64 protein-coding genes (1 of these 64 running past the window's edge) are annotated in these 57,671 nt (G+C 40.5%); 56 read left to right on the top strand and 8 right to left on the bottom strand.

All coding sequences use genetic code 11. The features are described from left to right. From mltG to mtnN, 6 genes are all read left to right on the top strand, one after another. Positions 1-1,091: the 3' portion of an endolytic transglycosylase MltG gene (gene mltG / locus KSU66_RS12980; RefSeq protein ID WP_269051889.1), read on the top strand. It extends 46 nt beyond the left edge of the window; the window shows 1,091 of its 1,137 coding nt (coding positions 47-1,137); the start codon falls outside the window, past its left edge; it ends in the stop codon at positions 1,089-1,091. 77 nt (positions 1,092-1,168) lie between these two features. After that, positions 1,169-1,771, top strand: a complete 603-nt coding sequence (locus KSU66_RS12975; RefSeq protein WP_269051888.1) for an O-methyltransferase — start codon at positions 1,169-1,171, stop codon at positions 1,769-1,771. A gap of 51 nt (positions 1,772-1,822) precedes the next feature. After that, positions 1,823-2,485: a uridine kinase gene (gene udk, locus KSU66_RS12970; RefSeq protein WP_269051887.1), complete on the top strand. Its 663-nt coding sequence runs from the start codon at positions 1,823-1,825 to the stop codon at positions 2,483-2,485. A 78-nt stretch (positions 2,486-2,563) separates the two neighbouring features. Further along, the gene (gene greA / locus KSU66_RS12965) at positions 2,564-3,040 is read left to right on the top strand and encodes a transcription elongation factor GreA (RefSeq protein ID WP_269051886.1); all 477 of its coding nucleotides are present in this window, start codon (positions 2,564-2,566) and stop codon (positions 3,038-3,040) included. A gap of 165 nt (positions 3,041-3,205) precedes the next feature. Next, the gene (locus KSU66_RS12960; protein WP_269051885.1) at positions 3,206-3,901 is read left to right on the top strand and encodes a YrrS family protein; all 696 of its coding nucleotides are present in this window, start codon (positions 3,206-3,208) and stop codon (positions 3,899-3,901) included. An 18-nt stretch (positions 3,902-3,919) separates the two neighbouring features. Continuing rightward, a complete protein-coding gene (gene mtnN, locus KSU66_RS12955; protein ID WP_269051884.1) occupies positions 3,920-4,612 on the top strand; it encodes a 5'-methylthioadenosine/S-adenosylhomocysteine nucleosidase in 693 nt (230 codons plus the stop codon). 447 nt (positions 4,613-5,059) lie between these two features. On the opposite strand, the gene sigK is transcribed toward mtnN, so the two are convergent. After that, on the bottom strand, positions 5,060-5,761 hold the full coding sequence (gene sigK / locus KSU66_RS12950) for an RNA polymerase sporulation sigma factor SigK (protein WP_269051883.1): 702 nt from the start codon (positions 5,759-5,761) through the stop codon (positions 5,060-5,062). Between the two features lie 187 nt (positions 5,762-5,948). On the opposite strand from sigK, the gene KSU66_RS12945 reads away from it, so the two are divergent. Genes KSU66_RS12945 through KSU66_RS12895 form a run of 11 tightly spaced genes read left to right on the top strand, consistent with a single transcriptional unit; the run spans position 5,949 to position 14,584 of the window. After that, the gene (locus tag KSU66_RS12945) at positions 5,949-6,467 is read left to right on the top strand and encodes a YqeG family HAD IIIA-type phosphatase (protein ID WP_269052046.1); all 519 of its coding nucleotides are present in this window, start codon (positions 5,949-5,951) and stop codon (positions 6,465-6,467) included. 2 nt (positions 6,468-6,469) lie between these two features. Then, positions 6,470-7,570 (top strand): ribosome biogenesis GTPase YqeH, encoded by a 1,101-nt coding sequence (yqeH, locus tag KSU66_RS12940; RefSeq protein ID WP_269051882.1) that lies wholly within the window; start codon positions 6,470-6,472, stop codon positions 7,568-7,570. A gap of 15 nt (positions 7,571-7,585) precedes the next feature. Beyond that, positions 7,586-8,428 (top strand): shikimate dehydrogenase, encoded by an 843-nt coding sequence (gene aroE, locus KSU66_RS12935; RefSeq protein ID WP_269051881.1) that lies wholly within the window; start codon positions 7,586-7,588, stop codon positions 8,426-8,428. Next, complete coding sequence (gene yhbY, locus KSU66_RS12930) at positions 8,415-8,705, top strand: ribosome assembly RNA-binding protein YhbY (protein WP_269051880.1); 291 nt, start codon at positions 8,415-8,417, stop codon at positions 8,703-8,705. Before aroE ends, yhbY begins: the two co-directional genes overlap by 14 nt. A 12-nt stretch (positions 8,706-8,717) precedes the next feature. Next, positions 8,718-9,302, top strand: a complete 585-nt coding sequence (locus tag KSU66_RS12925) for a nicotinate-nucleotide adenylyltransferase (protein ID WP_269051879.1) — start codon at positions 8,718-8,720, stop codon at positions 9,300-9,302. Then, positions 9,277-9,849, top strand: coding sequence for a bis(5'-nucleosyl)-tetraphosphatase (symmetrical) YqeK (gene yqeK, locus KSU66_RS12920; RefSeq protein ID WP_269051878.1), 573 nt, complete (start codon positions 9,277-9,279; stop codon positions 9,847-9,849). The genes KSU66_RS12925 and yqeK overlap by 26 nt, the downstream gene beginning before the upstream one ends. Positions 9,850-9,874: 25 nt before the next feature. Further along, entirely contained in the window at positions 9,875-10,222 is a 348-nt protein-coding gene (rsfS, locus tag KSU66_RS12915) for a ribosome silencing factor (protein ID WP_269051877.1), read from the top strand. After that, complete coding sequence (locus tag KSU66_RS12910) at positions 10,219-10,959, top strand: class I SAM-dependent DNA methyltransferase (RefSeq protein WP_269051876.1); 741 nt, start codon at positions 10,219-10,221, stop codon at positions 10,957-10,959. Before rsfS ends, KSU66_RS12910 begins: the two co-directional genes overlap by 4 nt. Positions 10,960-11,005: 46 nt before the next feature. Beyond that, positions 11,006-11,680, top strand: coding sequence for a helix-hairpin-helix domain-containing protein (locus KSU66_RS12905; protein WP_269051875.1), 675 nt, complete (start codon positions 11,006-11,008; stop codon positions 11,678-11,680). A 52-nt stretch (positions 11,681-11,732) separates the two neighbouring features. Continuing rightward, complete coding sequence (locus KSU66_RS12900) at positions 11,733-12,296, top strand: ComE operon protein 2 (RefSeq protein ID WP_269051874.1); 564 nt, start codon at positions 11,733-11,735, stop codon at positions 12,294-12,296. 17 nt (positions 12,297-12,313) lie between these two features. After that, a complete protein-coding gene (locus tag KSU66_RS12895) occupies positions 12,314-14,584 on the top strand; it encodes a DNA internalization-related competence protein ComEC/Rec2 (protein WP_269051873.1) in 2,271 nt (756 codons plus the stop codon). Between the two features lie 55 nt (positions 14,585-14,639). Here KSU66_RS12895 and KSU66_RS12890 read toward each other — a convergent pair whose 3' ends face one another. Then, positions 14,640-14,774 (bottom strand): YqzM family protein, encoded by a 135-nt coding sequence (locus KSU66_RS12890; RefSeq protein ID WP_269051872.1) that lies wholly within the window; start codon positions 14,772-14,774, stop codon positions 14,640-14,642. Between the two features lie 159 nt (positions 14,775-14,933). Between KSU66_RS12890 and holA the strand changes: the two genes are divergently transcribed. Beyond that, on the top strand, positions 14,934-15,950 hold the full coding sequence (holA, locus tag KSU66_RS12885) for a DNA polymerase III subunit delta (RefSeq protein ID WP_269051871.1): 1,017 nt from the start codon (positions 14,934-14,936) through the stop codon (positions 15,948-15,950). Positions 15,951-15,987: 37 nt separating this feature from the next. On the opposite strand, the gene rpsT is transcribed toward holA, so the two are convergent. Further along, complete coding sequence (gene rpsT / locus KSU66_RS12880; RefSeq protein ID WP_269051870.1) at positions 15,988-16,239, bottom strand: 30S ribosomal protein S20; 252 nt, start codon at positions 16,237-16,239, stop codon at positions 15,988-15,990. A 166-nt stretch (positions 16,240-16,405) separates the two neighbouring features. Between rpsT and gpr the strand changes: the two genes are divergently transcribed. The 25 genes from gpr (at position 16,406) to recO (ending at position 41,008) form a co-directional block, all read left to right on the top strand. After that, on the top strand, positions 16,406-17,446 hold the full coding sequence (gene gpr, locus KSU66_RS12875) for a GPR endopeptidase (protein WP_269051869.1): 1,041 nt from the start codon (positions 16,406-16,408) through the stop codon (positions 17,444-17,446). Between the two features lie 103 nt (positions 17,447-17,549). Beyond that, the gene (spoIIP, locus tag KSU66_RS12870) at positions 17,550-18,338 is read left to right on the top strand and encodes a stage II sporulation protein P (RefSeq protein ID WP_269051868.1); all 789 of its coding nucleotides are present in this window, start codon (positions 17,550-17,552) and stop codon (positions 18,336-18,338) included. Between the two features lie 54 nt (positions 18,339-18,392). Further along, complete coding sequence (gene lepA / locus KSU66_RS12865; protein WP_269051867.1) at positions 18,393-20,216, top strand: translation elongation factor 4; 1,824 nt, start codon at positions 18,393-18,395, stop codon at positions 20,214-20,216. Between the two features lie 75 nt (positions 20,217-20,291). After that, positions 20,292-21,425, top strand: a complete 1,134-nt coding sequence (hemW, locus tag KSU66_RS12860; RefSeq protein ID WP_269051866.1) for a radical SAM family heme chaperone HemW — start codon at positions 20,292-20,294, stop codon at positions 21,423-21,425. 95 nt (positions 21,426-21,520) lie between these two features. After that, complete coding sequence (hrcA, locus tag KSU66_RS12855; protein ID WP_269051865.1) at positions 21,521-22,576, top strand: heat-inducible transcriptional repressor HrcA; 1,056 nt, start codon at positions 21,521-21,523, stop codon at positions 22,574-22,576. Next, entirely contained in the window at positions 22,576-23,148 is a 573-nt protein-coding gene (gene grpE, locus KSU66_RS12850) for a nucleotide exchange factor GrpE (protein WP_269051864.1), read from the top strand. Before hrcA ends, grpE begins: the two co-directional genes overlap by 1 nt. Before the next feature lie 49 nt (positions 23,149-23,197). Further along, complete coding sequence (gene dnaK, locus KSU66_RS12845) at positions 23,198-25,030, top strand: molecular chaperone DnaK (RefSeq protein ID WP_269051863.1); 1,833 nt, start codon at positions 23,198-23,200, stop codon at positions 25,028-25,030. Positions 25,031-25,155: 125 nt separating this feature from the next. Further along, positions 25,156-26,277: a molecular chaperone DnaJ gene (gene dnaJ / locus KSU66_RS12840; protein ID WP_269051862.1), complete on the top strand. Its 1,122-nt coding sequence runs from the start codon at positions 25,156-25,158 to the stop codon at positions 26,275-26,277. Between the two features lie 15 nt (positions 26,278-26,292). Continuing rightward, positions 26,293-27,237 (top strand): 50S ribosomal protein L11 methyltransferase, encoded by a 945-nt coding sequence (gene prmA, locus KSU66_RS12835; RefSeq protein WP_269051861.1) that lies wholly within the window; start codon positions 26,293-26,295, stop codon positions 27,235-27,237. A 5-nt stretch (positions 27,238-27,242) separates the two neighbouring features. Continuing rightward, complete coding sequence (locus tag KSU66_RS12830) at positions 27,243-27,983, top strand: 16S rRNA (uracil(1498)-N(3))-methyltransferase (protein WP_269052045.1); 741 nt, start codon at positions 27,243-27,245, stop codon at positions 27,981-27,983. Positions 27,984-27,999: 16 nt separating this feature from the next. After that, complete coding sequence (mtaB, locus tag KSU66_RS12825; protein ID WP_269051860.1) at positions 28,000-29,331, top strand: tRNA (N(6)-L-threonylcarbamoyladenosine(37)-C(2))-methylthiotransferase MtaB; 1,332 nt, start codon at positions 28,000-28,002, stop codon at positions 29,329-29,331. Between the two features lie 118 nt (positions 29,332-29,449). Then, entirely contained in the window at positions 29,450-30,121 is a 672-nt protein-coding gene (gene deoC, locus KSU66_RS12820) for a deoxyribose-phosphate aldolase (protein ID WP_269051859.1), read from the top strand. Between the two features lie 113 nt (positions 30,122-30,234). Further along, positions 30,235-30,408, top strand: coding sequence for a 30S ribosomal protein S21 (rpsU, locus tag KSU66_RS12815; protein WP_269051858.1), 174 nt, complete (start codon positions 30,235-30,237; stop codon positions 30,406-30,408). A gap of 212 nt (positions 30,409-30,620) precedes the next feature. Then, entirely contained in the window at positions 30,621-31,952 is a 1,332-nt protein-coding gene (locus KSU66_RS12810; RefSeq protein WP_269051857.1) for an NfeD family protein, read from the top strand. Further along, positions 31,952-32,950 carry a flotillin-like protein FloA gene (gene floA / locus KSU66_RS12805; protein WP_269051856.1) on the top strand — a complete coding sequence of 333 codons (999 nt, stop codon included), beginning with the start codon at positions 31,952-31,954 and terminating at the stop codon, positions 32,948-32,950. The genes KSU66_RS12810 and floA overlap by 1 nt, the downstream gene beginning before the upstream one ends. A gap of 53 nt (positions 32,951-33,003) precedes the next feature. Beyond that, positions 33,004-33,459: a hypothetical protein gene (locus KSU66_RS12800; protein WP_269051855.1), complete on the top strand. Its 456-nt coding sequence runs from the start codon at positions 33,004-33,006 to the stop codon at positions 33,457-33,459. 50 nt (positions 33,460-33,509) lie between these two features. Then, positions 33,510-33,767 carry a hypothetical protein gene (locus tag KSU66_RS12795; RefSeq protein ID WP_269051854.1) on the top strand — a complete coding sequence of 86 codons (258 nt, stop codon included), beginning with the start codon at positions 33,510-33,512 and terminating at the stop codon, positions 33,765-33,767. A 55-nt stretch (positions 33,768-33,822) separates the two neighbouring features. Beyond that, positions 33,823-34,866 (top strand): sporulation protein YqfD, encoded by a 1,044-nt coding sequence (locus KSU66_RS12790; RefSeq protein WP_269051853.1) that lies wholly within the window; start codon positions 33,823-33,825, stop codon positions 34,864-34,866. 56 nt (positions 34,867-34,922) lie between these two features. Beyond that, positions 34,923-35,831: a PhoH family protein gene (locus KSU66_RS12785; RefSeq protein WP_443028974.1), complete on the top strand. Its 909-nt coding sequence runs from the start codon at positions 34,923-34,925 to the stop codon at positions 35,829-35,831. 67 nt (positions 35,832-35,898) lie between these two features. Then, positions 35,899-38,025: an HD family phosphohydrolase gene (locus tag KSU66_RS12780; RefSeq protein WP_269051851.1), complete on the top strand. Its 2,127-nt coding sequence runs from the start codon at positions 35,899-35,901 to the stop codon at positions 38,023-38,025. Between the two features lie 20 nt (positions 38,026-38,045). Beyond that, the gene (gene ybeY, locus KSU66_RS12775; protein WP_269051850.1) at positions 38,046-38,516 is read left to right on the top strand and encodes an rRNA maturation RNase YbeY; all 471 of its coding nucleotides are present in this window, start codon (positions 38,046-38,048) and stop codon (positions 38,514-38,516) included. A gap of 6 nt (positions 38,517-38,522) precedes the next feature. Continuing rightward, the gene (locus KSU66_RS12770) at positions 38,523-38,873 is read left to right on the top strand and encodes a diacylglycerol kinase family protein (protein WP_269051849.1); all 351 of its coding nucleotides are present in this window, start codon (positions 38,523-38,525) and stop codon (positions 38,871-38,873) included. 18 nt (positions 38,874-38,891) lie between these two features. After that, positions 38,892-39,302, top strand: coding sequence for a cytidine deaminase (locus tag KSU66_RS12765; protein ID WP_269051848.1), 411 nt, complete (start codon positions 38,892-38,894; stop codon positions 39,300-39,302). Then, on the top strand, positions 39,286-40,200 hold the full coding sequence (era, locus tag KSU66_RS12760; RefSeq protein WP_269051847.1) for a GTPase Era: 915 nt from the start codon (positions 39,286-39,288) through the stop codon (positions 40,198-40,200). The genes KSU66_RS12765 and era overlap by 17 nt, the downstream gene beginning before the upstream one ends. 28 nt (positions 40,201-40,228) lie before the next feature. Beyond that, positions 40,229-41,008, top strand: a complete 780-nt coding sequence (recO, locus tag KSU66_RS12755; protein WP_269051846.1) for a DNA repair protein RecO — start codon at positions 40,229-40,231, stop codon at positions 41,006-41,008. Positions 41,009-41,042: 34 nt separating this feature from the next. On the opposite strand, the gene KSU66_RS12750 is transcribed toward recO, so the two are convergent. Continuing rightward, positions 41,043-42,413, bottom strand: coding sequence for a glycine--tRNA ligase (locus KSU66_RS12750; protein WP_329958822.1), 1,371 nt, complete (start codon positions 42,411-42,413; stop codon positions 41,043-41,045). Positions 42,414-42,728: 315 nt separating this feature from the next. On the opposite strand from KSU66_RS12750, the gene KSU66_RS12745 reads away from it, so the two are divergent. The 8 genes from KSU66_RS12745 (at position 42,729) to KSU66_RS12710 (ending at position 51,118) form a co-directional block, all read left to right on the top strand. Beyond that, the gene (locus KSU66_RS12745; protein ID WP_269051844.1) at positions 42,729-43,367 is read left to right on the top strand and encodes a helix-turn-helix transcriptional regulator; all 639 of its coding nucleotides are present in this window, start codon (positions 42,729-42,731) and stop codon (positions 43,365-43,367) included. Between the two features lie 10 nt (positions 43,368-43,377). Continuing rightward, positions 43,378-44,193, top strand: coding sequence for a pyruvate, water dikinase regulatory protein (locus tag KSU66_RS12740; RefSeq protein ID WP_269051843.1), 816 nt, complete (start codon positions 43,378-43,380; stop codon positions 44,191-44,193). 225 nt (positions 44,194-44,418) lie between these two features. Next, positions 44,419-46,230, top strand: coding sequence for a DNA primase (dnaG, locus tag KSU66_RS12735; protein ID WP_269051842.1), 1,812 nt, complete (start codon positions 44,419-44,421; stop codon positions 46,228-46,230). 33 nt (positions 46,231-46,263) lie between these two features. Further along, the gene (gene rpoD / locus KSU66_RS12730; RefSeq protein ID WP_269051841.1) at positions 46,264-47,382 is read left to right on the top strand and encodes an RNA polymerase sigma factor RpoD; all 1,119 of its coding nucleotides are present in this window, start codon (positions 46,264-46,266) and stop codon (positions 47,380-47,382) included. A 178-nt stretch (positions 47,383-47,560) separates the two neighbouring features. Next, positions 47,561-48,700 (top strand): acyl-CoA dehydrogenase family protein, encoded by a 1,140-nt coding sequence (locus KSU66_RS12725; RefSeq protein ID WP_269051840.1) that lies wholly within the window; start codon positions 47,561-47,563, stop codon positions 48,698-48,700. Positions 48,701-48,840: 140 nt separating this feature from the next. Further along, positions 48,841-49,188, top strand: coding sequence for a cytochrome c550 (cccA, locus tag KSU66_RS12720; RefSeq protein ID WP_269051839.1), 348 nt, complete (start codon positions 48,841-48,843; stop codon positions 49,186-49,188). A 116-nt stretch (positions 49,189-49,304) separates the two neighbouring features. Continuing rightward, entirely contained in the window at positions 49,305-50,003 is a 699-nt protein-coding gene (locus tag KSU66_RS12715) for a tRNA (adenine(22)-N(1))-methyltransferase (RefSeq protein WP_269051838.1), read from the top strand. Further along, complete coding sequence (locus KSU66_RS12710) at positions 50,000-51,118, top strand: Nif3-like dinuclear metal center hexameric protein (RefSeq protein WP_269051837.1); 1,119 nt, start codon at positions 50,000-50,002, stop codon at positions 51,116-51,118. Before KSU66_RS12715 ends, KSU66_RS12710 begins: the two co-directional genes overlap by 4 nt. A 39-nt stretch (positions 51,119-51,157) precedes the next feature. On the opposite strand, the gene KSU66_RS12705 is transcribed toward KSU66_RS12710, so the two are convergent. Continuing rightward, positions 51,158-52,132 carry a 4-hydroxy-3-methylbut-2-enyl diphosphate reductase gene (locus KSU66_RS12705; RefSeq protein WP_269051836.1) on the bottom strand — a complete coding sequence of 325 codons (975 nt, stop codon included), beginning with the start codon at positions 52,130-52,132 and terminating at the stop codon, positions 51,158-51,160. Positions 52,133-52,194: 62 nt separating this feature from the next. Further along, positions 52,195-52,641, bottom strand: coding sequence for a VrrA/YqfQ family protein (gene vrrA, locus KSU66_RS12700; RefSeq protein ID WP_269051835.1), 447 nt, complete (start codon positions 52,639-52,641; stop codon positions 52,195-52,197). Positions 52,642-52,754: 113 nt separating this feature from the next. On the opposite strand from vrrA, the gene KSU66_RS12695 reads away from it, so the two are divergent. Further along, positions 52,755-54,050: a DEAD/DEAH box helicase gene (locus KSU66_RS12695; RefSeq protein WP_269051834.1), complete on the top strand. Its 1,296-nt coding sequence runs from the start codon at positions 52,755-52,757 to the stop codon at positions 54,048-54,050. After that, positions 54,047-54,955: a deoxyribonuclease IV gene (locus tag KSU66_RS12690; RefSeq protein ID WP_269051833.1), complete on the top strand. Its 909-nt coding sequence runs from the start codon at positions 54,047-54,049 to the stop codon at positions 54,953-54,955. Before KSU66_RS12695 ends, KSU66_RS12690 begins: the two co-directional genes overlap by 4 nt. 148 nt (positions 54,956-55,103) lie before the next feature. On the opposite strand, the gene KSU66_RS12685 is transcribed toward KSU66_RS12690, so the two are convergent. Next, entirely contained in the window at positions 55,104-55,352 is a 249-nt protein-coding gene (locus KSU66_RS12685; protein WP_269051832.1) for a hypothetical protein, read from the bottom strand. Between the two features lie 103 nt (positions 55,353-55,455). Between KSU66_RS12685 and KSU66_RS12680 the strand changes: the two genes are divergently transcribed. Genes KSU66_RS12680 through KSU66_RS12670 form a run of 3 tightly spaced genes read left to right on the top strand, consistent with a single transcriptional unit; the run spans position 55,456 to position 57,499 of the window. Continuing rightward, positions 55,456-56,226 carry a metal ABC transporter ATP-binding protein gene (locus KSU66_RS12680; protein WP_269051831.1) on the top strand — a complete coding sequence of 257 codons (771 nt, stop codon included), beginning with the start codon at positions 55,456-55,458 and terminating at the stop codon, positions 56,224-56,226. Further along, positions 56,223-57,086 carry a metal ABC transporter permease gene (locus KSU66_RS12675; protein WP_269051830.1) on the top strand — a complete coding sequence of 288 codons (864 nt, stop codon included), beginning with the start codon at positions 56,223-56,225 and terminating at the stop codon, positions 57,084-57,086. Before KSU66_RS12680 ends, KSU66_RS12675 begins: the two co-directional genes overlap by 4 nt. Then, complete coding sequence (locus tag KSU66_RS12670) at positions 57,083-57,499, top strand: Fur family transcriptional regulator (protein ID WP_269051829.1); 417 nt, start codon at positions 57,083-57,085, stop codon at positions 57,497-57,499. The genes KSU66_RS12675 and KSU66_RS12670 overlap by 4 nt, the downstream gene beginning before the upstream one ends. Before the next feature lie 57 nt (positions 57,500-57,556). On the opposite strand, the gene KSU66_RS12665 is transcribed toward KSU66_RS12670, so the two are convergent. Beyond that, the coding region (locus KSU66_RS12665) for an IS3 family transposase (protein WP_269050945.1) at positions 57,557-57,671 on the bottom strand (115 nt) is incomplete at its 5' end.

Raw genomic sequence — 57,671 nt, 5'->3', positions numbered from 1 at the left:
TGCTTGATAAGAAAAAAGAAGTCAAAGTAGTACGGAATATCGTTCTTATAGTTACGCTTTCGATACTTATAATTGGTCTAATTAGTGGTTTATTTATTTTTAATTATGTCACTAAGGGAATGAAAGCACTTGATCCGGAATCCGAAGAAGTGATTGAAGTTAAAATTCCCATTGGTTCGGGTCTTGATTCTATAGCGGCGAAACTTAAAGAAAAAGGGATTATTAAAGATGCGCGTCTCTTCAAATACTATGCGAAGTTTAATAACGAATCGCAATTTCAAGCAGGTACATATAATTTGACGAAAGCAATGACGCCCGACGAACTGATTCAAAGTTTGAAATCTGGAAAGGTGTATAGAGAACCTGTATTCACATTGACAATTCCAGAAGGCTTAAATTTGAAACAAATTTCAGCTATCGTTGAAAAAAGAACAGGTATCCCTGAAAAAGAATTTATGGATTACGTTACGGACAACGCAACGATTGATAATTTAATTGCAGAGTATCCGGGTATGTTAACAGAAGAAATTAAAAACGAGAATATTAAATTCGCTTTGGAAGGTTATTTGTTCCCGGCAACTTATCCTTTTTATGAAGAAAATCCTTCACTTCCTTCAATTGTAAAAGTGATGTTGGATGCAACGGCTGCAAATATAAAGCCCCATCTAGCTTATTTAGCGGAGAAAGAGAAATCAGTGCATTGGTTGCTCACATTTGCTTCACTTATTGAAAAAGAAGCGACTGATCAGTCTGAGCGAGATGTGATTGCGAGTGTGTTTAATAATCGAATGAAGGCGGACCCAGAAATGCCACTTCAAACCGATCCTACTGTTGCTTATGCGCATCAGGAGCATCTGAGTACTACTTATCATTCGGATTTGAAAAAAGATGATCCATATAACACATATATCTATAAAGGATTACCACCGGGACCTATTGCCAACGCAGGGAAATCTTCCGTTAAAGCCGTACTTGATCCCGAACAAACAAAGTATTTGTTTTTCCTTGCAGGAAAAGATGGAAACCCTCATTATGCGGTTACCTATGAGGAACATTTAAAAAACAAAGCGGAATATCTGGACGGAAAATAATTGTCGATTAAAGTCGATTTATAACGCATTAGGAGTTGAGGGAAGTAAATACCTACGATAGTTATTTAGCGGGTTTTGTGAAAGAACAGGATCCATTTATCAAAGAAATTGAAGACTATGCAGTGGAGCATTATGTGCCCATTATGGACCGTCGTGCAATTGACGTGTTACTTGGTTTACTGCGTATTCAAAAACCGGGTCGCATTTTGGAAGTTGGAAGTGCGATTGGTTACTCGGCCATTCGAATGGCTACAACTTTACCAAATGCCACGATATTGACCATTGAAAGAGATACAGAGCGCTATATGAAAGCAATCGAATTCATTGAGCGCAGTGGCTTCACAGAACGCATCCGTATTATTGAAGCGGATGCGTTGGAGTTAGAGACCGATGAAATTGTAAATGAGTCATTCGATGCGTTATTTATTGATGCGGCAAAAGGTCAATACAAACGTTTTTTCGAGAAGTATGCCCCAGCACTTACTGCTGGAGGCGTTATTTATTGCGATAACATGTTCATGCATGGTATGGTGCTGCGGGAAGATGTAGATGTTCCGAAGCGAAATCGTACAATGATTCGTAAACTAAAGGAGTTCACTCAGTGGGCTATGAGTCATCCTGATTATGAAGCGGTACTGTTGCCTTTTGGTGATGGAATATTAATAGCGACCAAAAAGTAAAAAAAAGGATATCTCAATTAATTGAAATATCCATGTAGGGGAGTGTCAATCATGGAATCAAATAAACCCCTCGTAATTGGAATTGCAGGTGGTTCGGGTTCTGGCAAGACAAGTGTGACAAGGGCGATTTATGATGTGTTTAAAGACCATTCTGTCGTCGTTATCGAGCAGGATTACTATTACAAAGATCAGTCAAACCTTAGCTTTGAAGAGCGTTTGAAGACGAATTACGATCATCCGTTGGCATTCGATAATGAATTGCTAATCAATCATCTTCAGAAGTTACTCAATCGGGAATCAGTTGAAAAGCCGGTGTATGATTACACACTGCATACACGCTCGGCAGAAACGACAGTAATTGAGCCAAAAGATGTTATCATTTTGGAAGGGATTCTCATTCTTGAGGATGTTAAGCTTCGGGAATTGATGGATATTAAACTATTTGTCGATACAGACGCGGATCTTCGTATCATTCGACGAATTTTACGCGATATTAACGAACGTGGTAGGTCGATTGATTCTGTCGTGGATCAGTATATGACTGTCGTGCGTCCAATGCATAATCAGTTTATAGAACCAACTAAAAGGTATGCTGATATTATTATTCCTGAAGGTGGCCATAATGAGGTCGCAATTGACCTAATGGTTACGAAAATAAAAACAATTCTTGAAAACGGAACGAAACTAGACTATGATGGTGACATAAATCAATAGAAATTGTACGCTATGTTGCATACTGAGGTTCAAAGCGACATAGTATTTTTATGATTAGTATTTTAAGGAGTGGTGGATATGATTAACGAAAAAAAATTCCCAATGACAATGGCTGGAAAGAAAAAGATGGAAGAAGAGTTAGAACAATTAAAAATTGTTAAACGACCGGAAATTGTAGAACGTATAAAAATTGCGCGTAGCTACGGGGACCTTTCAGAGAACTCTGAGTATGATTCGGCTAAAGAAGATCAAGCATTTCTAGAAGGTAGAATTTCTACACTCGAAGGAATGATTCGTAACGCAGTAATTATTACTGAAGATGAACTAAATACGGACGAGGTTGTTCTTGGGAAAACGGTTACATTTAAAGAACTTCCAGACGGCGATGAAGAGACCTATACAATCGTAGGTTCTGCTGAAGCAAATCCGATGGAAGGTTTAATCTCAAACGATTCTCCAATTGCTAAGGGGTTAATTGGTCGTTCTAAAGGCGACGAAGTAAAAATTAATACACCTGGCGGAGATATGACAGTCACAATTCTTGGAATTAAATAATTACCTAAGTACCGCCTTCATCAGAGGGCGGTTTTTACTCTGTTAAGTTGAAAGGTGTTTTAATATTGTTTACGCTTTTCTTATTTATTGGAAACAATTCTTTATCCCACCCGTCTATATAGATGTTGGATTGCCGACTAAAAAAAATCGGGAGTTGAGTATTTTATGAATGAACAAGAACCTAACTTTTCGCGACGTAATCGAAAAAAAGGCCGCAAACAAATGAATACTATATTAAATATTTCAATTGCTGCTGTTTTTATCTTAATTGTAATTACTGCATCTATAATATTTACAGGAAACGATGATAAGGAACTTGTAAATGATGATCAACTAATCGAGTCTAAAAACGATAACGAAAAAGAAATCGGTAAAGAAACAAGTAAAGAACTAGACAGTAAAAACGATGGGTCGGAAGATGAAGTGGAAATACCTAAAGAAACAGATCTAGATAAAGAGAATGCATTGGAAGATGAACAGGAATCTGAAGTCGATGAAAATGAAGATTTGGGCACAGTAATCATTGAGCCTTCTGAAGATGCTGTTGTATTGGAAACAAGAGTAAATCCGGGATGGCAACCTATTAAAACAGAACAAACGGGTAGTCATATTTCCAGTTATGACGGAAAGTCTATCGATTGGATTGAAAAGCAAAAAGCAATCGCTTATGCAACTGGAAATTCGGTTGATTCACTTGTCTTTTGGAAAGTGAAAAACGGTGGAAGCCCAGAAAAGTCTATCGGTATTGTTGAATCGAAAGAGACTTCAGAAAAATACCGTGTATATATTGAATGGGTAAATGGAGAAGGATGGCAACCTGTGAAGGTGGACGTATTAAATACGCTTAACTTTGCTTATTAAGTATTTGGAGGAGTTACTATGAAAATTGCAATAATTGGGGCTATGGAAGAAGAAGTTGAATTGCTTCGCAATGAAATTCACTCTGCACGTATGAGTACAATTGCAAATTGTGAATTTATCGAAGGTGAAATAAATGAACATGAAGTCGTTCTTGTAAAAAGTGGTATTGGTAAAGTGAATGCAGCGATGGCAACAACACTTTTATTACAAACGTTTAAACCGGAAGTTGTTTTGAATACGGGATCCGCGGGTGGGTTCTTAGAAACACTTGAAGTCGGTACGGTCGTTATATCAGACGAAGTTCGTCATCATGATGTGGATGTGACGGTTTTCAATTACGAACACGGACAAGTTCCCGGGCAACCGGCTGCATACAAAGCGGATCCTAAACTCGTCAGTCTAGCTGTAGCCGCCGTTGAAGAAATTGGTGAACATCCGCATGCAACAGGGCTTATCGCGTCTGGAGATTCGTTTATGAGCGATGAGGAACATGTCGGTAAAGTGAAAGAACTATTTCCGTTAATGATTGCAGCTGAGATGGAAGCGGCTGCGGTTGCACAAGTATGCCACCAATTTGAAGTTCCATTTGTCGTTATCCGTGCATTGTCAGATATAGCAGGAAAAGAATCATCCATAAGTTTTGAAGAATTTTTACCTGTTGCTGCACGACATTCTACAGATATTGTATTACGTGTTCTATCGAAAATTTAAAGATTTCATGGTAAGATGAATATATCAATCCGTATAAGGTCTAAGGAGGGTATTCACTATGTTATTAACTCTAACTGCCGGCGTATTTTTAGGAGCAACTGTAATTGCAATCATCATCTCGCGTGAGGTAAATGCAGAATAATAAGTTGTAAAGAGGCGTTTCCATGATTGGGATTACACCCAAACGGAAGCGCCTTTTCATTTTTTTTGTATAAGGTGCCTGTGTTTTGCTTTATTGTCTATATAGGTTGGACTTATGATCTTCAGCGAAGGCGACTACTGGGTAGCCGAAGCAATGAGACAAAAGAGGGATGCAGTTCAATCCCTCTCTAGCGCCGAGGGGGGAGAGAGGAAGTTCACTCTCTCCTTGTTGTGGGGAGGATTCTTTATTTCAACATATACAGCCTGGGCTTATGAATATAAATGACAAGTATTTTTAGGGGTTCTTTATTTACTATATTCATGTTTAAATAGCTGATAGAGCTTAACGATTGCTCGCTTTTCTATTCTAGAAACATAACTTCTTGAGATGTTCAGTTGCTCTGCAATTGCTTTTTGGGTCATAGGCTTATCATCTAAAAGACCATAACGCCTTTGAATAATCTCAAGCTCCCTAGAGTCGAGCTTTCCTAGATGCTTATATAACCTCTCCTTTCTTTCATTTTGTTCAATCGTCGCGATCGGTTGCTCATCATCTGTCTGTAGTAAATCAGAAATCTGAAGCGACTGGCCATCATTGTCGCCACCAATCGGATCGAAAAGCGAAACGTCTTTTTGAACCTTTTTCTGCGTTCGTAAATACATTAATATTTCATTTTCGATACATCTTGCTGCGTATGTTGCAAGTTTTGTTTTACGATCAGGTGTGAAACTATTTACTGCTTTCATAAGACCAATCGTTCCAATTGAAATATAATCATCTAGTAGCTCATGTTTTGGATGGAATTTTTTTACGATGTGTGCGACAAGCCTCATATTGCGCTCAATCAATTCATCCTTTGCATCTTCATCGCCAGCGGCAAGTCGGTTTAAGCAGTCTGCCTCCTCTTCTTTGGAAAGGGGACGTTTAAAAGCCTGACCACGTATATAGCCGATCACCGCAGGTACTTCGAGCCACAGTTGAACAATTGAAAAGACAAATCCGCTCATTGGGCCACCTCCTGTGTCGTTGTATGACAGCATATGCGGTCGCGTCTTGGCGTATCACCGAATTTTAAGTCGGACAAGCGATAAAGGATGTCCTTATTTCAATTGCCTGTCAATCTTGCACAGTGCGTTTAATTTGGGTTGTTATGTTATAATCATTTTTAGAATGCAGTCGGAAATCGGAGTGGATATCGTGTTTAAAAAGTTTTTACCAAATGAATACGTGAAAGATATTTTTTGTATTAAGCCAGAAAAGTTAAAAGAAAAAGGAATTAAAGGAATCATTACGGATTTGGATAACACGTTAGTCGAGTGGGATCGTCCAGAAGCAACACCAGAAGTTATTGATTGGTTATCTACTATGAAAGAAGCTGAGATCCTTGTAACAATAGTTTCGAACAACCATGCAGAACGTGTAGAGGCATTTTGTAAACCTTTAGGTATTCCGTTTGTTTCGAGGGCGCGTAAGCCATTGAATAGTCCTTTCATTAGAGCACTGGATATGATGGAAGTTAAAAAAGAAGAAGTGGTCGTTATTGGCGACCAGCTTCTTACGGATATATTAGGCGGGAATCGAAAAGGTCTTCATACAATACTTGTCGTACCTGTGGCCTCCTCAGATGCACTTATTACAAGGTTTAATCGAATGTTTGAACGCAGGATTATGGCAGGATTTAAACGCCGTGGACTGATTACGTGGGAGGAATAAATGTGGAAGAACTAAAGTGTATTGGATGCGGAATTGCGATTCAAACCGAAAACCCAAAAGTAGAAGGGTATGCACCGCCAGCATCATTAGATAAAGAAGAAGTGATTTGTCGTCGTTGTTTTAGATTGCGTAATTACAATGAATTACAGCCTGTATCTCTTACAGAAGACGATTTTCTGAAAATCTTAAATGGAATTGGTATGAAAGACGGAATCGTCGTTAAAATCGTTGATATTTTCGATTTTAACGGTAGCTGGATTTCTGGACTTCATCGTTTCGTTGGAAATAAAGATATTTTATTGATTGGAAATAAATCAGATCTTTTACCGAAATCAATAAATCCAAACCGTCTTATTAACTGGATGCGCGCGGAGGCGGTTAAACTTGGTTTGAAACCAGTTGACGTTCTTCTCGTGTCCTCCCATAAAGGACACGGCATGGAAGAGGCGCTTACGGCAATTGATAAAATACGACGTGGAAAAGATGTATACGTCGTTGGTTGTACGAATGTCGGTAAATCTACGTTTATTAACCGAATTATCAAAGGAGCGACAGGTGTTGGTGAAGTAATTACAACATCTCATTTCCCGGGAACGACGTTAGATCTTGTTGAAATTCCATTGGATGACGGGAAAGCTATTTATGATACACCTGGAATTATTAACAATCATCAAATTGCACACCATTTAGATACAAGTGATTTGAAAGCAATTACACCTAAAAAAGAATTGAAACCGAAAGTTTTCCAACTAAATGCCGAACAGACGTTATTTGTTGGTGGACTTGCCCGATTTGATTTCATATCAGGGAAACGTTCTTCATTTATGATTTATGTTTCGAATGACTTGCAAATTCATAGGACGAAACTAGAAAATGCGGATACGCTATATGAAAATCATTTAGGGAAGATGCTTTCTCCGCCTTCTGGTGAGTCAATTGAAAAAATGCCACCGCTCGTTCGCCATGAATTTTCGATTAAAAACGAGAAGACAGACATTGTAATATCTGGCCTTGGTTGGATTACTATACAACATCCGAATGTTGTAGTTGCTGTTCATGCGCCGCGTGGTGTGGATGTAGTTCTGCGATCTTCGCTTATTTAAAGGGGGTCTACTTACATGAAAAAATGGTACGCAGTCATTGGTGATCCAATTGGACAATCAATGTCTCCAGCAATGCATGATAGTTGGTTTAGTGAAAATGGGATAGATGCTTCGTATGTTCCAATTCGTGTTAAAGAAGAGGAGCTTGGGCAAGCTGTCGAAAGTTTAAAAAGGCTCGGTTGCAGTGGGTGGAATGTAACGGTTCCACATAAAAGTGCAATCATCCCTTTTCTAGATCGAATTGATCCCTATGCGGAAATGATGAATGCGGTCAACACCGTCGAAGTACGTCCAGATGGCACGTTGGTCGGCTCCAATACGGATGGGGAAGGGTTTGTTCGTTCTTTAGAAGAGGCGTATGCCAACCAAGTGGATAACAAAAAAATAGTAGTTATCGGAGCTGGCGGTGCAGCTCGCGGGATTGGCTATGCGCTTCATGCCGCGGGATATGGGCCTATTGTATTTACGAATCGAACGCTTGAAAAAGCGCAAAAACTGTCGGACGAACTGCCGAATTCATCGGTTCGTTCAATAGCTGAGACAGAAGATTCCCTTGCTGAATTCGGATTGGTTGTCCAAACGACTTCAGTTGGGATGAGTTTTGCAACAGAGGGTATGCCACTCAACCCTAAGAATTTGGTTGAGGGAACGATTGTTGCAGACATTATTTATAATCCACTTGAAACAGAGTTTCTTGCTGAAGCCCGGAAACGCAAAGGACGAATAATAAACGGTACGGGAATGTTTGTTCATCAAGGAGCACTTGCTTTTCAAAAGTGGACGAGTGTTCGACCAAATACGGAAAAAATGATTGAAAAAATTACAGTAAACCTTGGAGGTTCTTATGTTAACAGGTAAACAAAAAAGATTTCTGCGCAGCAATGCAAACCACTTACAACCATTATTTCAAATTGGGAAGAACGGTTTAACAGAAGCCGTTATTCACCAAATTGAAGAAGCGCTTGAAGCGAAAGAATTAATTAAAGTGAATATTTTACAAAACTGCGATGAAGATAAAAACGAAATCGCGGGTAAACTTGCTGAACAAGACGGAATTAAGGTCGTTCAAGTAATCGGCAACATCATCGTATTGTACAAGGAGTCCATTGAGAAAAAGCGTATTGAGTTACCGTAAGGAGGACGACCAATGAAAAAGATTGGAATACTCGGTGGGACATTTAACCCTCCGCATCTTGGTCATTTACTCATTGGGAACGAAGTGAAGCACGCGCTTGGACTTGACGAAGTTCGGTTGATGCCCAACGCGGCACCGCCACATAAGACCGCCCCTGGTGATGCAACAGCTTACCAGCGCCTTCATATGGCGAATCTCGCCGCAATGGATGTTGAAGGTCTAACCGTGAGTTCATATGAAGTCGAGCGCGGGGGCATTTCTTACACGTACGATACAGTAAGGGAACTCATTGAAATAGAGCCCGATGTAGAATTTTATTTCATTATTGGTGGCGATATGATAGATGCTCTTCCAACTTGGTACCGGATTGAGGAACTCGTCAAGCTTGTTAAGTTTGTCGGTGTGAATCGTCCCGGCTACGAAGGGCAAACAGAGTTTCCTTTGACGACTGTTACGATACCTCAAATCGATTTATCGTCAACGTTAATACGTAACCGGTTTGAAGAAGGCGATACAGTCCGATTTCTACTAGCACCCGCTGTCGAAGCGTTTATTCGCAAGGAGGGTCTTTATGGATCCCGTAAAACTGAAAAGTGAAATCGAAAACCGAATGCCTGCCAAACGCTATGAGCATGTACTGCGTGTGATGGAGACTTCCGTAAGACTTGCCAAAATGCATAATCTTCCAGTTGAAAAGGCGATAAATGCAGCTCTTTTTCACGACATTGCAAAAGCTATGGATGGGGCATTATTGTTATCGATTATGGAAAAAGAAAATGTCGATAGTCGCCTTTCCAATTTCCATAAGGAATTATGGCACGCTCCAGTAGGGGCAATTATTGCACGGGATGAATTTGGTATTGCGGATGAAGACATATTAAACGCCATACGGTATCATACGACAGGCCGTACAAACATGTCTCTTTTAGAGAAGTTATTATATGTGTCTGATATGATAGAGCCTGGGCGAGACTTTCCAGGCGTGGACGCATTAAGAGAACTCGCTGAAGAAAGTATCGATTTTGCGATGGGAGCTTGCATCCAACAGTCCATACTATTTCTTGTTTCAAAAAAAGTACCGGTTTTTCCGGATTCAATTGATTGTTACAATGATCATGTTAAAGGAAAAACAACTAAAGATTAAACCATTAGGAAGGAAGAGTGAAAGAATGACAACATCATTACTTACGTTAGCATATAACGCAGCAGACGATAAAAAAGCAGAAGATATCGTAGTACTTAATATGGAGGGCGTCTCGATTATCGCAGACCAATTCGTAATTTGTCATGCAAACTCGGAAAGACAAGTGCAATCTATCGCAAGAGAAATTGCCGACCAAGCATCTAAAGCAGGTTATGCAGTAAAAAGACTTGAAGGATTTGACTTAGGTCGATGGATTCTTGTGGACCTTGGAGATGTCGTAGTTCATGTATTCCATAAAGACGAACGTGGTTATTATAACCTTGAAAAACATTGGGGCGACGCGCCATTTTTAGAGATGGCTGACAAAGAATGAATCGGGCGTATTCGGAGTTCGCCTCCGTCTATGATGAATTAATGGCCGATATTCCGTATGACATATACACGGAACTAATTCAGCTCGCAGCCGGTGGACTAGATGGAAAGAAGATTCTAGACATCGGTTGCGGAACGGGGTTATTATCCGTCAAGCTTGCAAAAATGGGAGCCAACGTAACAGGCATCGATATTTCTCCGGAAATGATCACAGTGGCGAAGCAGCGTGCATACGCACATTCGTTACCGATTATATTTGTCGAACAGCCAATGCAACACCTTGAAGGTTTTGAGGAATACGATGTCGCGGTGATTCCTATCGATTCGTTAAACTATGTCGTGGAACGCGACGAAGTCATAAGTACATTAACAAAAGTTTACAATGCACTTAAAGCAGGCGGTGTACTTTTATTTGACGTGCACTCAACATTTAAAACAGATGAAATCTTTATGGAAGGACCGTTTACATTCGATAACGGTCGTATTTCTTACATATGGGAAGCGGAAGAAGGGGACAAACCGCACTCGGTCTATTCTGAACTTGCGTTTTTTGTTCGAAATGCAGATGGTTTGTATAAACGATTTGATGAAGTTCATCTCCAAAGGACATTTTCCGTGCAAGATTATGTTGAAATGCTTGAGAATATTGGTTTTTCAATTGAAAGAATTTTTTCTGATTGGGAAGATGAACCACCGCATGAAGAAAGTGAAAGAATATTCTACCAAGTATGTAAATAACCCTTTGAAAATAGCAGACATTCATATATAATGGAGTGGACTCCATATGGATGCTGCTAAAGAAAGGGTGACTGTACTGTTTCTTTCGTTTGTATCCAGCAATTGGCGTAAGTTTTTAATCCCCATTATCATATTCGCTGCATTATTGTTTTTTTTGTTCTTTCCCCGAGAACAATCGAATAGTGCGAACATTGTTATGAGCGACCAAAACCCATTCCCAGAACTAATAGAAGAGCCCAAACTTGAAGAAATTGTTGTTGATGATGCGCCTAATCTCATCATAGTAGATGTGAAAGGGGCTGTTTTGCATCCCGGTGTTTATACAATGCAAGAAGGCGACCGGCTAGTCGATGCAATTAGTGCAGCAGGTGGTTATTTACCAAATGCAGATTCACGTATGTTAAATCACGCCATGAAATTGGCCGATGAATTTGTAATATACGTTCCTTTAGAAGGAGAAGAAGTTCCTGAAAGTACACTGAATGTAGTTTCGGAACCTTCATCTACTCCCAGCACTGCCAGCGAAGGAAGCGTTAACATAAATACGTCGGATGAAGCCGGACTAATGACCATTCCGGGCATTGGACCTTCAAAAGCCGCGGCGATTATAGCGTATCGTGAAGAGCACGGTCTTTTCAGTGCGACTACCGATCTTATGAAAGTTTCGGGAATTGGACAAAAAACCTTTGATAAACTTGAAAGTTTTATTAAAATAAAGTAAGCGAACTAGTTTTACGCTAATTTACGAAAAGTACTATTAAGGAGGCATACATATGGAGAGAATTACTTGGGACCAATTTTTCATGGCCCAGTGCCATCTTTTAGCGTTGCGAAGTACGTGTACAAGGCTTTCTGTCGGAGCTATACTCGTGAGGGAAAATCGGATTATCGCGGGAGGTTATAACGGTTCCATTTCCGGAGGAGACCATTGCATCGATCATGGTTGTTACGTCGTAGGCAATCATTGTGTGCGAACGATTCACGCGGAAATGAATGCATTGTTGCAGTGCTCGAAATACGGAATACCTGTTGCGGGGGCATCGGTTTACGTGACTCACTTTCCTTGTTTACAATGTACAAAAGCAATCATTCAGGCTGGTATTAATCATGTTTGTTACGCGTTGGATTATAAAAACGACGACTATGCAATGAAGTTATTCGCTCAATCTGGAGTTTCCGTTCAACATATTCCGTTTGACGAAAGAAAAGTTGATTTCTCTGGAAATGGTAAGTTTGAACTTGTTAACGATATGCTTCAAAAGATGCAACAGCTTGGCGCTGACGATAAAGAATTGGGCCCTTTAATGCAAAGGGTGAATGACTTATTTGGGAAATAATAGCACGAATACGCTTTGTGTATATTGCAATACCGGTTGCTGTATCGGTTTTTTCCGCATACGGCCCGGTTTATTTATTAGTACTTAACTTGTTTTTACTCCCCGTCTTTTTTCATAGAAAAAAGGATCTTCTTACACCACTCCTCTCAGTTCTAGCCGCAATTCTTTCTTTTTTTTATATTTCAAATACGTTACCAATCGTTTCCACACCCGTTCCAGCGACACTGTCTTTAACTTGGTCAGATAATGCGAAAATTGACGGGGGAAGATTAAAAGGATTTGCAAAAACATCTACGGGTGAAACAATCTATGCAGTTTATAAGTTTAAGGACGAAAAAGAAAAAATGACTTTCGCTGAACTCAACCTTCCTTCGGCACTATTTACATTTTCAGGGGATTTTCTTGAACCAGATATACCTTCCCATACTTATTCTTTCGATATGAATAGATATATGAAAATGTATGGGGCTTCAGGGATATTTGAAACGGAAATGTTACTTCACGCAGAAATGAGTACGAATATTGGAACCCGCCTTGCCAATCAACGCCGGAAAGTAAAGCAACATATTGCGGCTGTTTTCCCAGAAACGCTAGTTGTAGAAGCTGAAGCGCTCCTGATTGGTGATCGCAGTGGAATGGATGAAGAAGAAGCAAGTACTTACAGACGTCTAGGAATTACACATTTGTTTGCAATTTCAGGGCTTCATGTAGGGCTCCTTGCCTTCATGCTTCGGGAGTTGCTATTGAGGTTGGCCTTAAGGAAGGAAACCGTGGACATGCTCTTAATGGTCCTCTTGCCGATCTACGCGGTCCTTGCAGGTGGGGCGCCTTCGGTATGGCGTGCTGTTTCAGTAACGGTTCTTGTGCTGCTGACGTCTTTAGGTGAAAGGAAAGTAAGACTCGATGATGCGCTTGCAGTTAGTGCAATCATCTTTATCTTATATCAGCCATTTGTTGTTTTTCAGCCGGGTTTTCAGCTGTCTTATATCGCCGCATTTTCACTCGTACTTTCTTCGGAAATATTAGCAAAAGCAAAGACGTTTCTCGGCGCATCTTTTCTCGTTACATCGATTAGCCAACTTGCTTTATATCCGATTTTATTGTTTCACTTTTACGAGCTTTCTTTATCATCATTTTTTGTGAACATTTTTTATGTGCCGTTATATTCGATTATTATATTGCCAGCAAATATCATCCTTTTGCTTGTCACATGGATTTATCCTTTAGCTGCAGAAGTATTATTTGTTTTTTATGTTCCTTTCCGGGAATTTATCAGCTTTTTAACCAATTGGTTAGCTTCTTTACCTTATCAGCTATGGACACCGGGAAAACTAAGTTCAGCGGAGACGGTTTTCGCTGTAGTTGGCGTACTTTACTTTTTTGTCAAGTATGAAGAAGGCGCTTTATTGCGCCGATGTTTGCCGTTTGCGGTAATTCCTGCGCTCGTTATTCATTTTCTTCCATACATGGATAGTACGTGGAGAGTGACTTACCTTGATGTTGGTCAAGGGGATAGCGCGGTGATAGAACTTCCTCATAGAAAAGCCGTTTATGTCATCGATACGGGTGGAACTGTATCATTTGGGGAAGACAGTTGGAAAACCCCAGAACAACGATTTGAAGTAGGAAGAAAAATTGTTGTACCTTATCTAAAAGGTCGAGGCATTACAAAGATTGATAAACTAATTATTTCGCACGCACATGCAGATCATGTCGAAGGAGCGGACGAAATCGTAGAAGAGATTCGTGTAGGTGAAATCCATATAACTCCTGGAAGTGATACCGAAAAAGAAATGGAGGATCTTCTGCGTATCGCGGCAAAAAAGAAAGTGCCGATTCTCCGAATGAAAGACGGTGTTTATTGGAAGGATGGACGAACTGCATTTAAGTATGTAGGGCCGCAAGATGAAGAGTATGTGGGAAATAATAGTTCGCTCGTTTTATATATGAATACTATGGGCGCTAATTTTTTATTTGCAGGAGATATGGAAAAAGATGCGGAAGCTAATTTTTTGCGGAAATATGAAAAGGTGGACTTTGGTCCAATTATTTTAAAAGCAGGGCATCATGGAAGTAAAACATCGAGTACTGCACCTTTCATTGAGAAGCTTCAACCCCAATTAACTATTTTTTCTGCGGGTAAAAATAATTTGTATGGGCATCCGCATGAAGAGGTCAAAGAAACTTTCGCTGAATTAGGTTTGCCAACAATGACAACGGCGAATCATGGGTCGATTACGGTAACTGTCAAAAAAGAAAACGTTTCAGTATCATCAATGGCAAAATAAAAACAGACATGCAACCCCATCTGGGGAACTGCATGTCTGTTTTTTATCATTTGTGTTAGCCGGCTATGACGTCGACAATTGTAGCAATAATAAAGATCAAAGAAAAGAATCCAAAAGCTACAAGAAAACCAATGGCAGAATCAATAAAATCATTACGTTTTGACTGAACGTCATGTTCAAATTCATTCATTGCTACACCTCCTAATTCCACTATAGTATAAGTGATACAGCAAAAAAAATCCATAGCAAGACGTTTTAAATGCGTATTATAATATAAAAGACACAATTTGTTCAAACAGTTTTTTTTTCTTATTGTATAATTGGATGTATGAATTGAAGAGGTGAAATGATGGCGAACGCTACGTGGAAGAAAATCGCGGCAGGTACAATCGATTCTGTCTATTTATTGACCGGACTCGAACAGCATATATTCGATACAACAATAGAACGATTAAAAAAAGCAATTCCAGTCATTGATGACACATCTGTCATTCGATTCGATCTTGAAGAAACGCCAATTGAAACTGTTTTAGAAGAAGCAGATACATTACCTTTCTTGGAAGATCGTAAACTTATACTGGCGGGAAATGCATCCTTTTTGACAGCGCAAGATAAAGGAAAAGAAAAAGTGACACATAATTTGGACATGCTTGAAACATGGTTGGCTAATCCTTCACCAACCGCAACGGTTGTTTTCATAGCGCCTTATGAGAAGTTGGACGGCAGGAAAAAGATAACGAAAATAATGCAAAAAATGACAACAGTTATTGAGGGGAATCGCCTTCAAGGTAAAGACCTTACAACGTGGATTCAACAAGAAGCAAACTCGAATGGTACACAAATTACTCCCGAAGTAGCTGGACAACTAATTGACGTAGCTGGGGATAGTCTATTATCACTTGCAACTGAAATCCAGAAGATGGCAATGTATTTAGGCGGTGAAGGAGAAATAACATTAGAAGTTATTGAAATGCTTGTTCCGCGCACTCCGGAAATGGATGTGTTTAGACTAACGGATGCTTATCTTGCCGGTAAAGTATCGGAAACAGTTTCAATTTACCACGATCTTCTTAGAAATGGCGAGGAACCGATTATGCTTACATCCCTTATATCCGGGCAAATTCGTCTAATGGTTCATGTGCAGTCGTTACGTAAAAAAGGATATCAACAACATCAGATTGCCAAAACGGTAAAAGTGCATCCATATCGTGTGAAGCTAATGATGGAAAATCGAATGATGCCAAGTGAAAAACGATTATTGGACATATTAAACAATCTTGCCACGATTGATTATAAATTAAAATCAACAAGTGGAAAACGAGAACGAATTTTAGAGTTGTTTTTTATGCAAGGTATCCGAAAATAAAAAGACCGTCCGGAAAACCGGACGGTCTTTTTGAAGATTATAGTGCTTTTTTCGTAAGACGTGCTTTTTGACGTGATGCAGTATTTTTGTGGATAAGGCCTTTACGTGCAGCAGTATCAGATAGTTTGATTGCTGCTCTAAGAAGTTCAGTAGCATTTTCGTCTTTATTTTCAAGTGCAACTTCAGCTTTACGTACTGCTGTACGCATAGTAGCTTTTGCATGAGAATTTTGAACGTTTTTTGCTGCGTTTTGTTTCACACTTTTAATCGCAGATTTAATGTTTGGCATTTCATTCACCTCCAATTTCAGGTAAGGCAAGAGTGTTTCCAAGTTTCAAAGGATATCTCTTTCATAACAAGAATTATTTTAGCAAATAAACAACTCAAATGCAATAATAAAAGCGTAAAGAATATTTCATTGACACATCGGGCAAACTTCAGAATGAGGTGATTTCATGGAACCGTATGATTTTTACAGAACGGATCTTGTTGATGAAAGCGAAGAAATGGTGCGTCATCGTACAGCATCAGAAAAAGATCGACTGAAATCCGCAGACGGTATTTCTTTCGAAGAGTCAAGAGTTGGACGGGTTATAGTGACAAATGTAGTGGTCGACGACACTGGTGCTGAACGAATAGGGAAGAAAAAAGGGTCATATGTAACATTAACCATTCCGACGCTGACAAGTGAGGATATGGATGGTTTGGCTGAAATGTCACATGTACTCATTGAAAAACTTGAAGAAATGGTTCAAGACATTCCTTCCCTATCTAAAGGGAAAATATTGTTCATTGGTCTTGGCAACAGAGATATTACACCAGATGCAGTAGGTCCGCTTACTATGGATGTCATGCGCAACGTAGTTCCTGAATACTATTCTGAGGATGGAAGTGAAGTATTTGTTTATGCGCCGGGAGTGACAATCCAAACTGGCCTTGAAACAGCGGACTTTGTAAAGGCCGTTGCAGCGGAAATAAAACCCGATTTACTTATTGTAATTGATGCGCTTGCTGCCCGAGATTCATCTAGGCTATGTCGAACAATTCAATTGACGAATACGGGCATTCATCCAGGTTCTGGAGTTGGAAACAGTCGAAAAGAAGTTTCCGAACAAACAATGGGGATGCCTGTTATCGCGATTGGTATTCCAACAGTCGTAGATGGGCCGGTATTGATTGCGGATGCCATTAACACGATGTTTGGTTATATCGCTTCTAAAATAAGTGAAAAAGACAATCCCTCTTCAAGGTTATCGGTTACCCCTTGGCTGCGCTCAGAGGATAAAGATGCGGATCGTTCCAAGTTAACGCCTATTTTTGGAGATTGGGCAGAGTGGCCGCATGAGGATCGTATCCAACTGTTTGAAGAAGTCTTAACGACCCACGAACTTAATACATTCATTTCACCAAAGGAGATCGACTCCTGGGTTTTTCTTTATGCTGAGACACTGTCTACTTCGCTATCCGAGTGGGTAAATCGGATTAAACAAAAATAAAGATTGGTGTTTATATATACTAAGTAGGTTCAATACAATAGATAAAAAAACAGTCATTGACACGTTTTCCAGTGCATATAATTGGAGAACGGAGGGATGCCCAATGAAAAAAACGTTGAAGATTTGGTGCGCACTTATTCTTTTCCTTTTTCTATTTCCAGTTTTTATTAACTATCTTCCCGACGGTGGAACGACAAAATCGTTGAAGCTTATAAGAGAGCCCGGCGAAATCGTTTTTGCTGCAAATGTTACGGAAGAGCAAACTCCGGAACTGGTTGGAGGAAAAGCACTTCTTTACTTCACTCATTCACAAGAAGCATACGAGCAAGTTACTAAGGCAAAGAACGGTAAAGTTGCTGTGTCGCATCAAACTGAAAATATTATGAAGTTTGGCGAAAAGCTGAAAAATCAACTTGACGTCAATGGATTTGAAACAGATATTTTACCCGTTCAAGTGCCGCATAAAAATGCTTATAAAGCGATTCGACCGCATGTAGAAAAGCGTATCAAAGAAGTGAATTATGACCTGATTATCGATCTTCATAGGGATTCGATTGGTCCCGACAAGACGACAATTGTGCATAATAGTGAAAGGTATGCAAAAGTTGCGTTCGTTATCGGCATGGAGCATCCCAACTTTGCAAGTAATGAAGCAATGGCAAACCAATTAAAAGGTGAGATGGAACAAATTGTTCCTGGGATTACACGCAATTTGGTCAAAAAAAGCGGGCATAACGTGGACGGGAAATACAATCAGGATCTTAACCCAGCTATAGTTCTTGTTGAGTTAGGAGGGGTCGGCAACAGTGAGGAAGAGTTGAATCGGACGATTGCTGTCATTGCAAAGGCGGCTTCATCCGTTATTTCGGACGGTTCCAATGTCAAATATTGAACTATGTCCTATTCACTGCTATAATTCAAATAGCTTAAATAGGAGTGAACAGAGATGAATTTAGAACAAAAATTGGAACGACAAAAAAACATTCGTAACTTTTCAATTATTGCACATATCGATCACGGGAAATCTACTTTAGCCGATCGTATATTGGAAAAGACAAACACACTAACGTCTAGACAAATGACATCACAAACACTAGATTCAATGGATTTAGAACGTGAACGCGGAATCACAATTAAATTAAATGCCGTGCAGTTGACGTATACGGCGAAAGATGGACAAGACTATACATTCCATCTTATTGATACGCCTGGGCACGTCGACTTTACATACGAAGTATCTAGAAGTTTAGCCGCATGTGAAGGCGCAATACTCGTCGTAGACGCTGCGCAAGGGATAGAAGCACAGACGCTTGCAAACGTCTACCTTGCGCTTGATAATGACCTTGAAATATTGCCCGTCATTAATAAAATCGATTTACCAGCGGCTGATCCGGAGCGGGTCAAAAAAGAAGTCGAAGAGATTATTGGACTCGATACGTCTGAAGCCGTTCATGCCTCAGCAAAAGCGGGAATCGGTATTGAAGATATTTTAGAGCAAATCGTAGAAAAAGTCCCTGCACCACAAGGCGATCCAGCAGCACCTTTAAAAGCACTAATTTTCGACTCACATTATGATGCTTATAAAGGAGTTATCGTCTATATTCGTATCGTCGATGGGTCTATTAAGCCCGGAGACAAAATTAAAATGATGGGTACGGGTAAGGAGTTCGAAGTAATCGAAACAGGCGTGTTCACACCCCATGCGACGCACCGTGACGAGTTAAATGTTGGAGATGTTGGCTATCTATCTGCATCGATTAAAAAAGTAGGGGATACACAAGTAGGAGACACGATAACAGGCGTTGAGCATCCAGCACCCGAACCGCTTTCAGGTTATCGCAAAATGAACCCTATGGTGTTTTGTGGCTTGTATCCAATCGATACATCCAAATATAACGATCTTCGTGAAGCACTTGAAAAGCTCGAGTTAAATGACGCTGCACTTGATTATGAGGCTGAAACGTCACAAGCCCTTGGGTTTGGATACCGCTGTGGTTTCCTCGGTTTGTTACACATGGAAATTATTCAAGAACGTATTGAACGTGAATTTAATATTGATTTAATTACAACAGCACCAAGTGTTATTTACAATGTCATCATGACAGACGGTTCTGAAATGAAAGTGGACAACCCTGCAATGATGCCCAATGCGCAAAAAATAGAGTCCGTAGAAGAACCTTATGTAAAAGCGTCCATTATGGTGCCAAACGACTATGTCGGTGCGGTAATGGAACTTTGCCAGAAAAAGCGCGGGAATTTCATGACGATGGACTATTTGGATGCGTCACGCGTAAATATTATTTACGAACTTCCACTTGCAGAAATTGTGTATGACTTTTTCGACCAATTAAAATCTACTACAAAAGGGTATGCGTCATTTGACTATGATTTAATTGGTTACCGTAAATCTAAATTAGTTAAAATGGATATCCTCTTGAATAATGAACAAGTGGATGCGCTGAGCTTTATTGTTCATAACGACTTCTCTTATGAGCGTGGAAAAGCGATCGTAGAAAAACTTCGAAAACTAATCCCTAGACAACAGTTCGAAGTACCAGTTCAAGCCGCTATCGGAAACAAAATTGTTGCTCGTTCGACAATTAAATCGATGGGTAAAAACGTTCTTGCAAAATGTTACGGTGGAGACATTTCCCGTAAACGAAAACTTCTTGAAAAACAAAAAGAAGGTAAGAAGCGGATGAAACAGGTTGGTTCTGTTGAAGTCCCTCAAGAAGCCTTTATGGCCGTATTGAAGATGGACGAGGACTAACTTTCCACGAAAATTAATAAAGAAAAAAGGGGGCGTCCATGCCTCCTTTTTTCCTTTACTAAAGGAGATTAAACAATGCGAGGAATGTATATTCACATCCCATTTTGCCACCAAATCTGTCACTATTGTGATTTTAATAAAGTGTTTTTCAAAAATCAGCCCGTTGATCAATACATCGAATCGATTGGCAAGGAACTTTCGTTGATGAAAGCCGAGGGAATTTCGTTCGATTCTCTTGAAACAGTTTTCTTAGGTGGAGGAACGCCAACATCGTTATCTGAAGCACAACTGGATCGTCTACTAAGTATTATTAACGACTATGTTGACGTAACAACGTTAAAAGAGTTTTCAACGGAAGCGAACCCCGATGAGTTAACATACGGTAAACTCGTCGTTTTAAAAGCCGGTGGAGTAAACAGGTTGAGTATCGGGGTCCAGTCGTTTGACGCTGACTTGCTGACGAAAATCGGTCGGACACATAGCCCTGGTGATGCCGCTAGAGTTGTTGGTGATGCTAGAAAAGCCGGTTTTGAAAATATTAGCATTGACCTTATTTACGGATTGCCGGAGCAAACTAGGGAACAATGGCAAGATACGCTTATTAAGGCAACCGAGCTTGAACTTCCTCATTATTCGGGTTACTCCCTTATTGTAGAGCCTAAAACGGTGTTTTATAACTTAATGAATAAAGGAAAGTTGCCACTGCCAGGTGAAGATATGGAAGCGGAAATGTTCCAAATGCTTATGGATCATATGGAAAAAGAGGGACGAAATCGGTATGAAATTAGTAATTTCGCATTTCCTGGCCACGAATCCATCCATAATCTTATTTACTGGGAAAATGATACATATGCGGGTATCGGAGCGGGTGCGCATGGCTATTTATCGGGGACGCGATATTCAAATATCGGACCTATTACAAGATATATGGAAAAAGTGGAACAAGGGGAACGTCCGCTTCAACAATCGCACATCGTTACAGCTATTGAAGCGATGGAAGAGGAAATGTTTCTTGGGCTACGAGTCGCAGGTGGTGTGTCTGCATCTATATTCCAAGAAAAGTTTGGTCGGTCGCTTGATGAAGTGTACGGAAAGACTTTTGAAACCCTTATCGGAAATGGTCTTGTCGAAAAATCTGGAGACAAGTTCAAGCTTACTAAGATTGGTGTATTCAGAGGGAACGAAGTATTTCAGCAATTCCTTAATTGATTCAAAGTATATTCGTTGACAGTGGCGACCACATTTGATAAATTATCAGTAGTATTAGCACTCGACGTTAAAGAGTGCTAACAGGAGTGATGATCATGTTGACAAACAGACAATTACTCATTTTGCAATTGACGGTCGATGATTTCATTCAATCCGCGCAACCTGTTGGATCCCGGCAATTATCAAAGAAGCCGGAAGCACCTTTTAGTCCGGCGACGATTCGTAATGAGATGGCTGATCTCGAAGAAATGGGTTACCTAGAAAAAACTCATACGTCGTCCGGAAGAATACCATCCGAAAAAGGGTACAGATTTTATGTCGATCATCTGTTAACACCGGAAAAACTGAATACGGAAGATAGTAAGCAAATTCGTTCTGTTTTTCAAGAGAAAGTTATGGAAACCGAGGAATTGATTCGTAAATCAGCGACAATTCTTTCTGATCTAACAAATTATACGTCAATACTTCTCGGGCCGGACTCATCTTTGCATACGGTGAAGCGCTTTACGATTGTGCCTCTCGATGTAGACACAGCAGTAGCAATTATCGTCACTGACACAGGGCGAGTTGAAAACCGACTATTCAATGTCCCGAAAGGTTTTACAGCATCGGACATTGAGAAAATGGTTAATATTCTTAACGAACGCCTTGTTGGAACACCCCTTATTAATTTACAAAAAACGCTTTTACAAGAAACAAAGATGATTCTCGATCGGCATATTCATAAAGCAGGCGAATTATATTCTGCTTTTCAGCAAGCAATTGCAATTACACCAGAAGAACGTTTGTATTTCGGTGGGAAAATGAATATGATGAATCAGCCAGAATTCAATGACATCCACAAGATGAAAATGTTTTTCGAGCTCATGGAAAAAGGGGCACCCGCGACAACGTTTTTTGAAGACGACCGGATTGGTATACGTGTCCGGATTGGTTCTGAAAACAATCATAATGCCATGGATCAATTCAGTGTAATTACTGCAACTTATTCAGCAGGTGACCAAATGACGGGATCTATTGCGATCATTGGACCAACCCGAATGGACTATGGACGAGTGATTACCTTGCTTGATTTAATGAGCAGTGATTTGTCAAGGGAATTAGCGAAACTGACAATCGGTGGCGGAACTGTTGGGAGGAACGATAACTAATGGAAAAAAATGAAGAAGTAGTAGACAATGGTACAGTGGTTGAAGAGCCAATTGTAGATGGACAAGAGGTAGAGTTGGAAGAGACACCTGCTGAAGAGGTAGTATTGGAAGAAGCTGGGGATGACAAAATTATCGAAGAGTTGACAGCTAAGCTTCAGGAAGAAGAAAATAAGCGCCTTAGGCTGTTGGCGGATTATGAAAACTTCAAACGCAGAGCAACTCTCGATAAAGAAGCTTTTCAAAAATATCGTTCACAAAATGTGTTAACGAATTTAATTCCGGTTCTTGATAACTTCTCTAGAGCATTAAGTGTTGAATCAAAATCTGAAGAAGAAAGTGCTTTGATGACGGGAATGGAAATGATTTACCGTTCACTTGTTACTGCACTTGAATCAGAAGGACTTGTTGAAGTTGAAGCACAAGACAAAGAATTCGATCCGAATTTCCATCAAGCAATTATGACAGACAGCGATCCAGAAAAACCATCGGGTACTGTGCTTGAGGAGTTACAAAAAGGTTATATGCTAAAAGATCGTGTTTTGCGTCCTTCGATGGTTAAAGTAAACGAATAATAAATGACAAAATGTAAATGCATGATAATTTCTAGGAGGAATTTTGATTATGAGTAAAATTATTGGTATTGACTTAGGAACAACAAACTCGGTAGTAGCAGTATATGAAGGCGGAGAGCCAAAAGTTATTCCAAATCCAGAAGGCAACCGCACAACACCTTCAGTTGTTTCTTTCAAAAATGGTGAGCGTCAAGTTGGAGAAGTAGCGAAACGTCAATCGATTACAAACCCGAACACAATTATGTCCGTGAAGCGCCATATGGGATCGGACTTTAAAGTAAAAGCGGAAGATACGGAATACACACCACAAGAAGTTTCAGCAATGATTCTTCAATATATGAAAGGCTATGCTGAAGAGTATTTGGGTGAAAAAGTGACGAAAGCAGTTATCACAGTTCCCGCTTATTTCAGTGATGCACAACGCCAAGCAACTCAAGATGCAGGAAGAATTGCTGGTCTTGAAGTAGAACGTATTATTAACGAGCCAACTGCAGCAGCACTTGCATACGGTCTAGATAAAATGGATGAAGATCAAACAATTCTCGTTTATGACCTTGGTGGCGGTACGTTTGACGTATCCATCCTTGAGTTAGGCGACGGTGTTTTCCAAGTTCTTTCAACAGCGGGAGACAACAAGCTTGGTGGAGATGACTTTGACGATGTAATCATTAACTATCTTGTAGAAGAGTTCCGTAAAGATAACGGAATTGACCTTTCTAAAGACAAAATGGCTATGCAACGTTTGAAAGACGGAGCTGAAAAAGCGAAAAAAGACCTTTCAGGTGTAACATCTGCACAAATTTCACTTCCGTTCATCACGGCTGGAGATGCGGGTCCACTTCACCTAGAAGTAACGTTAACGCGTGCGAAATTTGACGAATTGACTGCAAGTCTTGTCGAACGTTCAATGGTACCAACTCGTCAGGCGATGAAAGATGCAGGTCTTTCGGCATCAGAAATCGACCGCGTTATCCTTGTTGGTGGATCTACACGTATTCCAGCAGTACAAGAAGCAATTCAAAATGAAACGGGCAAAGAGCCTTATAAAGGTGTAAACCCTGACGAAGTCGTTGCAATGGGTGCAGCTGTTCAAGGGTCAATCCTAAGCGGAGATGTGACAGACGTTGTTCTTCTAGACGTAACGCCACTTTCACTAGGTATTGAAACAATGGGGAACGTATTTACAAAATTGATCGAGCGCAACACGACGATTCCAACGAGTAAATCTCAAGTGTTCTCAACAGCAGCAGATAACCAACCAGCAGTAGATATTCACGTACTTCAAGGTGAGCGTCCGATGTCAACAGACAACAAAACACTTGGTCGTTTCCAATTGACGGATATTCCACCGGCACAACGCGGTGTTCCGCAAATCGAAGTTACATTTGATATTGATAAAAACGGTATCGTTACAGTTAAAGCGAAAGACCTTGGTACGCAAAAAGAACAAAACATTACAATTCAAGCAAGCTCTTCACTTTCCGACGAAGATATCGAACGCATGGTAAAAGAAGCGGAAGAAAATGCTGAAGCGGATAAAGCGCGCAAAGAAGAAGCAGAATTGAAAAACGAAGCAGATCAGCTCGTATTTATGGCTGAAAAAACAATTAAAGACCTTGGAGACAAAGTTTCAGAAGAAGAAATTAAAGAAGTTGAAGAAGCGAAAGAAGAATTGAAAACGGCTTTGGAAGCAACTGACTTCGATGAAATTCGTACGAAAAAAGAAAAACTTGAAGAGCTTGTTCAACAGCTTTCAGTTAAATTGTACGAGCAAGCTGCAGCAGATGCTGAAGCGGCACAAGGTGAAGATAACGCTGAAGGATCACAAGACGACAGCGTAGTTGACGCCGATTTTGAAGAAGTAGACGAAGATAAAAAATAACGAATAAATTATTGACGGAAAAGTCAAAGTCCGATATTCTGGCTTTGGCTTTTTCCTTTGTTACCAACTATTTATTTTGAGTGGTATACTAAAAACCATGTAAATTGTTTTGGGAGAGTGACGTAATGAGTAAACGCGATTGTTATGAAGTACTTGGAGTAGCAAAATCGGCAACGAAAGAAGAAATAAGAAAAGCATATAGAACATTATCGAAAAAGTACCATCCGGATTTGAACAAAGCGGATGATGCGGTAGAAAAGTTTCAAGAAGTAACGGAAGCTTATGAAATTTTAAGCGACGAGACAAAAAAGGCAAATTACGATCAATTCGGTCATACAGATCCGAACCAAGGATTTGGTGGTTTCGGTGGTGGCGGGGCAGATGGCTTCGGATTTGAAGACATCTTTAGCTCATTTTTCGGAGGCAATTCACGCAGACAAGACCCGAATGCACCTAGAAAAGGAAACGACTTGCAATACACAATGACCATCGATTTCATGGAAGCTGTTTTTGGTAAAGAAACAGAAATCGAATTGCCAAAAGAAGAAACATGTGGAACATGTAAAGGATCTGGAGCGAAAAAAGGAACTTCTCCAAAAACATGTACACATTGTAACGGTGCCGGTGAAATTAACGTCACTCAAGATACACCTCTCGGTAGAATGGTTAATCGTAGAGCATGTCATCACTGTCAAGGAACAGGGAAAATTATTCCTGAGAAATGTACAACATGTCGCGGCGCTGGGACTGTAACGAAAAGGAAGAAAATTAAAATTACAATTCCTGAAGGTGTAGATGATGGACAACAATTGAGAGTTTCAGGCCAAGGTGAACCGGGTATTAACGGAGGACCAGCGGGCGATCTATATATTGTTTTCCGTGTGAGGGCGCATGAACGTTTTATCCGTGAAGAAGATGATATTTATCTTGAGCTTTCATTATCTTATCCACAAGCCGCTCTTGGCGATGAAATCGAAGTACCGACTGTTCAAGGGAATGTGAAATTGAAAATTCCAGCGGGCACACAAACGGGCACAAGATTCCGTCTAAGAGGAAAAGGTGTTAAAAACGTTCACGGACGCGGTACTGGAGATCAGCATGTTGTTGTGAAAATAGTTACACCGAAAAAAATGTCGGAAAAACAAAAAGAACTTATGCGTGAGTTTGCTGCAATAAGTGGAGATTCACCAGAAGAATACTCAAGCTCATTATTCGATAAAATTAAACGTACAATTAAAGGCGACTGAAGGAGATGACGCAACTTGAAGTGGTCGGAAATAGCAATCCATACAACGCATGAAGCTACCGAAGCAGTAGCTAATATTTTGCACGAATCAGGTGCAAGTGGAGTTATCATCGAAGATTCAGTCGAACCTGACCGGATTCATGAAGATCGTTTTGGGGAAATTTATGAATTAGACAGAAATGATTTTCCTTCCCAAGGTGTCCTTGTGAAAGCGTATTTGCCAGTCAATAGTTTTTTGATTGAAACGATGAAAGATATTGAGCAGTCGATTGGTAATCTTGCAAGTTTTGGACTAGACGTTGGAGAAAATAGCATCCAAACAAGCGAAGTCGATGATGAGGATTGGGCAACCGCTTGGAAAAAGTATTACCATCCTGTGAAAATCTCTGGCCGCTTCACGATTGTGCCAACTTGGGAAGAATACGAGCCCGTTGAATCAGACGAACTAATTATCGAACTAGATCCAGGTATGGCGTTCGGTACAGGAACCCACCCTACAACAGTCATGTGTGTACAGGCTCTTGAGAAGTATGTACAGCCCGGTAATACGGTTGTCGATGTGGGGACAGGTTCTGGTGTTCTTTCTATTGGCGCGGCGCTTTTGGGGGCGTCTAAGGTTCATGCACTTGATTTGGATTACGTCGCAGTTCGAGCTGCAAAAGAAAATATCGAGTTGAATAAAGTCGAATCGATTGTCGAAGTGACCCATGGTAATCTTCTAGAATCCATTCAAATTCAGCCCGATGTCATCGTCGCAAATATTTTAGCCGACGTAATTATAAGTTTTTCGCAAGATGCACATACTTTGTTACCAGAAGGTGGCCTTTTCATCGCCTCGGGTATTATCGGACAAAAACGCGACCTTGTAAAAGAGGATCTTGTCTCCAAAGGATTTGAAATTATAGAGTCCGTTCTGATGGAAGATTGGGTCGCAATTGTTGCACGAAAAAAGGGTGTGTGACGACATTGCAACGCTATTTTCTTGAAACACCATTTGACATAGTTGGAACGACTTTAATTACAGGTGATGATAGTAAACATATATCCCGAGTAATGCGCATGGATGTAGGGGACAAAGTAATTGCGGTTTCCAATGGGAATGCTTATATTGCAACTATTTTTGAACTGCTACCAGACAGCGTGTCAATCCGTCGTGAAGAAGGTCCGCTACCTACAAATGAGATGCCCGTGCATGTGACGATTGCATGTGGACTCCCTAAAGGAGACAAGCTTGATTTAATTGTTCAAAAAGGAACAGAGCTTGGAATGAAAGGGATCATTCCTTTTAAAGCGGAACGGTCTGTCGTCAAATGGGATGATAAACGAGGGGCGAAAAAAATCGAGAGGCTTCGTAAAATTGCAAAAGAAGCCGCTGAACAATGCCACCGCGCCGTCATACCAGAGGTGGAAAATCCTTTAACAATTCGTCAACTTTTACAATTGGTGAATACTTTCGATGTTCTTTTATTTGCCGATGAGGAAGATGCAAAAAGTGGCGAACCGCATCGAATTGCGGACAGGTTAAAAAATGTGTATCTTGAACAAAAAGTGCTTGTTGTTTTTGGTCCAGAGGGTGGTCTTTCTAGAACAGAGGCCGAAGCACTCCGAGCGGCGGGATTCCATCCCACTTCACTCGGTCCACGAATTTTACGGACTGAAACAGCACCATTATATTTACTATCCGCAATGTCATGCGAATTTGAATGAAAGAGGTGGGCAGCTTATGTCTTCGGTCGCATTCCATACGTTGGGCTGCAAAGTAAATCATTATGAAACAGAAGCAATCTGGCAGCTATTTAAAGAAGTTGGGTATGAACGAGCAGAATTCGAAAAGAATTCCGATGTTTACGTCATTAATACATGTACTGTAACGAATACAGGGGATAAGAAAAGTAGGCAAGTCATTCGCCGTGCAATTCGAAAAAACCCTGATGCAGTCATTTGTGTAACGGGCTGTTATGCTCAAACATCACCTGCAGAAATTATGGCTATTCCCGGGGTAGATATTGTCGTCGGTACACAGGACCGATTGAAACTACTTGGACTTATAGATGAATTCCGTACGGAAAGAAAGCCAATTAATGCAGTTGGAAACATAATGAAGAATAGAGTTTATGAGGAACTAGATGTTCCAGCATTTACAGATCGCACGCGTGCATCACTCAAGATTCAAGAGGGATGCAATAACTTTTGCACGTTCTGTATTATCCCATGGGCGCGTGGTCTGATGAGGTCTCGTGACCCACAAGAAGTAATCCGTCAAGCGCAACAACTAGTTGACGCGGGGTATCTTGAAATTGTTCTAACAGGTATCCACACGGGTGGGTACGGGGAAGATTTGAAAGATTATAATCTTGCGCGTTTGCTACGTGACCTTGAAGAAGTCAAAGGGTTAAAGCGTCTGCGCATTAGTTCTATCGAAGCAAGCCAACTGACTGACGAAGTGATTGATGTTCTTCGAAATTCACCGATTGTTGTTCGTCATTTGCATATTCCGATTCAATCGGGTTCGGATACAGTTTTAAAGCGGATGCGTCGAAAGTATACGATGGCATTTTTTGCGGAACGTCTGGATAGATTGCGCGAGGCTCTGCCTGAGCTTGCAATAACTTCCGATGTAATTGTTGGATTCCCTGGGGAAACGGAAGAGGAATTTATGGATACATATAATTTTATCCGTGATCATCGTTTTTCTGAACTTCATGTATTTCCATATTCCAAACGAACAGGCACACCAGCCGCTCGAATGGAAAATCAAGTCGATGAGAACATTAAGAACGAGCGTGTTCACAGGTTGATTGAATTGAATGACCAACTGGCTAAACAATATGCATCTTCATTCGAAGGTGAAGTGCTTGAAGTCATTCCGGAAGAGAAGTACAAACTCAATCCGGACGGCAGGCTTTATGAAGGCTATACTGATAACTATTTGAAAGTCGTTTTTCAAGCGGATGAGTCGATGATTGGTAAAATCGTTGAAGTGAAAATTGCGAAAGCTGGTTATCCTTACAACGAAGGTCAATATGTTCGCGTCCTCGAAGAACAAAAAGTATAAGTTCCAAGAAAGTGAGCTATGCTACCCAATGAATTGGCCGGCATAGCTTTTTTCGTGCAGACAGGACATTTTCTTGTTATGATTAAAGAAGTACGGACAACTACAGGGGGGTATTCACTTGGATACAAATTTTGCATCTTATATTGATCATACTTTATTAAAAGCGGACACTAAAAAAACAGAAATTATGGACCTATGTGCTGAAGCGCGTATGTATTCGTTTGCTTCTGTTTGTGTGAACCCAACATGGGTAAAAACAGCATCGGAAGTCTTGGAAGGGTCACCGGTTAAAGTGTGCACGGTAATTGGTTTTCCTTTAGGCGCTTCCACGTCTGAAGTAAAAGCATTTGAAACCGAGAATGCAATTCAAAACGGCGCGGAAGAAATTGATATGGTCATTAACATTGGTGCGCTTCGTGGCGGAGACGATGAAACAGTAAAACAAGATATTGCAGCCGTTGTTGAAGCAACTAAAGGACAAGCTATCGTCAAAGTAATCATTGAAACGTCGCTCCTTACGGATGTAGAAAAAAGAACGGCATGTGAATTAGCAGTTGTAGCGGGTGCTGATTTTGTGAAAACATCGACCGGATTTTCAACGGGCGGCGCAACTGAAGCCGATATTAAGTTAATGAGGGCTGTTGTTGGGCCTGATTTGGGCGTGAAAGCTTCGGGTGGTGTTCGCAGTTTTGAAGATATGCAAAAAATGATTCATGCAGGTGCCACAAGAATTGGTGCAAGTTCAGGCGTTCAAATCATGAAAGGACTTACTGCTGATTCAGATTATTAAGTTCTTAAAAGATTTATATTGACCAAGTTTTAAAAATAAGGTATAATACTTGAGTAGATGGCACGTGGCACATGGCTATGTGTGAGGTGTGTTCGGAGGGAGGGACAAGAGATATGTCGAAAACAGTTGTTCGAAAGAACGAATCACTTGAAGATGCTCTTCGCCGCTTCAAACGAGACGTTTCTAAAAGCGGGAAAATCCGAGATGCTAGAAAGAATGAGTATTACGAGAAACCAAGCGTAAAACGCAAACTGAAATCTGAAGCTGCTAGGAAACGTAAATTCTAATTTCCTAGGGTGATCCCTGCGACTAACTTTGGATTCGCTCTATATTTCGAAATTGATGTTAATAACCGGAGAATCCAATTATGGGTTCTTCGGTTATTTATTTTTCGCTTAAAAAGGAAAAACAAATAACTATTTATAGAAAAAGTGAAACTTCTACCCTTTTAGTACGTATAAGGAATATAATTGAATACAGGAGAGAGGTGAAGTTCATAATGACAAAAATATTTAGAAGGATGCTCCTCTTCGTACTATTTGCATCGGTAGTTATGATTCCATTTATGGAAACTGCTGCAAAAACAACAAAAGTATATAAAGTTCCAATTGAGAATGTCGTTGAAAAAGGGTTATATGCTTTTTTACAACGTTCATTTACCGAGGCTGAAAATGCTGGGGCTAAAGCAATCTATCTTGATATCAACACACCAGGTGGCTATGTAGATGCGGCTGGCCAAATAGCAAAACTTATGGATGAATCAAAACTTGAAATTATCGCCTACATCAATGATGACGCATTATCTGCGGGTGCATTTTTAGCTCTTCATGCAGACAAGATTTATATGTCTACGAGAGGACGAATCGGAGCGGCGGCAGTAATTGATTCTGCTGGAAACGCGGCCGAGGAGAAAGCGGATAGTGCTTGGCTTGCAGCGATGAAAGGTGCCGCTGAATCGTCCGGTCGTGAAGTAAAGTATGCGGTTGCAATGGCTGATAAATCAATGGACCTACCTGAATATGGTGCAGGTGTTGGAAAACTTCTTACACTGACTTCTAAAGATGCATTTGAAGTGGGATACAGTGAAGGCACGATCGCTACTTTTTCTGAATTGCTAAAGGAAACAGGTTATGAAAATGCAGAAGTAATTACTACATCTGAAACATTTACAGAAAGCATTGCAAGATTTATTACTAACCCAGTTGTTGTACCAATCTTGTTATCAATTGCTGGCTTAGGACTTGTATTGGAATTGTATTCACCCGGGTTTGGTGTGCCTGGAACAATGGCGATTAGTGCTTTAGTATTGTTTTTCTATGGCCATCTAGTTGCCGGGCTTGCAGGCTACGAGGCGATCATTCTATTTGTTATTGGAATTGGCTTTATCGTAGCCGAGTTTTTCCTGCCAGGTGGCATTGCGGGGACCATTGGTTCGCTCGCGGTTGTCGGTAGTATAATTATGGCGGGTGGCAATCCGATGCAAATGGCGATCTCTGTCCTTATTGCGGTTGCTATCGCTGTTACGGGGATGGTGATTATTATGAAGTTTTTTGGAAAGAAATTGCATCTGCTTAATAAAGTTGTCTTGATGGATTCGACCGATACTGAGAGTGGCTATGTTTCCAACGTAAATCGTGTAGAGTTAGTTGGGCGTATCGCAACGACATCTACTCCACTTAGACCAGCGGGAGCAATCGAACTGGACGGGGAACGAATCGATGTTGTTTCAGAAGGAAGTTACATCGACAAAGGAAAAAGTGTTATCATTGTAAAGGTTGAAGGTTCTCGTACAGTCGTAAGAGAATCAGATAAAAAGGGGGAAAATGAATAATGGTATTTGATGCAGCTTTAATAACAACAATTGCTATTGCATTCGTTGCAATACTCGTATTATCAGTATTCTTCACACTTGTTCCTGTGGCGCTATGGATTTCTGCAATGGCGGCAGGAGTAAGAGTAAGTATTTTCACACTAATAGGGATGCGTCTACGTCGAGTTATCCCGAGTCGGATTGTCAATCCACTCATTAAAGCACATAAAGCTGGTTTGGATGTTGCAATCAACCAACTCGAGAGTCACTATCTTGCTGGTGGTAACGTTGACCGTGTTGTGAACGCTCTTATCGCTGCGCATCGTGCAAACATCGAATTACCATTTGAACGTGCGGCTGCAATTGACCTTGCAGGACGTGATGTTCTTGAAGCGGTACAAATGTCCGTTAACCCAAAAGTTATTGAAACGCCATTTATCGCGGGTGTTGCAATGAACGGAATCGAAGTAAAAGCAAAAGCACGTATTACAGTGCGCGCAAACATTGACCGTTTAGTCGGTGGTGCGGGTGAAGATACAGTAATCGCACGTGTTGGTGAAGGAATCATTTCAACAATTGGTGCTTCTGAAAACCATGCAAAAGTACTTGAGCACCCAGATATGATTTCACAAACAGTTCTAGCTAAAGGACTTGACTCAGGAACTGCGTTTGAAATTCTTTCAATCGATATTGCAGATGTTGACATCGGTGAAAACATTGGTGCAAATCTACAAACCGAACAAGCTGAAGCAGATAAAAATATTGCACAAGCTAAAGCAGAAGAACGTCGTGCAATGGCTGTCGCAAGAGAACAAGAAATGATTGCACAAGTTCAAGAAATGCGTGCAAAAGTTGTACTTGCTGAAGCGGAAGTTCCACTAGCAATGGCAGACGCACTTCGTTCAGGTAATATCGGAGTTATGGATTATATGAACTATAAAAATCTTCAAGCAGACACGGTAATGCGTGACTCAATTAGTAAAGTTAGTGGAGATAAAGACGACACAAGCAACAAGTAAAATTAGTTAACGACTTAGTTGTCGGGCATATTCCCGGAAAGGGGATGTAGTAAATGGAAAATTTAATCCCATTCATTATTATGCTTCTAATCGGATCGTTTTTTAGTAGTAAAAAGAAAAAGTCAACCGAACAGGAAAAGGCGAAACCTTTTACTGCACAAGAACCACAAAGCGGTCCGGTTGGAAAGCTGAAAGAAATGTATCAAGAATTACAAAAAGAGATGCAAGCGCAAACTAGGGAACAAGAAGTTCAACAGACACCGCAGATGAACATTCCTAAAAGTCCAGTTGCACCAAAAAGTATTCCGGTACAGGTTTCTTTACCGAGAGAAGGGCGACCTAAGCCCCTTCCGAAAGAAAAGACTACGAGGCGTGCCGCTTTTACACAAAACGCTAAAAAAGAACAACAATCAACAAGGCCAAAGGGGATTATTCCACAAAGTCAAGACGATTTAATAAAAGGAATTGTATACTCCGAAATTTTTGGCCCGCCAGTTTCAAAACGTTAATCATGGAACCCTTGTACATTTCATAGGATGTGTACAGGGGGTTTTATTATTTGAAGAAGCTATTTAATATAGGTTCATCCATTGTTCTTGATGATTTTTCATCGTTACGAATTACTGGGCCTTATTCGCTTTTAAATCTCGGCCCCAATTTCGCGACAATTAAGTGTCATGATTACATAGTTGAAGCGAAGGGTGAAGATTTAATTGTCGATAAATTATTAGAGGAAATGGCAGTCTTTAGCTTTTCTTCAATTATTAAAATGGAAATTACAATCAATCAAGACAATGGAAATCGGTATGATGCGTAAACGATATGATGTCCGACTTTATGGGAGCAACGATTTTTCCCCTATGCTTTCAAAGTTGAAATCGGTAAGTGCTAAAATTATCTCGCTTTCAGTAGATGAGAAAGGGGCGCATTTTCGGACAGATCGAAATGGAGTTGGGCAAGTAAGGAAGTACAGAAGAAAGTACCGAGTAAAAGTTACCATTACGCAGACGATAACTCATTCCAATGCAGGGGCGTTTTTTACTTCCTATCGGTATTTCCTGGTGTTTATCATTCCATTTGTTGCATCGTTCTTTCTTTGGACTGTAGACGTCGAATCAGATATACCGGAAGTTGTTGAACGCATTGAAGAGAAACTAACTGCATCTTCAATTGTTCCGCTACGTCCACTGATGCTCATTCCCGATGAAGGTGAAATCCGTAGAGAACTTATGCAAGATGATATGTCTTTATCTTGGGTACGATTTAAACGGGTTGGAACGACCTTACTAGTCATTCCAATGCTTTCGCCAATCACCAATGTCCAAAAAGAGGTGAATGAGCAACCGTCTGACCTTGTAGCGTACACAGGAGGCGTTATTACACGATTTGAATTAAAAAGAGGTGAACGTGCAACTCATGTTCACGAGACCGTTAAAAAGGGCGACACGCTTGCCACAGGCGTTCTAGAACAAGGCGATAAGAAAACGGTTGTGGGAGCCGATGGTGCAGTTTATGCAGATTATTGGCTAGAGTACTCGTTTAGTTTGCCGAAAACAATCCAATACAAAGTTCAAGGCGAAGAAAAAGTAGAAATTGCGTTCGCCGCACCGTGGAAAAGCCAACCTAATAAAGAGGAGAGCGAGAATGATTTAAGAAATATATTTTCTCGTTTGATAACGGTGGAACGCCATGTGGATGAAGTGAAAGAGAAATTGGAGTTGAAAGAAGGAACGGAACATACGATTCTTATTCCGCTTTTAAAGCAAAAGCTTTTATCGGAACGATCAGCAAGTTTAATTATTAAAGATGATAAAATTTTGCACGTAACATTCGATAATGATAAAGTTAATGGGACTATATTATTTCTTGTTAACGATAATATTGCTGTAAAAAGACCGATACCCCAAGGAGACTGAAGCCATTGGATGATCAACTAACTCAATTGCATATTGAAAACCCGGACGAGGTAATTATGTTACTCGGAATTGGGGACCAAAACATGAGTCTAATCGAAGAAGAGCTTACTGTTTCTATTCGGACAAGAGGCGAGACAGTCACGCTTAGCGGAGAAGAAGAAAATCGGAATTCGGGTCGTATTTTACTTGAACAATTATTAAAAGTAATCCGAAAAGGCATTAATATTAATCAACGGGACGTTGCAACCGCACTTGAAATGGTTAAAAACGGAACGATTGAGTATTTTGCTGAACTGTATGATGAAGAAATTGCACGCAATACGAAAGGAAAATCGATTCGTGCAAAAACGATTGGTCAAAGAGAGTATGTCCAGGCAATTCGCACAAAGGATTTGGTATTATGTATTGGTCCAGCCGGAACGGGTAAAACGTATCTTGCCGTTGTACTTGCCGTTCAAGCGATGAAAACCGGTAATGCGAAACGAATCATTTTGACGCGTCCAGCTGTTGAAGCTGGGGAAAGCCTTGGGTTTCTTCCTGGAGACTTAAAAGAAAAAGTAGATCCATACTTGCGCCCGCTGTATGATGCATTACATGACGTTCTTGGTGCGGAGCAAACAGAGCGACTAATGGAGCGCGGTGTCATTGAAATTGCGCCTCTTGCCTATATGCGAGGCCGTACATTGGACGATGCTTTTGTCATTTTAGATGAAGCGCAAAACACAACAAAAGCGCAGATGAAAATGTTTCTTACACGTCTTGGTTTTGGTTCGAAAATGGTTATAACGGGAGATAAAACTCAAATCGATTTACCAAGAGGGACCGAGTCGGGTTTAATCGCTGCGGAAACGATATTGAAAAAAGTAACGGAAATCCATTTTCAGTATTTAGATCAAGGCGATGTTGTTCGTCATCCGCTTGTCGCCAAAATAATTGAGGCATACAAAGATGAGCAGTCATCCTAAGTGACTGCTTTTTTTCATAACGTATTTGCAAAATAGAGAGAAAAAGAACACTAGGGGATGAAATTTGATGTTTCGGTCAATTAGTCATTTTCTTAAATCGCTTAAATTTAATTATTTATCATTATTTCTAATTGGATTATTTGCTGTCTTCCTTTTCGCCTTTTTATATGGCGGTGTGAAAAAAGAAACGTATGAGTTAACCGAGTTTCAAATTTCACCGCAGACAATTCGTTCAATAAAGACGATAGAAGATACAGCTAAAACTGAGGAAGAAAGGGAACGGGCAGCACTTGAAGTAGGTCCTGTGTACCAATTCTCCGAAGATATCGCAAAAAATCGACAAGCAATCATTGTATCTTTATTTGACTTAGTCATCGAAGTGAAAACTACGGCGGAAAATGAAGCAGTGGAATTAGGTGAGCCAAGTAAAGGAAATAAGGAGCTTGCTGAAATATTGCGGGAAAAGCTTGTTTCTCTTGAGGAAAAAGAGCCTTCGATGCTTCTGGGTGACGACGTAATTAACAAACTGTTGTCACAAGATATAGCTGTATTATTAAGTTTGCAAAAGACGCTTGCATCAATAATCGGAGAAGAATTATCCAAGCCCGTACGAACAGGTGATATAACGTCCGTCAAGTATGAGGTTGAGCGAAAATTACGTTTTACGGATTCAATTCCACCGACTGCATTACAAGCCGCGATTGCGATTGGGCGCTCGGCGATTGTAGAAACGGAAATGGTCAACGAAGAAGCCACCCAAATGAATATAGAGCAAGCTAAAGCTGCCGTCGAACCGACAAGAATCCTATTAGGACAAGTTATCGTGCGGGAAGGTCAAGTGATTGATCGTGAAGTGTATAAGCAGCTCAAATTGCTTGGGTTATTGACGAACCAATCTACCGTTAAGCCAATTGCCGGTTCAATTTTATTTGTGCTCCTTGTTTCATCGATTATTTATATGCATTTCGTTACGTGGAAAGCAACTAGTGCTGTGAAGAAAAAAGCGTTGCTCATTGTACTTACAATTTTTTTCTTACTCGTTATTTTGATGAAGCTTATCGCACTTATAGAGCCTAATTTTGACATAGTTATTGCATTTTTATTTCCAACGGCACTTGCTCCACTACTCGTAAAATTGTTAACAAATGAACGTCTGGCAGTTATGACGACCATTATTACAGCAGCAACGGCCGGAGTTATTTTGCAAGAAAGCTTTGCATCTATTATCCAAATGGAAGTAGCGCTATACATACTTTTTGGGGGAATTACAAGCCTTTACTTGCTCGGCAGTGGAGGACGACGTACTTCCATTTTAGGGACAAGCCTAGGTGTAGCTATTTCTAACCTTATATTCATCGGGTTTTATTTATTAATGACACAGTCATCTTACGAATTGTCAGAGCTTTTGTTTTATGCAATTGCTGCGGCAACATCGGGTATACTTTCAGGAGCATTAACAATTGGACTGATGCCGTTTTTCGAATCCGTATTTAAGATTATGTCCGATATGCGGCTTATTGAATTGTCCAATCCAAATCATCCACTGTTGAAAAAAGTGCTTACGGAAACGCCTGGGACCTATCATCACAGTGTTATGGTTGCAAATCTGTCGGATGCAGCCTGCGAATCGATCGGTGCGAATGGGTTGCTTGCAAGAGTAGGTAGTTATTATCATGACATTGGAAAAACGATTCGACCGAACTATTTTATAGAAAATCAACATAGTGGTCAGAATCCACATGATAAATTATCTCCAGAAAGAAGTAGGGATATCATTATTGCGCACGCAGAAGAAGGTGCAAATCTTCTGGAAAAGCATAAAATGCCTACGGAAATTATTGATATTGCCAGACAACATCACGGGACGAGCTTATTAAAATTCTTTTTTGTGAAAGCGCGTGATTCGGGGGATGATGTCACGGAGGATGAATACAGATATGCTGGACCAAAGCCGCAAACGAAAGAGATTGCAATTATTTCAATTGCAGACAGCGTAGAGGCAGCCGTTCGATCAATGAAAGAACCGACAGTAGAAAAAATTGCAACACTCGTCCGGGCCATTGTTAAAGACAAATTAAACGATGGACAATTTGACGAATGTGATTTGTCCATGAAAGAATTAAGGGAAGTAGAAAAAGTGATTTGTAAAACCTTAAACGGGATATTTCATAATCGAATTGAGTATCCAAAGTAATTGTGAAAGGAGATAGAGAAGTGCTAGATCTTTATTTTAACGATGAAACGAATACTGTAGACGAGAACATCCAAAAGTTAATATCGGAAATACTTACACATGCAGCTAAGCTAGAAGGCGTTCCGGAAGATGCAGAAGTATCTGTTACGTTCATGACTGATCTTGAAATCCAAAAAATCAATGCGGAGTACCGTGGAATCGATAAATCAACAGATGTTATTTCATTTGCATTGGAGGAAATGACGGACGATGAAGTCGCCATAGTAGCAGAAGAAGGAATGCCTAATGTACTCGGAGATATTATCATTTCCGTTGAAACAGCCAAACAGCAAGCCGCTGATTATGGCCATGATTTCAAAAGAGAAATGGGTTTTCTTTCACTGCACGGCTTCTTGCATCTTTTGGGATATGATCATATGACAGAAGATGATGAAGCGAAGATGTTTGGAAGACAAAAAGAAATTTTAGATTCTTTCGGACTCGAGAGGTAACAGCCTATGCGCAAATATCTCAAAGCGTTTGGATATGCATTTGAAGGTATTCTTCATGGCGTGAAAACAGAACGACATTTGAAATTTCATGTTTTTTCAGCTATTGTCGTTATCATCGCAGGTTTTCTGACAGGTCTTTCGTTGATTGAATGGTTGATTATACTCGTGTTAATAGGTGGGATGCTTTCGCTAGAATTGGTGAATTCGGCTGTTGAACGAATTGTCGATTTAGTGACGACAGAAAAGCATCCGCTTGCTAAACAAGCAAAAGACCTTGCCGCAGGAGCAGTTCTTATTTATGCTATATCGAGTGCATTGATAGGTCTTTTTATATTTGTACCCAAATGGTTTATATAATTTGAAAGTGGTGTTTTTATGAATAAAGAAAAGTTGATAGAAGAATCCAAAGTAGCACGTGAAAAAGCGTATGTACCTTATTCAAAATTTCCAGTAGGTGCTGCTTTACTTGCGGAAGATGGAGCGATTTACCACGGTTGCAATATTGAAAATTCAGCGTATAGCATGGCAAACTGTGCAGAGCGTACAGCGTTTTTTAAAGCAGTATCTGATGGCGTACGTACATTTAAAGCACTTGCAGTCGTTGCTGACACGGAAGGTCCAGTGTCTCCGTGCGGCGCATGTAGACAAGTAATCGCAGAGTTTTGCGATGGGGCTATGCCTGTCTATTTAACAAATCTTAAAGGGGAAGTATTTGAAACGACAGTCGCTCAATTACTTCCGGGAGCTTTTTCAAAGGAGGATCTTATATATGCAGCCAAACAATAAAGAGTTCAAATCGGGATTCATTTCGATCATCGGACGCCCAAATGTAGGAAAATCAACATTTTTAAACCATGTTGTAGGTCAAAAAATCGCCATCATGAGCGATAAGCCACAAACAACAAGAAACAAAGTGCAAGGTGTCGTTACGACGGAAGATTCACAGATGATTTATATCGATACACCTGGAATTCATAAGCCGAAACATAAGCTCGGGGATTTCATGGTGAAAGTGGCGCGCAATACGTTAAGAGAAGTCGATGTCATTATGTTTATGGTGAATGCGGAAGAGAAAATCGGTCCTGGGGATCGTTTTATCATTGAAATGCTTGAGCATACGGAAACACCGGTCTTTTTGATCATTAATAAAATAGACCTTGTGCATCCGGATAATTTGTTAGAGACTATTGTTTCTTACAAAAATGAATATGATTTTGCCGAAATCGTTCCAATTTCAGCTCTTAGCGGAAATAATACGGATCGTCTACTTGAAACGTTGGAAAAATATCTTCCTAAAGGGCCAAAATATTATCCAGACGATCAAGTAACAGATCATCCAGAACGCTTCATCATTTCCGAATTAATACGTGAAAAGGTATTGCATTTGACGAGAGAAGAAATTCCGCATTCAATTGCTGTTGTTATCGAAAAAATTGAACGAGAAGAAAAGCGAGAAATGGTCAATGTAATGGCAACAATTGTCGTCGATAGGGATTCGCAAAAAGGGATCGTCATTGGTAAAAAAGGTGCCTTACTAAAAGAAATTGGGACGAAAGCAAGGTATGATATCGAAATGCTTCTCGGCACAAAAGTTTTCCTTGAATTATGGGTGAAAGTTCAGAAAGACTGGAGAAATAAGCCGGGGCGTCTGAAAGAGTTTGGATTCAGTGACGAAGAATATTAATTGAAACACCATCTAGGGGGTGACAAACTTGCTGAACAAATGGGAAGGGATTATTATTCGAAGTATCCCTTATGGCGAGTCGAATAGTATAGTCACCCTTTTTACACGGGAAGCGGGCAAAGTGACAGCGATGGCCCGTGGCGCTAAAAAACCAAGAAGTAGACTTGCGGCTGTCACTCAACTGTTTACACTTGGCTCATTTCTTATCCGTAAAGGTAGGGGAATGGGTACGCTTGAACAAGGCGAGCAGATTGACTCGTTGCGTTTCATACGTGAGGATCTTGAAGCGACGGCTTATGCAAGTTATATCGTTGAAATTATTGATCGTTTAACGGAAGATAATGAACGGGTTTTCGGGGTTTATGATCTTTTATATGAATCATTGCATGCAATCAATGAACAATACGATCCCGAAGCAATTGCTCTATTCGTTGAGTGGAAAATGCTTCCTGTCGGTGGAATTCATCCGATTCTCCATGAATGTGCAAATTGCCATTCGACAGAAGGAGAATTTGCGTTTTCGTTTACTGCAATTGGTTTTCTATGCCATAGATGTTTTCATACAGACAAGTACTCCGTTCGAATTACTCCCAATCAATTAAAGCTCATCCGGACATTTTACACTGTTCCGATTAGTAAAGTGGGGGACTTGACGTTAAAAAAAGAAACGAAAATGTTTATGAAGAAAATTGTACGTACTGTATATGATGAACAGTTAGGCATTCGGTTTAAGGCAAGATCATTTCTGGATCAGCTGGAATCGAAGCCCGAACTGTTACCCAAAAAAGAAACCCCTGAGAAAGAGTGACTTTCTCAGGGGTTTTAGCTATTTAACGTATCAATTAAAATTCAAGATGTTTTGCGATATACTCTTTTACTTCGTCAATTGGAATACGAATTTGTTCCATTGAATCACGGTGTCTTACTGTTACTTTACGATCTTCTTCTGAATCGAAATCATACGTAATGCAAAACGGTGTTCCTATTTCATCTTGACGGCGGTAGCGTCTTCCGATAGATGATGAATCATCGTATTGGACAACAAAATGTTTACGAAGCTCCGCATAAACTGCGTCCGCGCCTTCTGTCAGCTTTTTAGATAAAGGAAGAACAGCTGCTTTAACTGGTGCCAACACCGGGTGGAATCGAAGCACCGTCCGTTTATCGTCGCCCTCAAGTTGCTCTTCGTTATATGCGTCTGTAAGGAATGCTAATGTTACGCGATCTGCACCAAGAGATGGTTCAATACAGTACGGTACGAATTTTTCGTTTGTTACTGGGTCTTGGTAGTGGAAGTCTTCGCCTGAATATTCCATATGGCGTTTCAAGTCAAAATCTGTACGGTTCGCAATGCCCCATAGCTCGCCCCAACCGAATGGGAATTTATATTCGATATCGACAGTGCCTTTTGAGTAATGCGAAAGCTCATCTTCATCGTGAATACGTAAACGCATATTATCTTCTGTAAGTCCTAAATTTAACAACCAGTTTTTCGAGAAGTCTCTCCAGTATTCATACCATTCCATATCTTCACCTGGTTTACAGAAAAACTCAAGTTCCATTTGTTCGAATTCACGAGTACGGAACGTGAAGTTCCCTGGAGTGATTTCGTTACGGAAACTTTTACCGATTTGAGCGATACCAAATGGCATTTTCTTTCTCATTGAACGTTGAACGTTTTTGAAGTTAACGAAAATACCTTGTGCCGTTTCTGGGCGTAAATAGATTTCGTTAGCTGAAGAATCTGTTACACCTTGAGATGTTTTAAACATCAAGTTGAATTGACGAATGTCTGTGTACTCATTTGCACCACAGCTAGGACAAACGATATCATGTTCCGCAATCAGTTCGACCATTTTTTCAAACGGCATGCCATCTACAATAATTTCAAGGCCTTTTGCGTCAAGCGCGTCTTCAATTAACTTATCTGCACGGTGTCGTGTATTACATTTCTTGCAGTCGATCATTGGATCGTTAAAGTTTCCGGTATGACCTGAAGCTTCCCAAACTTTTGGATTCATAAGAATTGCTGCGTCAAGTCCAACGTTATGAGGAGATTCTTGAACGAATTTTTGCCACCATGCTTTTTTAATATTATTTTTTAGTTCAATACCTAAAGGACCGTAATCCCAAGTATTTGCTAAACCACCATAAATATCTGAACCTGGGAAAACAAAACCTCTTGCTTTTGCTAAATTAACTACTTTTTCCATTGACATAAAATAATCCCTCCAATTAAAATAAGCACACGTCCCCGGACATATTGTCCGAGGACGAGTGCATAAAGACCCGCGGTTCCACCTCGTTTGGCTAAATACATAGCCCACTTAAAAACTACATGGCTCCAGGTTGCCTTTTCGTGTCGTTGCAGGCTTTCACTACCCCTACTCGCTTTTAAATGACAGTACTTTTCGACCTATCTACGCCTATTAACTTCATGAAATAGTGTAGCATGATTTCCCTTTCTTCGCAATAGCTCGCGACTTCGTATATAATAATCGAGGATAAAGAATTGAACGTTTAAGGCGGTGACTCAGATGGAATTGAATAAGCGCCAGACGGATATTCTCGAAATCGTCAAAGGGAATGGGCCAATCACTGGAGAACAGATTGCTGAACGGCTCGGTCTGGCAAGGGCAACAATACGTCCTGACCTCGCAATTTTAACGATGGCTGGTTACCTTGACGCGAGACCACGTGTCGGTTATTTTTATTCAGGGAAGAAACCTGTCCAATCAGTAGAAGACAGTATGATTGGTATGAAAGTTCGAGATTTTCAATCGATGCCAGTTGTTATTGCAGAGCACATTTCCGTTTATGATGCAATATGCCAAATGTTTTTAGAAGACGTTGGTACTTTATTTGTCATCGATGACTCTTTGTTTCTTACAGGTGTTTTATCGAGAAAAGACTTATTAAGAACTAGTCTTGGCGGCAATGATTTAAATAAGATGCCGGTGCACGTGATTATGACACGTATGCCTAATATTACCTACTGTGAAAAGCAAGATACCCTTATCCAAGCCGCAAAAAAAATGATTGATAAGCAAATTGATGCACTTCCCGTTATTGAGCGAAAAGGGGAAGGGCTCGCTGTTGTTGGGCGAATAACAAAAACAAATATTACAGCGGCATTCCTATCGCTTGGGGATGATCACGAATTATGAGGGGGATACAATGAGAAAGCTATCATTGTTCATCGTTTCTGACTCTGTCGGTGAAACGGCCGAACTTGTTGCAAAGGCAGCGATAAGTCAATTTAACCAAGGGTTTAACACGGTCTCTGTGAAACGGTTTTCACATATTGAAGATGAAACACAATTGCAAGAAATTGCCTATTTAGCAGAACAACAAGAAGCGCTCGTCGTTTATACACTTGTAAAAAGTGAAATGCGACATAAATTACGGAATGAGTGTGTCATAAGGAAAATTCAGTGTATAGACCTTCTTGGGCCACTCGTAAAAAAAATGGGTGTCGAACTTGGGCAAGAGCCATTGGAAGAACCCGGTCTCGTTCGACAGCTAGACGAAGATTACTTCAGGAAAATTGAAGCGATTGAATTCGCGGTCAAATACGATGACGGTCGAGATCCACGTGGTATTTTAAAAGCCGATATTGTATTGATTGGCGTTTCAAGAACTTCCAAAACGCCACTTTCACAGTATCTGGCACATAAACAATATAAAGTAGCGAATGTCCCACTCGTACCAGAAGTTGATCCGCCGGAGGAATTATTTCAAATTGATCCCCAAAAATGTTTTGCACTTATTATATCTCCGGAGAAACTAAACTCGATACGTAAGGAAAGACTAATCGCACTTGGTTTAAAAGATGATGCCAATTATGCACAGCTCGATCGTATTGAAAATGAAATTATACATTTCAAAAACGTTGCATCGAAAATTGGTTGTACGATTATTGATGTGACAAATCGTGCAGTTGAAGAGACTGCAAACGTCATTATTAGTAATATGACAAGCTACAATAAATAATAAAGAAGAACCTTCCAATCTTTTAGTGGGCAGGTTCTTCTTTTAGCGAAATCCATCTCGCATACTATTCTATTTTTAAATAACAGTCTTAAATAATCGAAATAGCTACTGGAATAGTGTAAAATGATAGTTTCGGATAAGAATTGAAACTTTTTGTCGAATTATAAAGGATTTCTGAAGATAATCTAGAATTGTAATCTAGAAGCAGTAGAAAATGGTGATTGAATGACAAGAATACCAGAAGAAACGATTGAAGCAGTTCGTTCGGGTACCGATATCGTAGATTTAATAGGCGAATACGTACAACTTACGAAAAGGGGTAAAAATTGGTTTGGTCTCTGCCCATTTCATGGGGAAAATACACCTTCATTTTCTGTATCTGAAGACAAGCAACTTTTTCATTGTTTTGGTTGTGGAGCGAGTGGTAACGCAATTACTTTCGTTATGGATATAGAAAATAGCCAGTTTACTGAAGCAGTAGTGAAGCTCGCGGGCAGGACAGGTCTTGAAATAGACATGCCCATAGGCAACGACTCCGTAGCCAAACCTCGGAATGAATTTAAACATATGTTTGAAGCACATACGCTTGCCGCAAACTTTTATAGCCACTTACTACTTAATACTGTAGAAGGCGAAAAAGCGTTAAAATATCTTGAAAAAAGAGGGTTTACGAGGGAGTATATCGAAAAATATGGAATCGGCTGGTCACTTGAAGATTCCAGTGCTTTGTCGGATTTACTGAAACGAAAAAGATTTGATTTAAATGAAATGGAACGTGCGGGGCTTTGCATTATGAAAGATAATGGGACTGGTTTTTTTGATCGGTTCCGCGGGCGTATTATGTTTCCGCTTTATGACGATAATGGAAGCGTTGTTGGCTTTTCGGGTCGGACATTATCTGTTGAGAAGCAAGAAGCTAAATATCTCAATAGCCCGGAAACACCGATATTCGAAAAAAGCCAAATATTATATAATTTTCATAATGCACGTCTTAACGTACGAAAAACGGGTAAAGTAATACTGTTTGAAGGATTTATGGATGCGATATCGGCAGATCGGGCGGGTGTAGCGAATGGTGTTGCCGTCATGGGAACTTCTTTGTCTGATACGCACCTTATAAAACTAAAAAGAATTGCAAAAGAAATAATCATCTGTTGCGACGGGGATGATGCGGGATGGGAAGCCGCGAAAAGGTTTGCCGTAATGGCTACAGCGAAGGGAATGGATGTACAAATAGCGCTTCTACCGGATAAAATGGATCCGGACGATTATATCGCGGAACGTGGCGGAGAAGCATTTCGTGAGAAAGTCATTGGCAATCCACATGCATATATGTCTTTCATTATGGCTTATGCAAAGCGGTCAAAAAATCTTTCTTATGAAAACGATGTATTGCAATTCATTCATGAAGTTCTCGAGGAACTCACCTCGCGTACATCCCCCGTAGAACGGGATATGTACATACGGCAATTATCCGTGGAGACAAGTATTTCTGTCGAAGCGATTAATCAACAATTTATGAAAATGGTTGGTAAGCACGCTAAACAAGAAAAGTCTCAACCAAATCCAACAAGTAACCTAAAAGTTGTTACGACCCCCAATAGGAAGGTTTCAGTTACGGAGCGTGCAGAACGACTTTTGCTTTTTCACTTATTAAATGACGGAGCGCTTTTTGATCGAATTCAAGAAAAAAGACGCGATCTTTTTATACGTGACGATTATGCAGCAATATTTGTCCATCTTGCCGGATTTTATGAACAGCATGGGACACCTGACTTCCACCGATTCGCTGAGTCATTGGAGGATCGTGAGTTAAGGAAAATTGTCCTTGAGGCTGCGATGGTGGAACGAGATCCAGAGCATGTCGAAGAAGAAGTTGATGATTGCATTCGTCATCTTGAAAAGTACCGGGTTGGACTAATAATCCAGGAAAAGATGCACGAATCGAAAGAAGCAGAAAAGATGAAAGATTATGCCCGGGCACTGGAGCTAGCCAGGGAAATTATACAGCTCCGGAATTCATTGACGGTAATATAGCCGCAATCCGGTGTTAGAAGGAGGAACGGTAAGATGGGTAAAAAAGAATTGTCTAAAGAGATGGAACTAACGATAGAAGCAGCTAAAGCAAAATTATTGGAGTCGGGTAAAAAAACAGGTGAACTAACGCTTGATGAGGTGACTGAAAAATTATCTCCTTTTGAAATCGAACCTGAACAATTTGAGGAATTTCTTGATTTAGTGGAAGCTCAAGGAATTGAAATGGATCGCAAATCAGAAGATGAAGTGGAAGCCGAGGCCGTAAAACCGGCAGCAGAAGATACTAAATTTGACTTGAATGATTTAAGTGTACCACCAGGTGTAAAAATTAATGATCCCGTTCGAATGTATTTAAAAGAAATCGGAAGGGTAGATTTACTAACGGGTACACAAGAAGTCGATCTTGCGAAAAGAATTATAGAAGGGGACGACTCAGCGAGAAAAGAATTAGCTGAAGCGAACCTACGCCTAGTTGTTAGTATCGCAAAACGTTATGTCGGACGTGGCATGTTGTTCCTAGACCTTATTCAAGAAGGAAATATGGGACTTATTAAAGCGGTTGAGAAGTTTGACCATACAAAAGGATTTAAGTTTAGTACGTATGCAACATGGTGGATTCGTCAAGCGATTACCCGAGCAATTGCCGACCAAGCGCGTACGATTCGTATACCTGTTCATATGGTCGAAACAATTAATAAACTAATTCGTGTTCAACGTCAACTGCTTCAAGATTTAGGGCGTGAACCATCGCCTGAAGAAATCGGCGAAGAAATGGACCTTACCGCAGACAGAGTTCGAGAAATACTTAAAATTGCCCAAGAACCTGTTTCACTTGAAACGCCAATTGGAGAAGAAGATGACTCACATCTTGGAGATTTTATCGAAGACTCCGAAGCGCAATCACCTTCAGACCATGCGGCCTACGAATTATTAAAAGAGCAATTAGAAGATGTTCTTGATACGTTAACGGATAGAGAAGAAAATGTTCTTAGACTTCGTTTCGGTCTTGATGATGGCCGGACAAGAACACTTGAAGAAGTAGGGAAAGTATTTGGCGTAACTCGCGAAAGAATTCGTCAAATCGAAGCAAAAGCATTGCGTAAGTTGAGACACCCATCTAGAAGTAAAAGACTTAAGGACTTTCTTGAGTAATAAGATAACACCGGTGAAACATTTACCGGTGTTTTTTGTTCGAAAATAGCTTGTATATGTTCGTTTTATCACATGAATTCTACAAAATCGTTCTATTTTTCAATTAATGGTGTGCAAGTCTCCTAGAATTCGCTATAATGTATTGTGTAAGCGTTCACACGAAAAGGGGATGTTGATGTTGAATTTTGATTTGACTGAAGAACAACAAATGATTAGGAAAATGATTAGGGAATTTGCAGATGCGGAAGTTGCACCTGGTGCAATCGCTCGCGATAAATCTAAGGAATTTCCAGTAGAAATTTTTAAAAAACTTTCTGAAATGGGAATGATGGGATTACCGTTTTCTGAGGAATACGGCGGAGGCGGAGCAGACACGACTAGCTTTGCGATTGTTACTGAAGAATTGAGCCGTGCATGTGCGTCTACGGGTATTACGTATTCGGCACATATTTCGCTGGGGGGCGCACCGCTTAATTTATTTGGTACTGAAGAACAAAAACAAAAATATTTAACTCCGGTTTGTACAGGTGAATCTTTCGGTGCATTTGGACTCACAGAGCCCAATGCCGGTTCTGATGCGGGAGGAACACAAACGACCGCAAAAGAAGATGGCGATGATTATGTCATTAATGGCTCAAAAGTATTTATTACAAACGCGAGTTATGCAAAACACTTAGCGATTACCGCAATTACTGGTGAAAAAGATGGAAAAAAAGAAATAAGCGCAATTATTGTGCCGACAGATTCTGAAGGCTTCACAATTATTGATAATTATGAAAAAATGGGCCTAAACGCATCGAATACAACGGAACTTGTTCTTAACAATGTTCGGGTACCAAAAGAGAACCTGCTTGGGGCGCAAGGGAACGGCTTCCGACAGTTCCTTGTCACACTTGACGGAGGTAGGATTGGAATCGGCGCAATGGCTGTAGGAATCGCCCAGGCGGCCTTTGATCGTGCACTTCAATACTCGCAAGAAAGAAAACAATTTGGAAAGTCCCTATCGAAGTTTCAAATCACGCAATTTAAACTGGCAGATATGGCTTTGAAAATCGAACTTGCTCGAACGATGGTCTATAAAGCTGCATGGTTAAAAGATCAAGGTCGACCTTTTTCAAAAGAAGCTGCTATGTGTAAATTGTATGCATCTGAAATCGCTATGGAAATCGCAAGTGAAGCAATTCAAATCCATGGTGGCTATGGCTATATGAAAGAATATGAAGTCGAGCGTTATATGCGTGATGCAAAACTACTTGAGATTGGCGAAGGTACTTCAGAAGTTCAACGGATGGTCATCGCGAGACTAATTGGCTGTTAACTTATGAAATGTTTGTCGAATTTGTCACAAAGACCGAAAAAAAAGCCGATACCTCTTTCAGTTTTCTGATGAATACAGTACAATAATAGTTGTGAACTGTATTTAGTACAGAAAAGATCCTTGTGAAGGAGGGTAATTCAATGAGTAAAAATCCTGTAATACCTTATATCCTGATTTTCTCGCTTGGACTTGGTCTTATTTTCTTCATGTCTCTTTATGGAGTTGATCAGAAAAAGGAAATCACTGGTGAAGGTGAAGGAACTGAGCAAGTAGAAGCGGACTTCGATCCTGAGGTAGCTATTGGAAAATGTATCGGCTGTCACGGCGGTGAGCTTGAGGGTGGAATGGGACCTGCATTAGTGGGAACAGCAATGTCAGCAGATGATATTGTTACGGTTATCAACGAAGGTAAAGGTTCAATGCCACCAGCAATCATCCCTGCAGAACATGCAGAAGAAATGGCAGATTATATTTTATCGCTTAAATAAGTTTTGAAATGTAAAAAGTCCTCTGTCAACAGGATCTATCTGTTGACAGAGGGCTTTTTTCTTTTGAGTTAGAGCGTAAAAGGATACAATAAAGTCAGTGAGAGGTAGGGATTTTATTGATTATAGAACGATTGTCAAACAGACTTAAAGCTGTTGCAAGTTTTGTAGAAAAAGATGCCGTTGTGGCGGATATTGGTAGTGACCATGCCTATTTACCATGCTTCCTTATTAAAACAGGCAAAATTCAACGAGCGGTCGCGGGAGAAGTGGCGAAAGGTCCGTATGATTCAGCGATGCACAACGTAAAAAAAGAAGGACTGGCGGCTGTAGTTACCGTTCGATTGGCAAATGGTCTTCTAGCAATTGAAGAAAAAGACGCAGTAGACACCGTTACAATTGCAGGGATGGGTGGATCATTAATCGCTTCAATTTTAGAAAATGGAAAATCTCATCTTCAGGGTGTCAAACGGATTATTACGCAACCAAATATTCATGCGGAGTCGATTCGAAAATGGGCGGTTTCAAATGGATGGGAAATTAAGGACGAACACATTATGAAAGAAGACGGCAAGATATATGAAATCATTGTTTTGGTGGAAGGCATATCATCTTATGATGAGTTGGATCTTTTATTGGGGCCGTTGCTTAGGGTGGAAAAGAGTTCCGTGTTTCTAGAAAAATGGATGTGTGAGCTAGAGGAATGGCAACGCGTACTGAATTCGCTGGAAAAGGCAAAAGCAACAGAAGCTATTGAAATGAAAATCGAACAATTGACGCGGCATATCGAATTGGTCGGAAAGGTGTTGGAACCGTGAAAAAAGTGAATGGACATGAAGTAATTACTCTTTTTGAGAAGTGGTCACCGAAACGCTACGCGATGGAAGGGGATCCAGTTGGATTACATATTGGTGCTTTGAACCGAAAAGTCGAGAAGGTTCTTGTTACGCTCGATGTGAATGAGGCTGTGGTAGATGAAGCAATAGAAAAAGGTGCAACCCTTATTATTGCACATCATCCACCTATATTTAGGCCTTTAAAAGGTGTTCTGACGGATACTCCCCAAGGAAAAATGATAGAGAAATGCATTAAAAACGATATTTCTGTCTATGCAGCTCATACGAATCTGGACGTGGCACCTGGTGGGGTGAATGATATGCTTGCTTCTTTACTTGAACTCAGGGAAACAGAAATAGTGGAAAAAACCTATTCTGAACAACTGTATAAGCTCACTGTCTTTTGTCCGGTCTCACATGCCGATGATATTCGACGGGTACTTGCGCAAGCAGGTGCGGGGGCTATAGGCGATTATATGGGGTGTAGTTATACAACGGCGGGAACTGGGCGTTTTACACCTACACAAGGTGCCCAACCATTCATCGGAAGTGTTGGCGAAGTAGAAGAAGTTCTTGAAGAAAAGATTGAAGTTGTATTACCAAGCTCTATCAAACAAAAAGTATTGAAGGCGATGCTTGGAGTCCATCCGTATGAAGAGCCCGCATACGACATCTTATTGCTTGATCAACGGACGAATGAATTGGGACTGGGACGTATCGGAACGCTTGAAAAAGAACTAACGCTCGCTCAGTTTGCAGAACATGTTAAGTCTGCATTCGAAGTACCAACCGTTCGCTTTGTTGGTAATCCTTCGGCAACGATTAAGACAGTTGCGGTACTTGGCGGGGATGGTAATAAATATATAAACGCTGCAAAACGTCGTGGTGCTGATGTACTCGTAACAGGTGATTTGTATTACCATGTGGCTCACGATGCAGAAGCTATAGGTCTAAATGTCGTCGATCCCGGACATAATGTTGAAAAAGTTATGATTCAAGGAGTCGCAAACTATATGACGACAGCTTGCATAGCGGCAAAATATGACGTCGAATTCATCGAGTCGAAAGTTACCACAGAACCTTTTACTTTTATATGAATTTAAAAAACCCGGCCCTTGAAAGGGCCGGGTTACTAATTAGTTTCCGTATGGCTCAATACGCTCTACGGGTTGTGGGTTTTTGATTCTAGGTAAAATCCGTTCTAGTTTGAATTTCCGTTCCGGATTATGGGTAGATGGATCATCTTCTTTGAAGTCTTCGAGAAAAGCGATGACTTCTCGTACGATTAATGTTGGAGTCGATGCGCCAGCTGTAACGGCGACAGTTTCAATCCCTTTTAACCAATCCAAGTTTAGTTCAGATACGTCTGAAATTCGGTAAGAAGGCGTATTGGCAATTTCAACCGATACTTGCGTGAGTCGGTTTGAGTTGTTGCTCATCGGATCGCCTACAACGATTAGAAGGTCTGCTTCTCCTGCTTTGTCGGCAACCGCTTCTTGTCGAACTTGTGTAGCAAGACAAATCTCTTGGTGGATTTCAATGTGTGGATATTTCTCCTGTAACGCTTCCATAAGATGTTTAACATCCCATTGGCTCATCGTTGTTTGATTTGTCACAAGAAGCTTTTCGTTCGTAATATTCAAGTGCTCAATATCTTCTAGTGTTTCAATAAGATGGACGGCATTTGGTGCTACACCAATCGCACCTTCCGGCTCCGGGTGATGTTTTTTCCCAATGTAAATAATATCAAAGCCTTCGTTCGTTTTTTCTTCAATTAAATCATGTGTTACGGTTACGTCTGGGCAAGTTGCATCAATTGAAACAAGACCTTTTCTCTTCGCAAGTTCCCTGACTTCTGGTGACACGCCGTGAGCGGTAAAAATAACTGTCCCTGTATCTACTTTTTCAAGAATTTCTAATCGGTTATCACCGTCGAGTGTAACGATACCATCCTCTTCAAATGCATCCGTAACATGTTTGTTATGGACAATCATACCCAATATAAAAATAGGTCTTGGCAACGATTTGTCGAGTGCCGCATTTCGAGCGATGATCATTGCGTCGACAACCCCGTAACAATAACCTCTTGGGGTAATCTTCAACACTTTCATCCAATTCACTCCTCTAATAGGATCTTCAATCTATTATAACGGAGTGTGCCCGTGTTTCAAAGTTAAAAGCCGGGTGGTTGGAAAATACGCGGAACGGATGGACCGAAATTGGAATTACTTCCTGCGGATTGTGCAGCCGCAGATGCGACACTTCCACCAACGGCTCCCGAACCTGCTGGGGGAAGGGATTGAAATCCTTTATATAATTTCCACATTGCTGGTAAATTTTGTACCATTGGTGCAAATTGTTGGACGACGGGTGCAAACTGCTGGGCCGTGTTTAGAAATTGATTGGCAGTTGCCATATAGGATTCCATTTTTGAAGAGCCCGGCGCTTCAGGGCCGCCTTGTGAAGGATTAGGAAATGGCTGATTCGGTGCACCGCCTTGAACAGGTTGCCCAAATGCTTGGGCTTGATTTGGCATAGTTGGTATTTCAAAGCCCGGTTGTCCTAAAGGATAAGTTGGAGGTTGGTTTAGTGCAAACGGATAAAAGGATTGATATCTCAATTTTAAACTCCTTTCTTCAGTTAAGAATGAACGAACTCATTGTATACTATGCAATATTCACATACGGCGGAACGAAATCGTGATACAATAGATGTAGGTTAGGAGGCATTTAAATGTCAAAATTCACAGATTATAATTTAAAGCCATTTATTAAAGAAGCTATCGGGAGGCTCGGGTTTGAAAGTCCGACACCGATTCAAAGGGAGATTATTCCACTCCTCTTAAAAGGGAAGAGTGCGATTGGTCAAGCCCATACAGGAACAGGAAAATCACATAGTTTTCTCATTCCGACGCTAGAGAGGGTAGATCCTTCTTTAGAAGAGTTGCAAGCTGTTATTGTTGCTCCAACAAGGGAACTTGCATCTCAGCTCTATGACGAGCTAACAAAGATCACAGAAGGTACGGAGATTCGCGGAACGCTACTTATCGGAGGTACAGATAAGGAACGATTAGTGGGAAGACTAAAGTCAAATCCACATATTATTGTAGGGACACCTGGCCGAATTAGTTATATGGCGGAAAACGGTGCGCTTGCAATTCATACCGCTAAAATTCTTGTTATTGATGAAGCAGACCTTGCATTCGACATGGGCTTTATTGAGGATATCGATAAGTTCGCTTCGAAAATGCCGGAGAACCTAGAAATGTATGTCTTTTCTGCGACAATTCCAGAAAAGCTTAAACCGTTTCTGACGAAATACATGGAATCTCCCGTCCACGTTCAAATTGGGAAACGTAAATCCTTAACGGAGGGAATGCGTTATTCGCTTGTTCCTGTTCGTGGGATGGACAGACAGAAGAAATTACTTCAAGTACTAGAAGGAATTTCACCGTACTTAGCAATCATTTTTACAAATACAAGACAAAATGCAGACCGATTAGCAGACTTTTTAGCTGAATCGGGTATTAAAACGGGTAGAATCCATGGGGATTTATCGCCACGTGAACGAACACGCATGATGAAACGTATCCGTGATCTTGATTTTCAATTTATTGTTGCAACAGATCTTGCGGCACGTGGGATTGATATTCCGGGTGTCAGTCATGTTATTAACTACGAACTTCCCGACGAGCTTGAATTCTTCATCCACCGTGTCGGTCGTACAGCGCGCGCAGGTCTAGAAGGCCAAGCAATTACGCTTTATGATCCATCGGAGGACGATAAAATCGTTCGGATTGAACAAATGGGTATTCCATTCATTCATGAAGAAGTTAAGAATGGGCAATGGGTTGAAGTGAAAGAACGCCATGCTAGGAAGAACCGCGTTAAAGAAGTTGAGGAAATTGACTATAAAGTAGCTTCGTTCGTGAGAAAGCCGGCAAAAGTAAAACCAGGTTATAAAAAGAAAATGACTCAAAAAATTGAACAAATTAAAAAGCGTGAAAGGAGAATTAAGCGTAAAAAATGACAAAAGAGACGCCTTTACTACTCGGTTCTCACGTGTCGATGAGTGGCAGTAAAATGTTGCTTGGATCGAGTGAGGATGCATTGAGTTACGGAGCGACTACGTTCATGATTTACACTGGTGCTCCCCAAAACACACGTAGAAAACCATTGGAAGAATTAAATATAGAAGTTGGACGTCAGCATATGTCTGATAATGGAATTACAGACATTGTTGTTCACGCTCCGTATATTATTAATCTTGCAAATACGTTTAAACCAGAAACTTTTGCGCTCGGTGTCGAATTTCTTCAAAAAGAAATCGAACGAACAGCTGCTCTTGGATCTAACCAAATCGTTCTTCACCCGGGTGCTCATGTAACTGCTGGTGCTGAAAAAGGAATTGCTAAAATCATTGAAGGTTTAAACGAAGTGTTATCTCAAGATTATCCGGTTAAAATTGCACTTGAAACAATGGCGGGTAAAGGGACGGAATGTGGCCGTAGTTTTGACGAGATCGCGGCAATTATCGATGGCGTAACCCATAACGAACGCTTATCAGTTTGTTTTGATACATGTCATGTGCATGACGCGGGTTACGATATTGTGAATGATTTCGGCGGTGTGCTTGAAGAATTCAATCAAATCATCGGAAAAGATCGAATTTCTGTCATTCATATTAATGATAGTAAAAATGTGCGTGGGGCGATGAAAGACCGACATGAAAATATAGGGTTCGGTCATATAGGATTCGACCCATTATCATATATCGTTCATCATCCAGACTTTAAAGACGTACCTAAAATTTTAGAAACGCCATTTGTTGGCGCGGATCCGAAAAAGAAGTTGGCCCCATATAAGTTTGAAATTGAAATGTTTCAAGAAAAATTATTTCAACCCGAAAAAATCGAATTATTAAAAGCTGAATAAAGGGAAGCCCATTTGCAAACAAATCGGTTTGCAAATGGGCTTTTTTATGAGGAAAAAGTCTTGATTCGCCGATAAGTGGATATCGAGCGCCGACATCCTTTTATAAGGTGCCGATATAAAAATAAGTAGCGTAATTTTGAAAGCTTTATTATTTTTTTGCATCTAAATACATGCTAAAAAGCATTTCTGCTTTTTCTGCCCCAATTGCTTGGCTAACTTTGCGAATGAAATTTTCGGGGATACCCGTAAAGACCCAAGTAAATGAAATCTCGTTGAGAAGTGGGCGTAGTGCTCTTATTTCTGTGATGCTAAGATTGACGCCGTAAGACCTTGCAATTTGCTGCGCTTCATAATCATCACTCATTTTAACTTCATTCAAAAGCTGTACATAATCCATTCGTACATCCTTTCTTTTGTAAAGGTTGTTTCTTAGTCTCCGATAGTTTATAATTTCATTTATGAATCGGAATGATTCCTACTTAAGCGGAGAGGAAAAAGTTATGAAAAACATATTAATCGAACTGGATGACGTGAATTTTAATTATGAACATACGGCCGTCCTTGAAAATATATCTTTGAAAGTCGGAGAAGGAGAATTTTGGGCGCTTATTGGCCCAAATGGTTCTGGAAAATCGACACTGCTTAATATTATTCTTGGATTATTAACACCGGATGCGGGTTCGGTGAAGCTATTTGGGTCAAATATTGAAGAGTTTAAACAAAGGGAACGTATTGGTTTTGTGTCACAAAAATCGAATTCCTTTAACTCTGGATTTCCCGCCACTGTTTTAGAAGTAGTTCGAAGCGGCTTAACAAGGAAAACAGGTCTGTTTAAAAGTTTTTCAAAAAAAGATGAGAAAAAAGCAGTTGAAGCGTTAAAAATTGTAGGGATGGATAGGTTTAAAAGTCGAAATATCGGTGAATTATCAGGCGGTCAGCAGCAACGGGTCTTTATTGCAAGAGCGTTAGCGGGTGAGCCCGAACTTCTTGTTATGGATGAGCCGACAGTTGGAATTGATCAGCAAAATGTGACGTCATTTTATTCTATGCTCAATGAGCTAAACCGTGACCACGGAATTGCTATTTTGCTCGTTACACACGAGATTGACCTTGTTACTGATTTGGCTACGCATGTCGCGTGTTTGAACCGAACCATTCATTTCCATGGTATTCAATCCGAATACAAAAAAATGGGCGATGAAAAAATTTCAAAATGGTACGGTCATCCGGTTAGACGCGTCCATCAACACGTGGAGGAGGCGAAACGATGATCAGTGCACTATTGTCTTATGAATTTTTGCAAAATGCTTTTCTATCCGGATTGATCATCGGGGTGATTGCCCCGCTTCTTGGGCTATTCATTGTCGTGCGCCGTCTTGCATTAATTGCGGATGCACTTAGTCATGTTGCGTTAGCGGGAATTGCGGGTAGCTTATTTTTAAGTCAACAAGTTTTATTCTTCGCTGGACTGAATCCAGTCTTCTTGGGAATTGGATCCGCGGTCGGTGGTTCTTTGTTAATTGAAAAACTAAGAGGGACGTATAAGCATTATGAAGAACTTGCCATACCTGTAATTATGTCAGCAGGGATAGGTATTGGTGCGATATTCATTTCGTTATCGAAAGGTTTTAGTTCGGATTTAATCGGCTATTTATTCGGATCGGTTTCTGCTGTAAGCAGGCAAGATTTACTAATTGTCGTTGTGATTGCAGTCATTGTGATTGGGTATATTCGATTTCTTTATAAGGAACTTTTCGTATTATCATTCGATGCGGAGTATTCTAGAGTTTCTGGCATTAATTCGAAATACATTCAGATGTTTTTTATGATTATTACAGCGTTAGTGATTGGCGCTTCGATGCGAATTGTTGGAATTCTCCTCGTCTCTTCTTTAATGACGATACCTGTCGCGGCATCGATTCAACTGGCGAAAAGTTTTAAAGGTGCGCTTATCTATTCGATTATTTTCGGTGAAGCCGCGGTTATTATTGGGCTGATTTCGGCATTTTATCTTGATATTGCACCAGGTGGAACGATTGTTGTGACATCTATTGCTATTTTATTGGTCGTTCTCGCTTGGAAAAAGGGACAAGGTGGACGGAAAATACATGCGGAGGGGGAAACGATATGACACTTGATGAGGCGTGGCGCATATTGCAAGAAAAACAATATAAGCGGACGAAAAATCGGGAGACAATCCTTGATTTTTTCTCTCGAAATGATCGATATATGACTGCTGCGGATGTCAGAAACTTTATGGAACAAGACAATCCGGGCATTAGCTTCGATACAATTTATCGCAACCTTACTACATTTGTGGAGCTTGGCATACTGGAAGAAACGGATTTAACAGGGGAGCGCCATTTCCGAATGCAGTGCGAACCTGGTGTGCACCATCATCATTTCATTTGTACGGCATGTGGAAAAACGCGAAATATTGCTGATTGTCCAATGGATACGATAAAAGTGCACTTACCTAATTATGAAATTGAAGGACATAAGTTTGAAATTTACGGAAAATGTCCGCTCTGTGTAGCAAGTTAAAAAGACCGATGTGCAACTCTAGTAAATGATGTGACCCCTTAAAGTTAGAGTTTTATATTAAGCAGCTTGTTGGCTGGTGTGAAGACGGTATTGTACCGGACTCATGCCCGCCAATTTCTGTTTGATTCGTTTGTTATTATAGTAATGAATATACAATTCGATATCACTTTTT

It is taken from the genome of Sporosarcina sp. G11-34 (assembly GCF_026931025.1).
The sequence above is the reverse complement of the archived record's forward strand: the minus strand, read 5'-3'. Positions and strand labels throughout refer to the sequence as shown.

Coding starts and splice junctions, on each gene's coding strand:
- udk (WP_269051887.1), top strand. CDS start 1,823: ATGGAATCAAATAAACCCCTCGTAATTGGAATTGCAGGTGGTTCGGGT.
- greA (WP_269051886.1), top strand. CDS start 2,564: ATGATTAACGAAAAAAAATTCCCAATGACAATGGCTGGAAAGAAAAAG.
- KSU66_RS12960 (WP_269051885.1), top strand. CDS start 3,206: ATGAATGAACAAGAACCTAACTTTTCGCGACGTAATCGAAAAAAAGGC.
- mtnN (WP_269051884.1), top strand. CDS start 3,920: ATGAAAATTGCAATAATTGGGGCTATGGAAGAAGAAGTTGAATTGCTT.
- sigK (WP_269051883.1), bottom strand. CDS start 5,761: ATGAGCGGATTTGTCTTTTCAATTGTTCAACTGTGGCTCGAAGTACCT.
- aroE (WP_269051881.1), top strand. CDS start 7,586: ATGAAAAAATGGTACGCAGTCATTGGTGATCCAATTGGACAATCAATG.
- yhbY (WP_269051880.1), top strand. CDS start 8,415: ATGTTAACAGGTAAACAAAAAAGATTTCTGCGCAGCAATGCAAACCAC.
- KSU66_RS12925 (WP_269051879.1), top strand. CDS start 8,718: ATGAAAAAGATTGGAATACTCGGTGGGACATTTAACCCTCCGCATCTT.
- yqeK (WP_269051878.1), top strand. CDS start 9,277: ATGGATCCCGTAAAACTGAAAAGTGAAATCGAAAACCGAATGCCTGCC.
- rsfS (WP_269051877.1), top strand. CDS start 9,875: ATGACAACATCATTACTTACGTTAGCATATAACGCAGCAGACGATAAA.
- KSU66_RS12910 (WP_269051876.1), top strand. CDS start 10,219: ATGAATCGGGCGTATTCGGAGTTCGCCTCCGTCTATGATGAATTAATG.
- KSU66_RS12905 (WP_269051875.1), top strand. CDS start 11,006: ATGGATGCTGCTAAAGAAAGGGTGACTGTACTGTTTCTTTCGTTTGTA.
- KSU66_RS12900 (WP_269051874.1), top strand. CDS start 11,733: ATGGAGAGAATTACTTGGGACCAATTTTTCATGGCCCAGTGCCATCTT.
- KSU66_RS12890 (WP_269051872.1), bottom strand. CDS start 14,774: ATGAATGAATTTGAACATGACGTTCAGTCAAAACGTAATGATTTTATT.
- holA (WP_269051871.1), top strand. CDS start 14,934: ATGGCGAACGCTACGTGGAAGAAAATCGCGGCAGGTACAATCGATTCT.
- rpsT (WP_269051870.1), bottom strand. CDS start 16,239: ATGCCAAACATTAAATCTGCGATTAAAAGTGTGAAACAAAACGCAGCA.
- gpr (WP_269051869.1), top strand. CDS start 16,406: ATGGAACCGTATGATTTTTACAGAACGGATCTTGTTGATGAAAGCGAA.
- spoIIP (WP_269051868.1), top strand. CDS start 17,550: ATGAAAAAAACGTTGAAGATTTGGTGCGCACTTATTCTTTTCCTTTTT.
- lepA (WP_269051867.1), top strand. CDS start 18,393: ATGAATTTAGAACAAAAATTGGAACGACAAAAAAACATTCGTAACTTT.
- hemW (WP_269051866.1), top strand. CDS start 20,292: ATGCGAGGAATGTATATTCACATCCCATTTTGCCACCAAATCTGTCAC.
- hrcA (WP_269051865.1), top strand. CDS start 21,521: ATGTTGACAAACAGACAATTACTCATTTTGCAATTGACGGTCGATGAT.
- grpE (WP_269051864.1), top strand. CDS start 22,576: ATGGAAAAAAATGAAGAAGTAGTAGACAATGGTACAGTGGTTGAAGAG.
- dnaK (WP_269051863.1), top strand. CDS start 23,198: ATGAGTAAAATTATTGGTATTGACTTAGGAACAACAAACTCGGTAGTA.
- dnaJ (WP_269051862.1), top strand. CDS start 25,156: ATGAGTAAACGCGATTGTTATGAAGTACTTGGAGTAGCAAAATCGGCA.
- mtaB (WP_269051860.1), top strand. CDS start 28,000: ATGTCTTCGGTCGCATTCCATACGTTGGGCTGCAAAGTAAATCATTAT.
- rpsU (WP_269051858.1), top strand. CDS start 30,235: ATGTCGAAAACAGTTGTTCGAAAGAACGAATCACTTGAAGATGCTCTT.
- KSU66_RS12810 (WP_269051857.1), top strand. CDS start 30,621: ATGACAAAAATATTTAGAAGGATGCTCCTCTTCGTACTATTTGCATCG.
- floA (WP_269051856.1), top strand. CDS start 31,952: ATGGTATTTGATGCAGCTTTAATAACAACAATTGCTATTGCATTCGTT.
- KSU66_RS12800 (WP_269051855.1), top strand. CDS start 33,004: ATGGAAAATTTAATCCCATTCATTATTATGCTTCTAATCGGATCGTTT.
- KSU66_RS12785 (WP_443028974.1), top strand. CDS start 34,923: ATGTTACTCGGAATTGGGGACCAAAACATGAGTCTAATCGAAGAAGAG.
- KSU66_RS12780 (WP_269051851.1), top strand. CDS start 35,899: ATGTTTCGGTCAATTAGTCATTTTCTTAAATCGCTTAAATTTAATTAT.
- KSU66_RS12770 (WP_269051849.1), top strand. CDS start 38,523: ATGCGCAAATATCTCAAAGCGTTTGGATATGCATTTGAAGGTATTCTT.
- KSU66_RS12765 (WP_269051848.1), top strand. CDS start 38,892: ATGAATAAAGAAAAGTTGATAGAAGAATCCAAAGTAGCACGTGAAAAA.
- era (WP_269051847.1), top strand. CDS start 39,286: ATGCAGCCAAACAATAAAGAGTTCAAATCGGGATTCATTTCGATCATC.
- KSU66_RS12750 (WP_329958822.1), bottom strand. CDS start 42,413: ATGGAAAAAGTAGTTAATTTAGCAAAAGCAAGAGGTTTTGTTTTCCCA.
- KSU66_RS12740 (WP_269051843.1), top strand. CDS start 43,378: ATGAGAAAGCTATCATTGTTCATCGTTTCTGACTCTGTCGGTGAAACG.
- dnaG (WP_269051842.1), top strand. CDS start 44,419: ATGACAAGAATACCAGAAGAAACGATTGAAGCAGTTCGTTCGGGTACC.
- rpoD (WP_269051841.1), top strand. CDS start 46,264: ATGGGTAAAAAAGAATTGTCTAAAGAGATGGAACTAACGATAGAAGCA.
- cccA (WP_269051839.1), top strand. CDS start 48,841: ATGAGTAAAAATCCTGTAATACCTTATATCCTGATTTTCTCGCTTGGA.
- KSU66_RS12705 (WP_269051836.1), bottom strand. CDS start 52,132: ATGAAAGTGTTGAAGATTACCCCAAGAGGTTATTGTTACGGGGTTGTC.
- KSU66_RS12695 (WP_269051834.1), top strand. CDS start 52,755: ATGTCAAAATTCACAGATTATAATTTAAAGCCATTTATTAAAGAAGCT.
- KSU66_RS12690 (WP_269051833.1), top strand. CDS start 54,047: ATGACAAAAGAGACGCCTTTACTACTCGGTTCTCACGTGTCGATGAGT.
- KSU66_RS12685 (WP_269051832.1), bottom strand. CDS start 55,352: ATGGATTATGTACAGCTTTTGAATGAAGTTAAAATGAGTGATGATTAT.
- KSU66_RS12680 (WP_269051831.1), top strand. CDS start 55,456: ATGAAAAACATATTAATCGAACTGGATGACGTGAATTTTAATTATGAA.
- KSU66_RS12675 (WP_269051830.1), top strand. CDS start 56,223: ATGATCAGTGCACTATTGTCTTATGAATTTTTGCAAAATGCTTTTCTA.
- KSU66_RS12670 (WP_269051829.1), top strand. CDS start 57,083: ATGACACTTGATGAGGCGTGGCGCATATTGCAAGAAAAACAATATAAG.